Here is a 57,233-nt window from a genome sequence, read left to right on the forward strand (position 1 = left end):
TGCGGCCAGCACGCGCATGAACGCGTTGGCCGTGCGCCAGCGGTTTCTGGTGCTCTACCCCGAGCAAGACCGGCTCGCCCACCCGCAAGGCTGCTGGAACTGGTACGAGCGCCGCTCCGGCAAGGCCGACGCCGAGGCCGCGACGCTGATGGCCGCGGTCGACCAGGCCTGCATGCTGTACCCCGTGGACCGCGACCGCGTGGCGGTGGCTGGGCTGTCGGCCGGTGCCAGCATGGCGGCGCTGCTGGCCACGCGCTACCCCCATCGTTTTCGTGCCGTCGTCATGCACTCGGGCGTGGCGCCCGGCGCGGCCAAGTCGTCGGCCACGGCGCTGGGTGCGATGCGCGGCAAGAACGTGCCGCCCATGCCCACCACGGCGGTCGGCAAGGCGATGGGCGCCGCGGCCGTCTTCGCCACCTTGCCGCCGATGCTGGTGCTGCACGGCGATGCCGATGCGGTGGTGGCGCCAAGCAATGCCGGCAGCAGCGCGGCTGTGTGGGCCACTGCATTGGGCGCCCGGCCCGGCATGCCGCGCGCCATGCAGCGCGGCAAGCGCCGCGCGATGCAGGTGACCGACTTCAAGCGCAAGGGCCGCACCGTGGTCACGCTGTGCGAGATTGCGGGGCTCGGCCATTCGTGGAGCGGCGGTGCGTCCGCCCTGATGTTCAGCGACCCCACGGGGCCTGATGCCACGCGCATGGCGTGGGCGTTTGCGTCCGCGCAGTTCAAGGTGGTGGCGAAGGACTGAGGCTCAGTCGCTGGCGGGCGCAGCAGGCGCGGCCAGTGCAGACAGTTTCGCGGCCACGCGCTGGCAGGCGGCGATCAAGTCCCGCACGATGCGTTCGTCCACGTTCATGTCGCCTTCGTACTCGCCCAGGTTTCGGATCTCATGGCCTTTGGCCAGCACCCGCCACACCTCCGGTCCCAGCGACAACGTGTGGGGCAGCACCTGAAAGACGATGAAGCGGTTGCTCGAGCGGTAGCCATGCCACCGCAACGCCGCAAGGCACATGGCGTGCGCTGCGTTGTAGGCCAGATCGAAGCGGCTCTCCAAAGAAAGCTGGGTGACTTGTGCGTCCGCCAGCCGGGCCAGGCCGGAGCGCAGCAAGCCCGCGAACTCGCGGGCGTCGGGTGCTTCTGCTGTCAGCGGCCTGGAGGGGCCGCACAGGTTGTCAAGCGGGGAGGGCATCCGCGTTGCCGATCACCCAGAGCTTGGGCTGCGCCATGACGCGGGTGGCGAACGATTCGCCGTCCTTGAGCTTTCGCATCAGTTCCTTCCGTGTGAGCAGGGTCGGGTTCACTGTACGGCCCAGGCGTGCCGACACCGCGTCAAGCGCAAGAAAGAGGTCCGAATACGCAAGTTCGTCACTGACCAGCAACAGGTCGATGTCGCTGGACGCCGTGTCGCTCTTCTTGGCGACCGAGCCGAACACGAAAGCCGCCTCGATCTTGTCGGCCAGGGGTTGCAGCGCTTCATGCAGCGGGCCTGCAAGGCCGAAGGTCTTGCGCACGATGCCGCAGAGCTCTTCGTAGATGGGGGCTTGCGGGTTGGCCTGGTAGTGCTTCTGGTTGCCCAGGCGCGACGTCGTGAGCAGCCCGCTGTCGGTCAGCTGCTGGAGCTCGCGTTGCACCGCGCCCGATCCCGCGCCGGTAAGCTTGATCAATTCGCTGGAGAAGAAGCTTCGATCCGGCTGGCCGAAGAGATAGCCGAGCACGCGCTGCTGTGTGGTCGTGAACAGGGCGTCCGCCAGGCCGGCGGATTTTTCCGGCTTCAGCTTCGGCATTGGCGGTTCTGACTTACCCATTTTGGGCATTCTAATGCCCAAAATGGGCTTTTCAATCTGCCCGCACAGGACCTCCCCATGACCAACGATCTGACTTCGCTCACCCAAGCCCTGCGCGACTTCGCCCAGGCCCGCGACTGGGAGCAGTTCCACTCCCCCAAGAACCTCGCCTCCGCGCTTTCGGTCGAAGCCGCCGAGCTGCTCGAACACTTTCAGTGGCTCACCGAAGCACAGAGCCGTTCGCTGCCGCCCGACAAGCGCGCCGAAATCGGCACCGAGATCGCCGACGTCTTTCTCTACCTGCTGCAGCTGGCCGACAAGCTCGGCATCGACGTGGTCGAGGCGGCGAAGAGCAAGATGGTTCTGAACGCGAAAAAGTATCCCGCTCCAACCTGACGTCGCGCTGCAGTGTTCTTCGGGTATCGAACAACGATCCTTTCCTGATTCGCTGGTCGCTGCCTTCGCAGCCCTCCCTAGCCTGCGTTCTTTCAAAAGAACCATCAGGAGGGAATTCGAATGCAACGTCTTGCAACCCTGGCAGCCGCGCTGCTGATCACCGCGGGCGCGGCCTGCGCCGACGCGCTGCCGACCAACCAACAGCCGATGTACGGCAACCACGAGAAGGCCGCGGCGTTGAAGAGCGCGGACGACGCTTTCGTGGCCGCCATCGAACAGCAGGGGCTCTCCCGCGCTGACGCGTCCAGGCATGCCGTGCGGGCGGGTTGGCGTTATTGGGCGAACAATGACCTGATCACGGCCATGTCGCGCTTCAACCAGGCCTGGCTGCTCGACCCCGAGAACGGCAACGCGTACCACGGCTTCGCGCTGGTCACCGCCACGCGCGGTGGCACGCCGGAAGAGGTGGAGCAGTTTTTTCGCCTCGCCGCGTCCAAGCCGGGTGTTGCCGCCGAAGCGCATGTCGACTACGGCCGCTTCCTGTGGATGCAGAAACGGCTCGATGCCAGCCTGGCGCAGCTGGACACGGCGCTCAAGGTGTCGTTAACCGCGCGCAATGCCCGCTCCCAGATGGCGTTCGTGCACTACCTGAAGCAAGACTTCGCGCCAGCCTGCGTCTGGGCGAAGGGCGCCAGGGCCAACAACGACGAACTGGAGCCGGGCTTCCTCGAAGACATGTGCCAGCGCGCGGGCACGCCCTGAAGTTCCGCTGAATACCTTCCGTGTACGCCACCCGGCGTATTTCACCTTCCTGGTGCATTCCGCAGACTCCTCCTCACGCCAGCCAAACGCTGGCGACCGCGTTCAATCCACCCCGGAGCAGGAGTCCACATGCAACGTCGTTTCACACTCAAGGCGCTGACCGCCGCCGTCGCGCTGGCCAGCATTTCTGCTGCGCCCGCATTTGCCGCAGACACCATCAAGGTCGGCGTGCTGCACTCGCTGTCGGGCACCATGGCCATCTCTGAAACCGTGTTGAAAGACACGGTGCTCATGGCCATCGACGACATCAACAAAAAGGGCGGCGTGCTGGGCAAGCAGCTCGAGCCCGTGATCGTCGATCCGGCCTCCAACTGGCCGCTGTTCGCCGAAAAGACCAAGCAGCTGCTCGGGCAGGACAAGGTCGCGGTGATCTTCGGCTGCTGGACCTCGGTGTCGCGCAAGTCGGTGCTGCCGGTGGTCGAGGAAATGAACGGCCTGCTGTTCTACCCGGTGCAGTACGAAGGCGAAGAGCTCTCCAAGAACGTGTTCTACACGGGCGCCGCACCCAACCAGCAAGCCATTCCGGCCGTCGACTACCTCATGAGCAAGGAAGGCGGCGGCGCCAAGCGCTGGGTGCTGCTGGGCACCGACTACGTGTACCCGCGCACCACCAACAAGATCCTGCGCGCCTACCTGAAGAGCAAGGGCGTGAAGGACACCGACATCGACGAGAAGTACACCCCCTTCGGCCACAGCGACTACCAGACCATCGTTGCCGACATCAAGAAGTTCTCGGCCGGCGGCAAGACCGCCGTGGTGTCGACCATCAACGGCGACTCCAACGTGCCTTTCTACAAGGAGCTGGGCAACGCCGGCCTGAAGGCCAAGGACGTGCCCGTGGTCGCGTTCTCGGTGGGTGAGGAAGAGCTGCGCGGTGTCGACACCAAACCGCTGGTCGGCCACCTGGCCGCATGGAATTACTTCATGAGCCTGAAGAACCCGACCAACACGGCGTTCATCAAGGAGTGGAGCGACTACGCCAAGGCCAAGAAGATTCCGGGCCACATGGACAAGCCGCTCACCAACGACCCGATGGAAGCCACCTGGATCGGCATCCACATGTGGAAGCAGGCCGTGGAGAAGGCCAAGTCGACCGACACCGACAAAGTGATTGCCGCCATGGCCGGCCAGACCTTCACGGCCCCCTCGGGCATCGTGTCGAAGATGGACGAGAAGAACCACCACCTGCACAAGAGCGTGTTCATCGGCGAGATCAAGGCCGACGGTCAGTTCAACGTGGTGTGGAAGACGCCCGGCCCGGTGAAGGCCAAGCCGTGGAGCCCGTACATCGAAGGCAACGACAAGAAGCCGGATTACCCGGCTGGCAAATCGATGTAAGTGTGTTTCTCCCTCCCTCTCTTTCTTGCCCCCTCTCCCCCTGGGGAGAGGGCAGGGGTGAGGGGGCAACGGCGGTCGATCCGGCTTGCCGCGCTTGTTGGACGGCCGCCGGCCCTCACCCCAACCCTCTCCCCCAGGGGAGAGGGGGCAACACCAAACTCACCATGCTTCGACGATCCCTTCACTGCGCCTTCGCCGCCATGCTGCTCATGGCATCGGCCGCCCACGCGCTGACCGCCGACGAAGCCCGGGCCATCGCCTCCGGCGAGTCCGAAGCCCGCATCGCCGCGCTCAACAAGGCCGTGCTCACGGCCGATGACAAGACCGCCGCCTTCATCCAGGCCATGTCCGACGACGCGGTCAAGTACACCGAAGACAAGGTCTTCGTGATGAAGGACGACAAGGGCTTCGACCCCGTGACCGGTGCCCAGGTCAAAGTGCCCGACACCGCGGAAGACGTGGTCAACAACAACCTGATGCGTGGCGCACTCGATGCCGCGCAGGCCGCGCTCAAGCTCACGAGCAAGGACGACGCGGTGCGCGCCGAAGCCGCGCGGGCGCTGTTCAAGGACCCCGACGAATCGCGCATTCCCATGGTCGAGAAGGCGCTGGCCGCCGAGACCAACCCGAAGATCAAGGCACAGCTCGAACTGGTGCGCGCCGCCGGCATGCTCAACAGCGCCGACAAGGCCAAGCGCCTCACCGCCGCCAAGGAGCTGGGCAACAACCGCAACCCCGACACCAAGCTGCTGCTCAACCAGCGCCTGGCCGACGAGACCGAGGCCGACGTCAAGGCCGCCATCGTGGCGTCCGTAGCCAGCATCGACAGTTCGCTGGTGTGGGGCGACCGCATCAACGCCGTGTTCAGCGGCATCAGCCTGGGCTCGGTGCTGCTGCTGGCCGCGCTGGGCCTGGCCATCACCTACGGGCTGATGGGCGTCATCAACATGGCGCACGGCGAGCTGATGATGATCGGTGCCTACGCCACCTACGTGATGCAGGGCATCTTTCAGAAGTACCTGCCCGAGTCGATGTTCGGGTGGTACCTGGTTGCCGCCATTCCCGTGTCGTTTCTGGCGTCGGCATTGGTCGGCGCCATTCTGGAGCGCGGCGTCATCCGCTTTCTTTACGGCCGTCCGCTGGAGACGCTGCTTGCCACCTGGGGCATCAGCCTGATGCTGCAGCAGCTGGTGCGCACGCTGTTCGGCGCGCAGAACGTCGGCGTGGAAAACCCCGGCTGGATGAGCGGCGGCTTCACCATGCTGAGCAACGTCACGCTGCCGTGGAACCGCATCGGCATCATCGTGTTCGCGGTGCTGGTGTTGCTGGCCATGGGCTGGCTCATCGGCCGCACGCGCCTTGGCTTGTTCGTGCGCGGCGTCACGCAGAACCGCCCCATTGCCTCCTGCATGGGCGTGAACACGGCGCGCATCGACACCTACGCCTTCGCGCTCGGCTCCGGCATTGCCGGCCTGGCGGGTTGCGCGCTGAGCCAGATCGGCAATGTGGGCCCCGACCTGGGTCAGAGCTACATCGTCGACAGCTTCATGGTGGTCGTGATGGGCGGCGTGGGCCAGCTCGCGGGCACCGTGTATGCGGCGCTGGGGCTGGGCATTCTCAACAAGTTCATCGAAGGCTGGGCGGGCGCTGTGCTCGCGAAGATTGCGGTGCTCGTTTTCATCATCATCTTCATCCAGAAGCGCCCACAAGGCATCTTCGCGATGAAGGGCCGGAGTGCAGAGGCATGAGCAAGGTCACGCTACCAACCAAGGGGCCGCTGCTGAGCGGCAAGGGCTGGACGGCCTTCTTCGTCGCGCTCATCGTGGTGTGCGCGGTGGCGCCGGTGCTCAACATGTGGGTGCCGGCCGACAGCCCGCTGCACATGAGCGACTACGCGGTGGCGCTGGTCGGCAAGATCATGTGCTACGCCATCTGCGCGCTGGCCATGGACCTGATCTGGGGCTACACCGGCATTCTGTCGCTGGGCCACGGCATGTTCTTTGCGCTGGGCGGCTACATGATGGGCATGTACCTCATGCGCCAGATTGGCCGCGACGGCAACTACAAGAGCGACCTGCCCGACTTCATGGTGTTCCTCGACTGGAAGGAGCTGCCCTGGCACTGGACCTTCAGCGGCAGCTTCGTCATGACGCTGGTGATGATTGTTGCGGTGCCCGGCCTCATTGCCTTCGTGTTCGGCTTCTTCGCCTTCCGCTCGCGCATCAAGGGCGTGTATTTCTCGATCATCACGCAGGCCATGACCTTCGCGGCCATGCTGCTGTTCTTTCGCAACGAGACGGGCTTTGGCGGCAACAACGGCTTCACCGACTTCAAGCGCATTCTGAACATTCCGATTGCCACGCAGGAAATGCGCATGACGCTGTTCGCACTCACCGGCGTCACGCTGCTGGGCTTCTTTCTGTTCGCCAAGTGGCTCATCGGCAGCAAGTTCGGCCGTGTGCTGCAGGCCATTCGCGACGCCGAAACGCGCGTGATGTTCTCGGGCTACAACCCGCTGCCGTACAAGCTCACCATCTGGGTCATCTCCGCCGTGATGTGCGGCGTGGCCGGTGCGCTGTATGTGCCGCAGGTGGGCATCATCAACCCGGGCGAAATGAGCGCGGCCAACTCCATCGAGATCGCCATCTGGGCGGCTGTGGGCGGGCGTGCCACGCTGATCGGGCCGATCATCGGCGCCTTCATCGTCAACGGCGCCAAGAGCTGGCTCACCGTGGCCTACCCCGAGTACTGGCTGTACTTTCTGGGCGCCTTGTTCATTGCTGTCACGCTGTTCCTGCCGAACGGCATCGTGGGTTTGGTGCGCAAATGGGTGGCCAGGGAGAAGGCACCGGTGGTGGGTGCGGCCGCGGCGGTGAGCGACGGGCGCGAAGAAGCCCAGCGCGCCCTGGCCGCCGAGCAGGGCATGGAGCCTGAAACATTGCACGCGCCGCTGGGCGCAGACGTGAAGGGCGCACGCGCATGACCCCCGACCTGATGGAAGCCGGCGCCGAGCGCTCGGCACGTGCCCATGGCATGCCCTACGGCAGCGGCAACACGGAGTCGGGTGGCCGCGCCGCCGGCTTCGGCCGGGTCGCCACGCCGGGCGAGGTGGACGTCACGCACGGGCGCATCCTGTACCTGGAAGACGTGTGCGTGAGCTTCGACGGCTTCAAGGCCATCAACAACCTGTCGCTGGACATCGCACCGGGAGAGCTGCGCTGCATCATCGGCCCGAACGGCGCGGGCAAGACGACCATGATGGACATCATCACCGGCAAGACCCGGCCCGACTCGGGCACCGTGTTCTTCGGCAGCACCATCGACCTGCTGCGCCACCGCGAGGCGGACATCGCGCAGCTGGGCATCGGGCGCAAGTTTCAAAAGCCGACGGTGTTCGAGCACCTCACCGTGTTCGAGAACCTGGAGCTCGCGCTGAAGACCAACAAGGGCGTGCGCGCGTCGATGCTTTTCAGGCTCGACTCCGCGCAGAGCGACCGTTTGGCCGAGGTGCTGGAAACCATTCATCTGGCCGAGAGCGTGTCGCGCCTGGCCGGCAACCTGAGCCACGGGCAGAAGCAGTGGCTCGAGATTGGCATGCTGTTGATGCAGGACCCGAAGCTGCTGCTGCTCGACGAGCCGGTGGCCGGCATGACCGACGAGGAGACGGCCCGCACTGCGGAGCTGTTCCTCACGCTCAAGGGCAAGCATTCGCTGATGGTGGTGGAGCACGACATGAGCTTCATCCGCACCATCTCCGAGATCGTGACTGTGCTGTGCGATGGGTCTGTGCTGGCGCAGGGTACGTTGGACGAAGTGCAGGCTGATGAGCGTGTGATCGAGGTTTATCTTGGGCGCTGAAGTCGTTCGGGTTGCGGCGATGGGGGTTGAGCCCTTGGGCGGCCGACGTCACCGGCCGCTTCGCGGCTCCCCTGCGCTGCTCGCGTCAGGCGGGGTCTCGCCCAAACTCGCTTCGCTCAAACAAGGGCGAGCCCTGATCCGCCTGACGCTGCGCTGCTCGGCGGTGCCTCAACGGCCACCCAAGGGCTCAACCCCCATCGCCGTGGGCAGGGCCGTGGTTGTTCCACCTCTTCGGAGTCCGGTGTCAGGTTTTGCTCCCTCCCCTTCCGGGGGAGGGCTGGGGTGGGGGCAAGCGGCCTTTGAGACGTTCGCTGCCTGTGCAAGCGCCGCGTGCCCCCATCCCAACCTTCCCCCGGGAGGGGAAGGAGCAAGACCTCAAAGAAGTGCGGAGCGCCAGTTCACCCCCGGCGCCCGGTATGCGGCGCGGTGCGGGCGGCCCCTCTGGGCCGCCGAGGAGCGGAGCGTTTCGCGGATCAGGGCTCGCAGCTGTTTGAGCGAAGCGAGTTCTGCGAGACCCCGCGAAGCGCGAGCACCGCAGGGGAGCCCGAAGGGCCGGCACAGTGGGGCTGTCCGCGCCGTGCCGCATACCGGGCGCCTCTCCCAACCGAACAAGGAAGGCGCAAAAAAATGCTGACAGTAAAAAACATCCACCAGTACTACGGCGGCTCCCACATCCTCAGAGACGTGAGCTTTCAAGCGACGCTAGGCAAGGTCACCGTGCTGCTCGGCCGCAACGGCGTAGGCAAGACAACGCTGCTGAAATCGCTCATGGGCCTGGTCCCCATCAAGAGCGGCAGCATCGAACTCGAAGGCAAGCCGATCCAGAAGGCGACCCCTTACGACAGAGCAAGAGCAGGCATAGGCTTCGTTCCCCAGGGCCGCGAAATCTTCGCAAGGCTCACCGTCGAAGAAAACCTGCGCATGGGCCTGGCCTACAAGAGCGGCAGCACGCCCATTCCGTCGGAGCTGTACGAGCTTTTCCCCGTGCTCAAGCAAATGATCAGCAGAAGAGGCGGCGACCTCTCCGGCGGTCAGCAGCAGCAGCTTGCCATCGCGCGCGCCCTGGCGCCCAAGCCGCGTCTGCTCATCCTCGACGAGCCGACCGAAGGCATTCAGCCCAGCATCATCAAAGACATTGGCCGCGTCATCCGCATGCTGGCCGACCGCGGCGACATGGCCATCGTGCTGTGCGAGCAGTACTACGACTTTGCCCAGGAACTGGCCGACGACTACCTCGTGATGGAGCGCGGCGAAGTCATTGCGCGCGGCCTTGGCAAGGACATGGAAGCGAACGGCGTGCGCCAGCTGGTGGCGATCTGACCGCTCAGGCCGGCCTCTGTTTGTCAAGCCGGTACCGGGCGAGCCGCAACCCCGTATCGGCATAATTTCAGGGTTTACCCTAAAATCTTGGGTCTGCCCGCGGCCGCCGGGCACCTTCCCAGGAGCCTGGCCTTGAATGCCTCCCCCCCCGCGCTGGACAGCGCGGACACCCATATTCCCGTTTCTTCCACTTCTTCTTCCACCGGCGCACCCGTCAACTTCTTGCGCGCGGTGCTCGCACTCGGCGTCGGCGGCTTTGCCATCGGCACTGGCGAGTTCGTCATCATGGGCCTGCTGCCCGAGGTGGCGGCCGACATCGGTGTGAGCATTCCGCAGGCCGGCCACGTCATCAGCGCCTATGCGCTGGGCGTGGTCATCGGCGCGCCGGTGCTTGCGGTGCTGGCGGCCGGCTGGCGCCGCCGGGCGCTGCTGATCGCGCTCATGGCCGTGTTTGCCGCGGGCAACTTTGCCAGCGCCGCGGCCCCCAGCTACCTGCTGCTCAACCTGCTGCGCTTTGCCACCGGCCTGCCGCACGGCACATACTTTGGCGTGGCCGCGCTGGTGGCCGCCACGCTCGCGCCACCGGGGCGGCGCGCGCGGGCCGTGGGGCTCGTCATGCTGGGGCTCACGGGCGCCACGCTGGTCGGCGTGCCCATTGCGGCGTGGCTGGGCCAGGTCTTCGGCTGGCGCGCGGCCTTCGTGTTCGTGGGGGTGATCGCGCTGGTGGCCATCGTGCTGCTGCGCCGCGACATCCCCGACCTGGCGCCGCCCGCAGGCGCCAGCCCGTGGCGCGAACTGGGCGCGCTCAAGCGCAAGCAGGTGTGGTTCACGCTGGGCATCGGGGCCATCGGCTTCGGCGGCATGTTCGCGGTGTTCAGCTACATCAAGCCCACACTCATCGAAGTGGCCGGCCTGCCGCTGGGCGGCGTGCCCGTGGTGCTGGCGCTGTTCGGCCTGGGCATGGTCATGGGCAACCTGGTGGGCGCGCGCCTGGCCGACAAGTCGCTCATGCGCACCATCGGCGGCCTGCTGGTGTATGCGGCGGTGGTGCTCGCGCTGTTCACCTTTGCTGCGCACAACGTGTACACGGCCGCGTTCAACGTGTTCCTGATCGGCACCACCGTGGCCATTGGGCCGGCGCTGCAGATTCGGCTGATGGACGTGGCCGGCGACGCGCAAACGCTGGCCGCCGCGCTCAACCATTCGGCCTTCAACATGGCCAACGCACTCGGCGCCTGGCTGGGCGGCGTGGCAATTTCCGCGGGCCTGGGGTGGACGTCGACCGGTTGGGTCGGCGCCTTGCTGGCCTTGGCGGGCATGGGCGTGTTCGCCTGGGCGGTGATGAGTGCGCGCGCCACCGCGCGGCAGCCCGCAGCCGTCGCCTGCTGAGTCTTCAAGAGGGCAGAGCGGGTCAGGGCAGTCAGGGCGTACGCGGCGCGGTGCGCTCGCGCAGCAGCAACGCAAAGGTCCGCAGCTCCGCGGCGTTCAGGTCGGACACAGCCCACGCCTGCATGCCGCCCTGCGCCCAATGCGCCAGCTGGTAGCCCTGGCGCGTGGAGAACACGGGCGCCAGAACTTGCCCCTGGCCCTGGCCCTGCGCCGCGGGCCACACGAACAGGTTGATCACATGCGGCCCCGCGCGGTACACCAGCGCCGCCACGGTGCGCCCGTCGAGGTAGTCGAGCCGCCCGCCCGAGAGCGGAAAACCTTCAGCGGCCAGGTCCGCCACCGGCGGTGAAAAGTCCAGCTTGCCGGCGAACCACGGCTTCACCGTGTGCTGGTCGGTCGAGGCCACGTCGGCCAGGTGCGCGGCCATCAGCGAGCGCACATGGTTGGCGGTGACCGCTTCGGCGAGTGCGTCCGAAGGCGGCAGCGGCGTGGCCAGCAGCACCAAGGCCAGGCCCCAGGCCGTGGCGGCGCCCGTGCCGAAGCAGGCCAGGCCCTGCCACCAGCCCCGGCGTTGAAGTTGACGTTGCCGTATGGGAGCGGGTGGTGGCGCGGCCACCGCCTCGGTGCGCAATGCCTGCCCGATGCGCTGGGCCAGCCCGGCAGGCGGCGCATGCCGTGCGGCCTGCCGGCGGATCAGCATGCCCAGTTCGTCGTCAGACATTGACATGGTGTGTTCTTCCTTCCTGGTCGCCAGGGTCGCCAGGGTCGCTGGGGCGATCGTCGCGCAGGCTGTCGCGCAGCATCGCCCGCCCGCGCGACAGCCTCGACATCACCGTGCCCAGCGGCACGCCGGCGATGCGGGCGATGTCCTCGTAGCGCATTTCTTCCAGCTCGCGCAGCACGATGACCTCGCGGTACACCGGGGGCAGGGCGTCGATTGCGGCGTTCACGCGCTCGCCCTGCGCGCGCTGCTCCCACTGGCGGGCCGGGTCGCCGCGCTCGGGCGAGGCGGGGGCGGCCGCGGCCTCGCTGTCGCGCAGCTCGTCGAACTCGACCTGGTCGGCCAGCTGCCGGTTCTGCCGCATCCAGTCGTAGCAGGCGTTGCGCACAATGCCCAGCAGCCACGGCCGCGCGCTTTCGCCGCGCAGCCCGTCGAAGAACCTGAACGCGCGCAGAAAGGCCTCCTGCACCGCGTCGTCGGCCAGCTGGTCGTCGCGCAGCAGCCAGCGCGCAAGGTTCCAGGCCGCATCGAGATGCGGCAAGGCAACGGCTTCGAACTGGCGGGTGCGGTCGGTCGTCAACAGGCTCAATGCGCTCCTTCTTCCTGCATGACGGATGGGCGCGGCGCTTTATTCCCTGTTTTTTTTGCGACCTGCGTGGAATAAGCGGGGCATGCCATGCGTCATGCCCTCTGCGGATTCTGCTTGCTTCGGCTTTTTTCCACAGGAGGTTTTCACCATGATCGCCATGCCCGGCTTTGCGCGCATCCTCGTTGTCCTTGCCGCGCTCGCGGCGTCTGCCGCCCCCGCTCTGGCGGCCGGGCCCAAGGCCTATGTCGGCAACTTCAAGGACAGCACCGTCAGCGTGATCGACACCGGCACCGAGCGCGTGGTGGCCACGGTGCCCGTCGCTCCGGGGCCAGACGGCATCGTCGTTGCGCCGGACGGGCGCAGCGTGTTCGTCAGCGGCTCCGGCGCCTCGGCCGTGAGCGAGATCGACGCCGGCACCGACCGCGTCACGCGCAGCATCGACGTGGGCAAGGGACCGCAAGGCCTGGCCATGACCACCGACGGCAAGTGGCTGCTGGTGGCTGTGAACGGCGACGACCGCGTGGCCTTCGTCGACACCACGGCGCACGGCGTGGGCGCCACCGTGGCGGTGCCCAAGCCGCACACCATCGCCATCCGCCCCGACGGCCGGCAGGCCTACGTCGCCTCGCAGGAGCCCGGTCACTTCGCGCTGGTGGTGATCGACATGGCCACGCGCGCGGTGGTCAGCGAAATTGCGCTCGACAAGCCGCCACGCGATCTGGAGTTCGACGCCGACGGCAAGGCGCTGTACCTCACGCTGGCCGGCGTGCCCGCGGTGCAGGTGCTCGACCCCGCCACCAACCAATGGAGCGCGCCCATTCCCACGGGCGTGTCGCCCCACATCGCGCAGCATTTTGCCGGCATGGTCAGCGGCGTGGTGGTGGTGCAGGGGCCTGGCGAGGTGATGCTGTTCGACCCCGCCGCGCACGCGTCGGTGCGCAGCATTGGCGTGGGCAAGCAGCCGCACTGGCTCGACCTGTCGGCGGACGGCAAGAAGCTCTGGGTGAGCAACGAAGGCTCCAACGACGTCAGCGTGGTCGACCTGGCCGGTGGGCCGGTGCACACGGTGGCGGTGGGCAATGCACCGCGCAAGATTGCCGTGCAGCGTGTGGCCGCGGCACAGGGCGCCCATGCAGCAGGCTCGGCGCACGTGGCCATCCGCAACTTTGCCTTCGAGCCCGCGCAGATCACCGTCAATGTCGGCCAGAGCCTGACCTGGCAGAACGACGATGGCGCGCCGCACGGCGTGGTCTTCAAGAACGGCACCCCCGGCATCGACCTTCTGCTGCCGGGCAAGGCCTTTGCACGCAGCTTCGACAAGCCGGGCGTGTACGAGTACGCCTGCTCGGTGCATCCGTACATGACGGCGCGCGTCACGGTGGTGGCGCAGCAAGCGCACTCCTGAAAAGGCGCGGTTGACAGCGACAAGCGAAGCGAACGACATTGCCGGGGATGAGCATCCACACACCGTCGGCCCGCGCATGAGCGCACCACCGCTCTCGCGCCGCCGCCTGCTGTGCGGCGGCCTGGCCGCTGCATCGCTGGGCCATCCCTTCCTGCGGCTGCACGCACAAGCCTTGTCCTTGTCGCGCGAATTGTTCACGCTGGGTGTGGCCTCTGGCGCGCCGCAGCCCGACGGCTTCGTGCTGTGGACGCGGCTGGCGCCCGATCCGCTGCAGGGCGGCGGCATGAGCGAGTTGATGGGCGATGCACCGGTCGACGTGCGCTGGGAGGTTGCAAGCGATGAAGGCTTCCAGCGCATTGCAGCCAAAGGCACGGCAAGCGCGACGGCGGTGCTCGCGCACTCGGTGCACGTCGAGGTGCAGGGCCTCGCGCCGGGCCGGCCGTACTGGTACCGCTTCACAGTCGGTGGTGCGCGCAGCCCCGTCGGGCGCACGCGCACCACGCCGGCTGAAGCCGATGAAGCCACGCAACCGCTGCGCTTCGCGTTCGCCTCGTGCCAGCAGTACGAGCAGGGCTTTTTCGCCGCCTACCGAGACATGGCCGCGCAGCCGCTCGACTTTGTCGTGCACCTGGGCGACTACATCTACGAAAGCTCCTGGGGCACGCGCCACGTGCGGCACCACCAGGGCAGCATTCCCACGCAGCTGGCGGAGTTTCGAAACCGCTATGCGCTGTACAAGTCCGACCCGCACCTGCAGGCCGCGCACGCTGCCTTCCCCTGGCTGGTGACCTGGGACGACCACGAGGTGGCCAACGACTACACCGACGACGTGTCGCCCCGCACCGCCGACCCCGCGCAGTTTCTCGCGCTCCGCGCGGCCGCCTACCAGGCCTGGTACGAGCACATGCCGGTGCCAGAGCGCATGCGCCCGCGCGGCGCTGACGCCACCATCTACGGGCGTCACCGTTTCGGCCGCATGCTCGATGTGCTGCTGACCGACGGGCGCCAGTACCGCTCGCACCACGCGTGTCTGGCCGGGCGCAGCGCGTCGCCGTTGGCCGACTGCGCCGAACGGCTTGCGCCCGAACGCAGCTTCTTCGGTGCCACGCAAGAGGCCTGGCTGGCGCGCGAGCTTGCGGCGCCTCCTTCGCGCTGGACCGTTCTTGCGCAGCCCACGCTGCTGGCCGAGGCCGACCGCAAGCGCGGCGCCGAGCACGGCTACTGGATGGACGGCTGGGACGGCTACGCCGCCGCCCGCACGCGCCTGTTCGACGGCCTGGCCGCGCACCAGGCGAACGGCGGCAGCACCATCGTCGTCAGTGGCGACGTGCACGCCTTCTGGGCGGCGGACCTGCGCCGCGACGATCAGGCGAGCGCCATCGCCACCGAGTTCGTCGGCGGCGCCATCACCTCCGAAGGCCCGAGTGCTGCCAGCGTGGCGAACATGCGCGCGAAGAACCCGCACCTGCGCTACGGCCGCGCGGACAAGCGCGGCTATGCGCTGGTGACGCTCGACGCGCGCGGCGGCGCGGTCGAGTTCCGCGCGGTGGACGACGAGAAGCAGGCCGACTCCGGCGTGGCGGCCATGGCCCGCTTCGGCGTGGAGCGCGGCGCCCCCGGCGTGCACGTAGACAGCGCCTGAAACCACGCTCGCCTGCGGGATTGGGTGGCCGTGTCTATGATGGCCGCCGCCCTTTCCTCACCCTCTACAGAGCGACAACACCATGAGCATTCCCACCACCCGTCTTGGCCGCACCGGCCTCACCGTGTCGCGGCTTGCGCTCGGCACCATGACCTTCGGCCTGCAGACCGACGAGGCGGTGTCGCACCAGATCCTGGACAAGGCGGCCGAGGGCGGCATCAACTTTCTGGACACCGCCGACGTGTACCCGCTGGGCGGCACGGTCGAGACCACCGGGCGCACCGAAGAGATCATCGGGCGCTGGCTGCAGAAGCAGGGTCCCGCGGGGCGGCGCCGCTTCGTGGTGGCCACCAAGGCGGTCGGCAAGGTCGGGCCCGACAGCTGGGACCAGGGCGCGTCGCGCAAGCACCTGCTGGACGCCATCGACGCCTCGCTCAAGCGGCTGCAGACCGACCACGTCGACCTGTACCAGCTGCACAGCGACGACCGCGAGACGCCGCTCGAAGAGAGCCTGGAGGCGCTGGACATCATCGTGAAGTCGGGGCGCGCGCGCTACATCGGCGTGTCCAACTTTCTGGCCTACCGGCTGGCGCGCGCGCTGGGCAAGTCGGAGCTGCACAAGCTCACGCGCTATGTGTCGGTGCAGCCGCGCTACAGCCTGCTGTTTCGCGAGATCGAGCGCGAGCTGCTGCCGCTGTCGGGCGAAGAAGGCCTGGGCGTGATTCCCTACAACCCGCTGGCCGGTGGGTTGCTTACAGGCAAGTACAAGCCCGGCGGCAAGCCGGAGGAAAACACGCGCTTCACGCTCGGCACGGCCGGCAACATGTACCAGGACAGGTACTGGAACGAGCGCAGCTTCAACACCGTGACGCAGCTGCACAAGCTGGCCGACGAAGCCGGCGTGCCGCTGGCCACGCTGGCCGTGGCGTGGGTGATGGCCAACCCGCTGATCACCGCGCCGCTGCTGGGGGCGAGCCGGCCTGATCAACTGGATGCGACATTGGCCGCGGCGGAATACAAGCTCGATCCGGCGTTGAAGCAGAAGCTGGATGAGCTGACCGCCGAGTACCGCAAGGGCGACGCGCCGCGCTGATTGCGGATTTCTCCTTCCCGCGCTGGGGGAAGGCTGGGATGGGGGCAGGCCTTCGACGCGGCACCGCGGTTTTTCAGAGGCCGTCGTGCCCCCACCCCAACCCTCCCCCGGGAGGGGAGGGAGCAAAACCTGAAAGCGGCGTGTTTGTCTTGCTCCTTCCCCTCCCGGGGGAAGGCTGGGATGGGGGCAGGCCTTCGATCAGGCGCTGCGCTTTTTTCACAGGCCATCGTGCCCCCACCCCAACCCTCCCCGGAAGGGTAGTGAGCAAAACCCAAACTGTCAGAACTGTCAGTTAACCGACAGCGAGCGGTTTGACGCGGCTTCTTAGAGTGGCCGCATCATGGTTCTCCCAGACGCCCCCCCTCTCACGCGCGCGGCCCTCGCGCTGGCTGTCTTGCTGCTCGCAGGCTGCGCTGTCGGCCCCGACTACGTTCGCCCGCAGATCGACGCGCCGGTCGCCTTCAAGGAAACCGGCGGCCCCTGGAAGACCGCCGCCCCGCAGACCATCGATGCCGACCACCCCTGGTGGGACGCCTACGGCGACAGCACCCTTGGCGCGCTGATGGTGCAGGCCAACGCGGCCAACCAGAACATCCGCGTGGCCGAGGCCCAGTACCGCCAGGCGCAGGCCATCACCGCCGCCGCGCGCGCCAACTTCTTTCCGACCGTAGGCCTGAACGCCGGCGCGAGCCGGGCGCAGACCAACAGCACCGGCACCGTCAAGCTCGGCACCACCGACACCCTGGGCCTGGGCGCCAGCTGGGAGCCCGACATCTGGGGCGCGGTGCGCCGCTCGGTGGAGGCCGACAACGCGAGCGCGCAGGCCAGCGCCGACGACCTGGCCGGCGCGCGCCTGAGCATCCAGACCACGCTCGCGCAAGACTACCTGCAGGTGCGCGTGATCGACCTGCAGCGCGACCTGTACGCCAGCACCACCGCCGCCTACGCCAAGGCGCTCCAGCTCACGCAGCACCAGTACGCCGCGGGCACCGTGCTGCGCTCCGACGTGGCGCTGGCGCAAAGCCAGCTCAAGACGGCCCAGGCCCAGGCCGTGGACCTCGAGGCGCAGCGTGCCCTGCTCGAACACGCCATTGCCGTGCTGACCGGCCAGGCGCCTTCGTCGTTCACCCTGGCGCCTTTGGAGGCCGCCGCGCAGCCGCCGACGGCCGAGCTGCTGTCGTCCGCCAGCGCGCTGCACGTGCAGCTGCCGGTGACGCCGGCGGGCCTGCCTTCGGAACTGCTGGAGCGTCGCCCCGACATCGCCGGCGCCGAGCGCCGCGTGCAGGCCGCCAACGCCAACATCGGCGTGGCCAAGGCCGCGTACTTTCCGCAGATCGTGCTCAGCGCCAGCGGCGGCTTCAGCGCGGCGCGCCTGGCCACGCTGTTCAACACGCCCAGCCGCGTGTGGTCGCTGGGCGCGGCGCTGGCGCAGACCGTGTTCGACGGCGGCCTGCGCAAGGCGCACAGCGACCAGGCCGTGGCCGTCTACGACGTGTCGGTGGCGCAATACAAGCAGACCGTGCTCGGCGGCTTCCAGCAGGTCGAAGACAACCTGGCCACCCTGCGCGTGCTCGACAGCGAATCGGCACTGCAGGCCGACGCCGTGCGTGCCGCGCAGCTCGCCGAACGGCTGGCGCTGAGCCAGTACCGCGGGGGCACCGCCACCTACCTCAGCGTGGTGACGGCGCAGACGCTGTCGCTGACCAACCAGCGCACCGCCGCCCAGGTGCTGGGCCGCCAACTGGCCGCCAGCGTGTCGCTGATCGCGGCCACGGGCGGCGGTTGGACCGCCGTGGACACCGTGGCCAGTGCCAATACGGCCAATGCGGCCAATGCGGCCGCCACCGTCACCGCCGCCACCGCAAAGACTTCCGGAAATTGATGCCATGACGACCACCACACGCAACGCACGCACCGCCCCGCAGCCACTCCAGCCAAGCCACCAGCGCCGCGCCACCTGGCTTGCTGCCGCCACGTTCATGCTGGTGCTTGGCGGCAGCGCCTGGGCACTCACGCACCACGCGGCCAACGCCGCCAAGCCCGACGCCCCCAAGACGCCGCCGGTGCAAGTGACCACCGCCCCCGTGATGTCGCAGAACGTGCAGGTCTACCGCTCGGGCATCGGCACTGTCGCGTCGATGGCCACCGTGACCGTGAAGACGCGCATCGACGGCCAGCTCGACAAGGTCGGCTTCGTCGAAGGGCAGGACGTCAAGGCCGGCCAGTTGCTCGCGAAGCTCGACCCGCGCACGCTGCAGGCGCAGCTTGCGCAGGCCCAGGCCACCAAGGCGAAAGACGCCGCCCAGCTCGCCAATGCCCGTGCCGACTTCAAGCGCTACACCACGCTGCTCGGCGAAGACGCGGCCACGCAGCAGCAGGTCGACACGCAGAAGGCCCTGGTCAGCCAGCTGGAGGCCGCCGTGCAGAACGACGCCGCGCAGGTGCAGTACGCCGAGGTGCAACTGAGCTTCACGCGCATCGCGGCGCCCATGAACGGGCGCGTGGGCGCGCGGCTGGTGGACCCCGGCAACATCGTGCACGCGACCGATGCCAACGGCCTGGTCGTCATCAACCAGATCGACCCCATCGCCGTGCAGTTCACGCTGCCCGAAGACGCGGTGCAGGACATCAACCGCGTGCAGCAGCAAAGCGCGCAACCGCTGGCCGTGGTGGCCTACGACCGCAGCGGCGCGCAGATGCTGGGCACCGGCAAGCTGATCTTGCTGAACAACCAGATCGACACCACCAGCGGCACCGTGCAGTTGAAGGGCAGCTTCGCCAACCCGCAGCACACGCTGTGGCCGGGCCAGTACGTCAACGTGCGCCTGCAGCTCGAGCGCCGGGCCAACTCGCTCACCGTGCCCGCCGCCGCCATTCAGCGCGGCCAGGACAGCACCTACGTGTGGGTGGTCGACGACCAGAACAAGGCAGAGAACGTGCCGGTGCATGTGGTGCAGATTGCCGACGGCACCGCCGTGGTCGACAAGGGCCTGCAAGCGGGGCAGCGCGTGGTGATCGACGGGCAGTACAAGCTCAAGCCCGGTGTGGGCACTGTCGAGCCACCGCCTGCTTCGCCTGCATCGTCCGCAGCGACCGGGCAGAAGGCTGGCGACGCCCCGGCGCGCAAGCCTGCAGGCAGCACCAGCGGCACCAGCGGGAGTAGCAATTGAGCATTTCCGCCGCCTTCATCAAGCGCCCCATCGGCACCACGCTGCTGGCGCTGGCCATTCTGCTGGTGGGTGCGGCGGTGTTTCCGCTGCTGCCGGTGGCGCCGCTGCCGCAGGTGGACTTTCCGACCATCCAGGTCTCGGCCAACCTGCCGGGCGCCAGCCCGGAGACCATGGCCTCCAACGTGGCGCAGCCGCTGGAGCGGCAGTTCTCGCTGATTGCGGGGCTCTCGCAGATGACCTCGACCAGCGGCCTGGGCTCCACGCAGATCACGCTGCAGTTCGACCTGGACCGCAGCATCGACGCCGCCGCGCTCGACGTGCAGGCCGCCATCAACGCATCCACCGGCCAGCTGCCCGCCAACTTGCCAAGCCCGCCCACCTTTCGCAAGGTGAACCCGGCCGACGCGCCCATTCTCATTTTGTCGGTGCAGTCCAAGACGCTGCCGCTGACCGAGGTGAACGACTACGCCGACAACATCCTGGCGCAGCAGATCTCGCAGATTTCCGGCGTGGGGCTGGTCAACATCGGCGGCGTGCAGAAGCCGGCGGTGCGCATCCAGGTCGACCCCGCCAAGCTCGCCGCGCTCGGCCTGGGCCTGGAAGACGTGCGCACCGTGCTCGCGTCGGCCACCGTCAACGCGCCCAAGGGCACCATCGACGGGCCCAACCAGAGCTTCACCGTCTACACGAACGACCAGCTGTTGAAGGCGCAGCCGTGGAACGACGTGGTGCTGGCCTACCGCAACGGCGCACCCATCCGTGTGCGCGACCTGGGCGTGGCGGTGGACGGACCCGAGAACGCCAAGATTGCCGGCTGGGCCTATGCAGGCGCCGCCGCGCCCGAAGGCAGCACCGTGCAGAACGGCCGCTCCATCGTGCTGGCCATCACCAAGCAGCCGGGCGCCAACGTGATCGAAACGGTTGACCGCATCAACGCCGCGCTGCCGCGGCTGAAGGCCTCGATTCCGCCGACGGTGGAGGTCAACGCCATCATCGACCGCACGCAGACCATTCGCGCGTCGGTGAAGGACGTGGAGTTCACGCTGCTGCTGACCATTGCGTTGGTGGTCGTGGTGATCTTCGTGTTCTTGCGCAACGTGCCGGCCACGCTCATTCCCAGCGTGACGGTGCCGCTGGCGCTGCTGGGCACGGTGGCGGTGATGTACCTGCTGGGCTACAGCCTGGACAACCTCTCGCTCATGGCGCTGACCATTGCAGTGGGCTTCGTGGTGGACGACGCCATCGTGATGCTGGAGAACATCTACCGCTACGTGGAAGAGGGCATGTCGGCCATGGAGGCCGCGTACAAGGGGGCCAGCGAAATTGGCTTCACCATCATCTCGATCTCGGTGTCGCTCATTGCGGTGTTCATTCCGCTGCTGCTCATGGGCGGCATCGTGGGGCGGCTGTTTCGCGAATTTGCGGTGACGGTCACTCTCACCATCGTGGTGTCGGTCGTCATCTCGCTCACGCTCACGCCCATGCTGTGCTCGCGCTTCCTGAAGAACGAGCATGGCCGCAAACACGGGCGGCTCTACCAGCTGTTCGAGCGCGGCTTCGACGCCATGCTCAACGGCTACAAGCGCGGCCTGCACGTGGTGCTGGACCACCAGTTCATCACGCTCATGGTGTTCATTGCCACGGTGGCCGCCACGGGCGTGCTGTTCGCGGTGATTCCCAAGGGCTTCTTTCCGCAGCAGGACACCGGCTTCATCTCGGGCTTTGCGGAATCGGCGCAGGACGCCTCCTTTGCGTCGATGAACGCGCGCATGCTGTTGCTGGCCGACGTGGTGCGCAAGGACCCCGACGTGACCGGCTTCGGCATGAACGGCAGCTCGTCGACCTACAACACCGGCAACTTCTTCATCAGCCTGAAGCCCAAGGACGAAGGCCGCACGGCCACGGCCGACGAGATCATCGCGCGCCTGCGCCCGCAGCTGGCCAAGGTGCAGGGCGTGAACCTGTTCCTGCAGGCGGGGCAGGACATTCGGGTGGGCGGGCGCGCCTCGCGCACGCAGTACCAGTACACGGTGACCGACGCCAACCTGGACGAGCTCAATACCTGGGCGCCGCAACTGCTCGCGCGCTTCAAGCAACTGCCCGAGATCACCGACCTGGCCTCCGACCAGCAGAACGCCGCCGCCTCCGCCGTGCTGACCATCGACCGCGACCGCGCGTCCAGCTTCGGCATCACGCCCGCCACCATCGACGCCACGCTCTACGACGCCATCGGCCAGCGCCAGGTGGCGCAGTACTTCACTCAGCTGAACAGCTACCACGTGGTGCTGGAGGTAACGCCCGCGCTGCAGCAAGACCCGGCGCTGTTCAGCAAGCTGTACCTCAACTCGCCGCTCACCGGCCAGCAGGTGCCGCTGTCGAGCTTTGTGAAGGTGGACACCAGCAAGACGGCCTACCTGTCGATCAGCCACCAGGGCCAGTTCCCGGCCGTGACCATCTCGTTCAACCTGGCGCCCGGCCATGCGCTGGGCGACGCGGTGAACGCCATCAACAAGGCGCAGGCCGACATGGGGCTGCCGCAGTCGCTCACGGGCTCGTTCCAGGGCACGGCGCAGGCGTTTCAAGACTCGCTGTCTTCGCAGCCCTACCTGATTGCCGCGGCGCTGGTGGCGGTGTACATCGTGCTGGGGCTGCTGTACGAGAGCTACATCCACCCGCTGACGATTCTGTCGACGCTGCCCTCGGCCGGCGTGGGTGCGCTGCTGATACTGATGGCGGGGGGCTACGACCTCAGTGTGATTGCGCTGATCGGCATCATCCTGCTGATCGGCATCGTGAAGAAGAACGGCATCATGATGATCGACTTTGCGCTCAAGGCCGAGCGCGAGCAGGGCATGGCGCCGCAGGAGGCCATCTACCAGGCCTGCCTGCTGCGCTTTCGCCCGATCATGATGACGACGATGTGCGCGCTGCTGTCGGGCCTGCCGCTGATGCTGGGCCACGGCTCGGGCTCCGAGCTGCGCCGCCCGCTGGGCTATGCGATGGTCGGCGGGCTGATACTCTCGCAGGCACTCACCCTGTTCACGACCCCGGTGGTCTACCTGTACCTGGACCGCGCGCACTACTGGTATCTGCGGCGCAAGGAGGCACGCAAGGCGCGCAAGGCAAGCAAGGCAAGCAATGCCAATAGCGGCGGCGAGGCGCCCGTGGCCGCCGAGGCGCACGGCACAAGCTGAACCCACGACAGCGACAAGAGACACATCGCACTGCCATGAAGATCCTGATTGTCGAAGACGAACTGAGAACCGCCGACTACCTCTCCAAGGGGTTGACCGAGCAGGGCTGCACGGTCGACATGGCGCACAACGGCATCGACGGCCAGCACCTGGCGCTCACGCACGACTACGACGTGATCGTGCTCGACGTGATGCTGCCGGGGCAGGACGGTTTTTCGGTGCTGCGCGAGCTGCGCGCGGTGAAGCAGACCCCGGTCATCATGCTCACCGCGCGCGACCGCGTGGAAGACCGCATCAAGGGCCTGCACGAGGGCGCGGACGACTACCTCATCAAGCCCTTTTCGTTCCTGGAGCTGCTGGCGCGGCTGCAGGCGCTGAACCGGCGCGGTCGCAAGCAGGAGCCGATGCAGTTGCGCATTGCGGACCTGCAGATCGACCTGCTGGCGCGCAAGGCGTTCCGTAACAGTGTGGGTAGCAGCGTGGGCAGCAGTGGCGGTGCCCCCACCCGCATCGACCTCACCGCCAAGGAGTTCGCGCTGCTGGCCGTGCTGGCGCGCCGCCAGGGCGAGATCCTGTCCAAGACCGCCATTGCCGAGCTGGTGTGGGACATGAACTTCGACAGCAACACCAACGTGGTCGAGGTGGCCATCAAGCGGCTGCGCGACAAGATCGACGTGCCCTTCGGCACCAAGCTGCTGCACACCATTCGCGGCATGGGCTATGTGATGGAGGTGCGCGACAGTGGCGGGGAACGTGGCGGTGAACGTGGCGGTGAGGGCCAGGGCGCCGGACAAGCCACGCACGGGCAGGGCACCGGCCTGTGAATTTGCAGCGCTCCATCACCGCGCGGCTGGTGTTGATGTTTGCCGCGGTGGCGCTGGCCACCTTTGCACTGGCCGGCTTCGCGCTGCACAACGTGCTGGCCCGCGAGCTGGAGCGCCACCAGTACGAGGAGCTCGACACCACGGTGAAGAGCCTGCAGTTCTGGATCAAGGCCATCGGTAGCCCCGAGCGCTGGGCCCGCGTGCAGGCGCGCATGGACACCCTCACGCCCGAAGACGGCAGCGTGCGCTTCTGGGTGCTCAGCGACGACCCGCGCTTTCAGTACGGCAAGGGCTTGGCCGAAATAGACGGCCTCACACGCGAGGCCAACGGCCACACCAGCGCCATCGTGCTGCCGGGGGAAGAGAAGCCGTTTCGCACGCTGTCCGTGCACATTCCCGCCTTCGAGCAGCGGCCCGCGGTGCGCCTGATCGTCGGGCGCAACACCGAGCCTTATGCGCGCACGCGCCACACCTTCCTCACGGCGCTGGTGGCGCTGGGGGTGGGCGCGATGCTGGTGGTGGCCTTCATGGGCTACTGGATCGCCCGCGTGGGGCTGCGGCCGCTGGAGCGGCTGTCGGCCGAGGCGCAGGCGCTGCGGCCCAAGACCTTGTCGCAGCGGCTGCGCGCGCAGCCGCTGCCGGTGGAGCTGCAGGCCCTGGCCGAGGCCTTCAACGGCGCCCTGGCCCGGCTCGAGGAGGCCTACGGCCAGCTCGAATCGTTCAACGCCGACGTGGCGCACGAGCTGCGCACGCCGCTGGCCAACCTGATCGGCAGCACGCAGGTGGCGCTGTCGCGCCAGCGCAGCGCGGGCGAGTTCCAGGAGGTGCTGCAGGCCAACCTCGAAGACCTGGAGCGGGTGCGCTCCATCGTCAACGACATGCTGTTTCTGGCGCGCGCCGACCGCGGCGAGGTGGCCACCGGGTTGGTGCTCACCCCGGTGGCGCAGGAGGTGCGCAAGACCATCGAGTTCTTCGAGGTGGTGCTCGACGAAACCCGCGCGCAGGTGCGCATCGAAGGCGACGTGCTGGCCGAGGCCCGGCTGGAAAGCGCGCTGTTCCGCCGCGCCATGTCCAACCTGCTGCAAAACGCCATCGAGCATTCGAAGCCGGGCGCGCAGATCGCCGTCACGCTGCGCGAGGCGCCGGGCGCCACCTGGATCACCGTGTCCAACCCCGGCGCGCCCATCGACGCGCAGCACCTGCAGCATTTGTTCGACCGGTTCTACCGGGTGGACGCCGCGCGCAACGACGGCGGCGAGCACCACGGCCACGGGCTGGGGCTGGCCATCGTGAAAGCGGTGGCGAGCATGCATGGCGGGCAGGTGAGTGCGTCGAGCGAAGGCGGGTTGAACACCTTCGGGTTCAGCGTGTCGCGTGCCACCTGAAAAACCTGCTGGCTCCAGCCCTCCTTCAATGGCCTGCACCCGGTACGTTCTTGCCCCATGCAGGACAATGCCTGCCGGCATGAACCCTCCACCTCTCCAGCGATTCATCGCGGCACTCCCAGGACACCCGGCATGGCACAGCTGATGTCGATGCTGGTGCAGAACGCGATTCTGGTGGTGTTCGTCGCCAGCTTCGCCGCCCGCCTCGGCCTGCCCGTGCCGGCTGCCGCGGTGCTGGTGCTCACCGGTGCCCTGCTGGCCGCGGGCGATGTGTCGGTGGTGGGCGTGGTGCTGGCCGCGGTCGTCGCCAACCTGCTGGGCGACGGCGCCTGGTATTACGCCGGGCGGCGCTTCGGCTACCGCTTCATGCGCATGCTGTGCCGCATCTCGCTGTCGCCCGACACCTGCGTGCGGCGCGGTGAGTCGCTCATTACCGAATGGGGCGGCATGTCGCTGGTGGCGGCCAAGTTTGTGCCGGGCGTGTCGGTGGTGGCACCGCCCATGGCCGGCGCACTGGGCATGTCGGTGCGGCGCTTCATCGGTTTCGACGTGGGCGCGGCGCTGGTGTGGACCGGGCTGTTCCTCGGACTGGGCTGGGTGTTCCGCAATCAGATTCAAGACGTGCTGGCCGTCATGGCGCAGGCCGGCGGCATCGCCACCATCGCGCTGGCGGTGCTGCTGGTGGTGATTCTGGCCGTGCGCTACTGGCGCCGGCGCGCCTTCATGCGGCTCACCGGCATGCCGCGCATTTCTGTGGACGAGCTGCATGAACTGCTCGACGGCGAGGAGCCGCCGCTGGTGATCGACGTGCGGGGCAAGGCCGGCATGCAGGTCGACCCGCGCCGCATTCCGGGGGCGCAGTCGTACACGCTGAAGGCGCTGCAGCAGCGCGGCCTGGACCTGTCGCACGCGGCCGGGCGCGACGTGGTGCTGTACTGCAACTGCCCCAACGAAGTGTCGGCCGCGCAGGCCGCGCGCGTGCTGCTGGCGCGCGGCGCCAAGCGGGCACTGCCGCTGACGGGCGGGCTCGACGCGTGGGTGGCGTCAGGTCGGCCGACCAGCGTGGACTGAACGGGCGGGGCCCTTGTCCGCCGGCCGGCCGCCCTGCAGCAATCGAGTGAGCGTGCTAAGGTGCCCCGGCCCGGGTTAACCCTTGGCCACCCCTCTTTTTCGCCGACCTCCCCGACACCCGACAGCCACCGAGGCCCTTCGTGCCACTTCCCGACGCCCCCCTTCCCAATGCCGCGCAGCGCGCCCGCGCCGACGCGTCGGACAGGTCCAATGCCCCTGCGCGACCGGCCGATCGATCCGCTGACCGAACGGCCGACGCCCCTCACGCCCCCGGGCTCAGCCCCGCGCTCACGCTGGTGTTTGCCGTGGCCTGCGGCCTGTGCGTGGCCAACATCTATTACGCGCAGCCCCTGATCGGCCCCATCTCCGAAGCGCTGCAGCTGCATGCCGGCCTGGCGGGGCTCATCATGACCCTCACGCAGCTCGGCTACGGCGCCGGCCTGCTGTTGCTGGTGCCCTTGGCCGACGTGGTGGAGAACCGTCGGCTCATCGTGGGGGCGCTGTTCGGCGCGGTGATCGGGCTGGTGGGCATTGCGCTCTCGGACTCGGCCGTGACCTTTCTGGCGGCCTCGTTCCTCGTGGGAACGTGCGCGGTGGCCGCGCAGGTGCTGCTGCCCTTTGCCTCGCACCTGGCGCCGGAAGCCTCGCGCGGCAAGGTGGTCGGCAACATCATGGCCGGCCTGCTGGGCGGCATCATGCTGGCGCGGCCTTTCGCCAGCATCGTGGCGTCGGCGTTGGGATGGCGTGCCGTGTTCTGGGTGTCGGCCGTGCTCATGGCCGGCCTCATTGCCGTGCTGTGGCGCGCGCTGCCGGAGCGCCGCCCGCATGCCTCGGTGGGCTATGCGCGCACCATGGCCTCGCTGCCGGGCATCGTGTGGAACACGCCCGTGCTGCGCCGGCGCGGCTTCTACCAGGGAATGATGTTCTCCGGCTTTCAGGTGTTCTGGACCGCCGTGCCGCTGGCGCTGGTGCATGAATTTGGCTTGGGCCAGCGCGGCATTGCACTGTTTGCGCTGGCCGGCGCGGCGGGTGCGTTGATGGCGCCGCTGGCGGGCCGGCTGGCCGACCGCGGGCTCACGCGCCCGGCCACCGGCTGGGCCATCGTGGTTGCGCTGCTGTCGTTCGTGCTGGGCGCGGTGTCGATGCACTTTCAGTCGCTGGTCGGGTTGGTGGCGGCGGGCATTCTGCTCGACGGGGCGGTGCAGCTGTGCCAGGTGCTGAACTTTCGCAGCCTGTTCATGCTGGCGCCTGAATTGCGCGGCCGGCTCAACGGCCTGTTCATGACCTTCATCTTCATCTGCGCCGCGGTGGCCTCGGGCATTGCGGCGGCCGTGTATGCCTTCCATGGGTGGACCGGCGTGTGCCTGCTGGGCGGTGGGTATGTGCTCCTGGCGCTGCTGTACTACACGACCGAGTTCCGGCGCGGCGCGGTGGTTGCCGCGGGACGGTAGTCGCCGCATTCGATGAGCCCTCCGGCTTTTTCGCGGCGCCTGCAGGTGACCCAGGTCGGCGCGGTCGTCATCTGGCCCCTCCTGCTGCTCTGCGCGGCCTACACGCTGTTGATGGGCGTTGCAGGCGTGTGGGTCATCGACCTGGATGCGACGGGTTGGCACATTGCGCTGGGCATCGTGGCCTGGCTGGCCATCTTCGCGCTGTGGCTGTTGGGCCTGGTGGTCGTCACGCGCGTGTGGATCTGGGTCGAAACGCATTGGCTGAAACCGGACGAGCGCCGGCCAAAGCCTTTCCACGGAGCCACCCAAGTCGACGTTGGCGAAAGCGGCTTCTCGGTGCAAGGGCTTGGCCACGTCGACTGGATCGACGTGCTCACCATCGAGGGCATTCCCGACAGCGACAGCTACCTGATCGTGCACACCCGGCCGTTCAAGAAGCTGATGCTGACGGTGCCCGTCGACGAGCTGGTGCCGGTCATCAACCACTATCTCTCGCTCAAATCCAGCCCCACGCCGACCGCCACAGGCTTGCTGCAAAGCCGCGCCATGGTTTTTTGCTGGCGGTGTTTTCAGGCTTGGATAGCGGCGGGCTACGCGCTGGCTGCGGCGGCGGGCATCGCCCTGCTGCTCAATGCCGCCGACGCGGGCTTTCTGAAGACCATGGTGGGGCTGTGCGTTCTGATGCCGCTGAGCGCGTGGCTGGTCTGGTTCATTCCCTTCTCGCAGGTCAGCACGTTCGCGCCTTCCCGGGTGCGGGCCTTCCAGCTCGACGGCACGCGGCTGCAGAGCACCGACGGCAGTTGGCAAGCCGACTTGCGACAGGCCCGCATCAGCCATCGCCGTGCAAGCGGCCTTGGCTACGAGTTCAGCTTTCTTGCCATTCGGCCAAAGGCGGGAAAGAACTTGAACCTGATGCTCGAAGGCGGCGCCGATCAAGAGGCGCTGCTGAGCGCCTTGAGCGAGCGCGGCTTGCTGCCGCTGACGAACCTGGAGCGTTGAACGAGCCGTGCATGTTGCGCTCGGCGGATGACTTTGCGCGCCGCAGCCGCCTACATGGTGGCCCGGCGCCGCAGAGAGCTGCGCAGCGATGTCGACCTGGCCGTGAGCAAGCTGCTGCCGCTGTATGAATTCGGCTAGGACGATGTGGTGCTGGCGCTGATGTACGACACGACCGAGTTCCGGCGCGGTGCCGGCGGCAGGCCGCATGGCCGGACTGTTTAAGGGCTTGAAGGTTTACAGGCGGCTGTCGCGCTCGGCCACCTGCGCGGCCAGAAAAGCCTGAAAGCTGGCGGTGAGCGACACCACCAGCAGCAGCGCCAGCGCGAACACCATCGCCGTGAGCCACAGCAGGTGCGCCATGAAATACGGCGGCTGGTGCATCGCGCCCATGCCCAGCCAGGCCCACACGGCCAGCACGATGGCCAAGGCCGGCAGCGCGCGCTTCCAACTTCTGCGGTACGTGGAGGGCCGCAGCAGCGCCCACACCAGCGCTGTCTCCGCAAGCACCGCGCCTAAGAACCACGCCACGCCCTGCAACGGATAAGGCTGCGGGTCGGTGCGCCCCAGCACATGCACCGCGTAGCCGTCGGGCGAGAAGCCGGCGATGGCGATGCCCGCGATGCCGAGCAGGGCGAACACGGGGAGTAGGAGCTGGCGAACGCGAAGGCGAGGGTGGTTCATTGGGTGGGGATGATAGGCAACGACAACCTCCCTGAGCCCCGCGCAACGCCCGCCGGTCCCGCGCTCGCCCGGTGGTAGTCTTGCCGCCCGATGAATCTCCGCTCCAAGATCGTTGCGCTGGCCGTGGCACCGCTGCTCGTCGCACTGGTGCTGGTGGCCCTTGCCGTGCGCCACCAGGAGCACGACCTTGCGCAGCGCGAGCGCGCCCTCATCGAGCGCAGCTACATGGCCCAGCGCCGCAGCGAGCTGCGCAGCTACGTCGACCTGGCCGTGAGCAACCTGCTGCCGCTGTATGAATCCGGGCAAGACGACGAGGCCACGCGCAACGAGGCGCTGCGCCGGCTGGCCGCGCTGAACTACGGCGACGACGGCTACTTCTTCGTCTACGACCTGGAAGGCAATGCGCTCATGCATTCACGCCAGCCCGAGCTGGTCGGCAAGAACCTGTGGGGGCTGAAGGACTCGCAGGGCCGCTTCACCATTCAAGACCTTGTCAAGGGCGCCAAGGACAACGGCGGCGCGTACGTCGAATACGAATGGCGCAAGCCCTCCAGCGCGCAACTGGCGCCCAAGCTCGGCTATGTCACCGCCATGCCGCGCTGGAACTGGATGGTCGGCACCGGCTTGTACCTGGACGACATTCAGTCGACCATGGACACGCTCGACCGCCAGATGAACGCCAACGTCACCGCCACGCTGCTGTGGATTGCGGGCATTGCCGCGCTGTGCCTGGGCACCGTGAGCGCGGCCGGCTTGCTGCTCAACCTCAGCGAGCACCGCACGGCCGAGGCCAAGCTGCGGCTGCTCGCGCGTCGCGTGGTGCAGTCGCAGGAAGAAGAGCGCGGCCACCTCGCGCGCGAGCTGCACGACGGCACCAGCCAGACGCTGGTGTCGGCCAAGCTGCTGATCGAGTCCGCCGTGGAGCAGCTCGACCGCCAGCACCAGCGCCCGCCGCCCGCGCTGGGCAAGGCGCTGCAGCGGCTGAACGATTCGCTCACCGAGGTGCGCCGCATCTCGCACCGGCTGCGCCCCGCGTTGCTCGACACGTTGGGTCTGCCCGCCGCGCTGGAGCGGCTGGTGGACGAGTTCCGCGAAGAGGGCGCCGTCGATGCGTCGATGATGATCGGCGGCGAGGCCTTCGAGCTGCAGCCCGAGGTGAAGACCGCGCTGTTCAGGCTCACGCAGGAGGCACTGACCAATGTGCGCAAGCATGCGCAGGCGCGGCATGTGAGCATCGAGCTGCGCTTCGACGAAGAAGACGGCGTGCGGCTCGACGTGAGTGACGACGGCACCGGCTTCGACATCGACGCCGTGCAGCTCGACCCGCGCCGCGGCATCGGCCTGCGCAACATGCGCGAGCGCATGGAGGCCATTGGCGGCAAGCTCACGGTGTGCTCGAACGACGGGCGCACATCCATCGAGGCCGAGGTGCCGCTGCACCACGCAAGGGCCGAAGCCACGGCAGCCGCCGCATGACCCACACCGTGAAAATAATTCGCCTCTTTCTGGTCGACGACCACCCGCTGGTGCGCGACGGCTTGCGCGCGCGGCTGGGCTCCATGCCCAACCTGGAGATCGTGGGCGAGGCCGGCAACGCGGCCGAGGCGCTCGCGCAGATCGACAGCGTGCAGCCCGACCTGATGCTGATGGACGTCGGCATGAAGGACATGAACGGCATCGAGCTGGCCGCGCTGCTGCTGCAACGACAGCCGGCCACGCACATCGTGATGCTCAGCATGTACGACAACCCCGAGTACGTGCAGAAGGCCCTGCAGGTGGGCGCGCGCGGCTACGTGCTGAAAGACGCGCCGGCGGTGGAGATCATTGCGGCCATCGAGGCCGTGTCGGCGGGCGGCACCTTTCTGAGCCCGGCCGTCTCGAAGAAGCTCTTTCGCACCCAGGCGCCGCGCCCCTTGCTCACGCCGCGCGAGAGCGAGATTCTTTCGGCGCTGGGGCGGGGCGAGTCGAGCAAACAGATTGCGCGCGACCTGAGCCTGAGCGTGCGCACGGTGGAGGCGCACCGCCAGAGCATCAAGCGGCGCCTGGGCATCGAGGGGCAGGCCGAGCTCATCAAGTACGCGGTGGAGCATGCGCGCGCGTTCGACCAGGGCTGAATTGCGCGAGTGATGCTGTGCTTGCGAGGAGGGCAGCACACGCAACACGCCGGCGGTGCATGTGGCCGCGTCGTTTCAGGTGACGCCGAACAATCTGCCGAAAGATCGCCGCCTCACTTCGCCTGCACCATTGCTGCTCGCAAGGCACCCCGTCGTTGTTGCCGTCCATCTTGACGCCGGGGCAGTTCTTCAGAAAGTAGTTGGCCTCCGCACGGGAGCTTGGCTCCGCCGCACTCGCCTCACTCCCTGCCCAGCCGCAGCGAGGGCAGCAGGCACAGCGCCGCGCAGGTCGCACCGGCACCCACGAGAAAGGCCGTCGACAAACCGAACCACTGGGTCGCGAAACCCACCACCGGCCCGGTCACGCCCAGCGCAATGTCCGCGAAGGCGATGAAGTTGCCCACTGCACGGCCGCGCTGTTCAGGCGGAACGGAGCGCGTCGCAATGACGCCCATCGCCGGGAACACGAGCGAAAAGCCGAGGCCGGTCAACGTCGCGCCCAGCACGGCTATTCCCGGTGCGTGTGCGCCCCAGATCAGCAGCTGCCCCACGGCCTCGAAGAGCAATGAACCCATGGCCACCTTCGATGCGCCGATGCGGTCCGGCAGGCCTGATCCCACCAGCCGCACGAACACATAGGCCGCACCGAAGCCGAGCAGCGCCGTGCCCGCATGCGACCAGCCGTGCGCCGCGTAGTCGAGCGTCAGAAATGCGGCCATCGCGGCATAGGGCACGGTTGCCAGCGCCAGCACCAGACCCGGTCGCCAGATAAGGCCGAGCACACGATGGAAGGGCACGCGCTGCCCACCCGCGGCGGCAACGGCGGGCAGCCGCAACGCAATGAGCCAGGCCAGCATCGGCGTCAGCAACGCAAGAACGCCGACGCCCGCAAAGCCGAAGGTCGCCTGCACGGCCAGCCCCAGCGGGGCGCCGAGGCCGAGCGCGGCGTAGATCGCAATGCCCGTCCACGACATGACCTTGCCGGTGCGCGCCGCGCCCATGCGCGCGATGCCCCAGCTCATCAAGCCGGTAAGGAACAGGCTCTCTCCGAAGCCCGCCACCAGCCGCCCGAGCAGCAGCACGGCCAGCTTGGCGGCGGGGTCGATGGGCAGCATGCTCGACAGGGCATAGGCCAGGCCCGAGCAGGCGGTCAGTGGCAGCCCCAGCAGCACGGCGGCGCGGGGCCCGCGCTGGTCGCACAGCGTGCCGGCCTGATGCCGGGTGAGCAAGGTGGCCAGCGACTGGGCACCAATGACCCAGCCGACGGTGAGCGCAGTCATGCCCAATTGGCCGCGCACCTCGAGTGCAAGCGCGGCCAGCGGAACGCTGATGGCAAGAAAGCCCAGGAACACCGCGAGCACCACGGGCGCGAGCCCGGTGAACGCGGAAGGAGTGCCGAGCGGCGGCACGGATACGGATACGGATGAGAAGTTTGTGGTCATGCCAAGGCGCGTCTTTATGGACCGAGATATTCCCTGCTGGGATCCTCTCGGCAAAGGACGCGTTGGATGACGGTAACGCTTACGGCAGCACCATTGCAGGCTGCGGCGGCGACTATAAACGCGGCGCGGCGCCGTCGTCAATGCGCAGCTGGCAGAATTTTTTCGAAGTGTTCACGCGTGCTTGTCGAGCACCTGCAGGCGCCCTTCGCGCCACACGAACAGCTCGTCTGACAGGCCGTAGGCGGAGGTTGTCGCGATCTCTCGCGCCATCTCGCGCAGGGCCGCTATCGACTCACCGTCTTCGCTGCCGCACACCAGCAGTTCGTCGCGCGCCGCAATGGCGAAGACGTGGTTGCCTTCCACGGGCACGCGTTCACGCCAATGGCCGAAGACAAGCACCATGCTCGCGTCGTAGTTGTGGTCGAGCCGCGCGGCGTAGCGGCCACCGCCGCCCTGAATTTGCAGTTGCGGAAGCCACGCGGTGAGGTTTTCGAATGCGGTGGCGTTCAAGGCAGCGACATCCATGCCGATGCGCTCCAGCCGGCTTGGCGTGATGTAGCGCATGGCCTCGGGCGTGTCTTCGACATAGGCCAGCACCAGCGGCCCGGCCAGCGTGGACAGCACGGGTTGCTGGCTCTCGGGTGCATTGCTGCGCGCAAGCTGGGCTTGCGAGGCCTGGCGCCATGCCAGTGTTTTCATGACCGGGAGAATGCGCGAGGGGTCGGGTGCGTCGTCGGTGCCGTCCTGGCCCTGTGTTCGCCGTGCATCGGCCAGGTGTTCGGCAAACAGCGCGTCCATCGCTTCGGGTTGCTGCAGGTAGCGCGCATACGCGTTGCCCAGAAAGGTGCTGACCTTGCCGCCTTCGGCAAAGGTCCAGTGCACGCGCGTGAGGCCGGGCGTTTCGTCATGTTCGACGTCGACACGCGTGCCCGGCAGGGCATTGCGCACGTACGCGGCATAGCCCTGCGCGTAGGAGGCGATGCTGACTGGCTGTAGGGGTGCGGCCGCGCGACCGCCAAAGAGCTTTTTAAGGAAGAACATGGGTGACAGAGCCATTTCAAGAACGTTCGAACCGTTTCATTCTCGATGCACCCTTACAGCAACCCCGCGCAGCGGACATCGATCACGATGTTTCAATTTTGAAATGCACCCGTGGCGCCAGCCTGCTGCGGGGCGTTTAAAGTTCGTGCCCCGGTAGCGCTTTCTCGCTACGTATTTTTCCCCCACTGTTTCACTGAAAAGGAAGCTCCTGTTTTGAACAAGACCGAACTCATCACCGCCATCGCCAACGACACCAACCTCAGCAAGGTCGACGCGGCCCGTGCTCTGGACTCCGCCCTGGACCACCTCTCGCGCGCCCTGGCTGGCGGCGACACGGTGCAACTGATCGGCTTCGGCGCCTTCTCGGTGTCCGACCGCCCCGAGCGCACGGGCCGCAACCCGTCCACCGGCGAGCCGATGACCATCAAGGCCAGCAAGGCGCCCAAGTTCACCGCCGGCAAGGCGCTGAAGGACGCAGTCAACGCTGCGCCCGCCGCGTAAGCCTCGCACACCTCCGTGCAATGACGCCCTTTGGCGGCCCCGGTGCAACAGCACTGGCCGCAAAGGGCGTTGTGCTTTCAAGGCGCGCTCTCGTTGCGCTTTCAGGAAGGCGCCGCGTTCCGCGATAGAGTCTGCGAACGCCCACCCGCCCCGCCTTCCGCCATGCACGATGCATTCCCGCCTACATCACCGTTTCGCATGCTGCCGCAGTGGCTCTTCAAGCTGCTGCCGCTGGTGGCCTGTGCATTGATCGTGGGCTGCGCGGGCCCTGCCAGGCACGTGCCGCGCACAGGGCAGGCGCCCATGGTCAGCAGCACGCCGCTCACCGACGAACAATCGAACAGCATCGCCATTCACGCGCTCGGCCTGGTCGGCACACCGTACCGCTATGGCGGCAACACGCCCGACGGCGGCTTCGATTGCAGCGGGCTCATCGGCTATGTGTACCTGAACAGCGTGGGGCAATCGCCGCCGCGCACGGTGGCGCGCATGTCGGGGTTCGGCCGGCCGGTGGCCATGTCTGAACTGCGCACGGGCGACCTGGTGCTGTTCGGTTCTTCCACGCCGTCACACGCGGGCATCTACGTGGGCGGCGGGCGGTTCGTGCATGCACCGTCGACCGGTGGCGAGGTGCGGCTCGACAGGCTCGACGGCGTGTACTGGTCGCGCCAGCAGACGCAGGCACGGCGGCCCTGACGGCGGCAGCGAGCGCGCGCGCTGCACCGCGTGACGGCAGCCCTGTGACGGCAGCCCTGTCTACATCACGCTTCAGTCCTCCGCGTCGCGCAATTTCCTTCTGCGCCAGGCGCCCCGTTCTTCGATGAACCGAACCGGCCTGCACGCCGCCCGCTTGGCCGCGGCGCTGCTGTGCAAGGGCTGCCAGTCGCTCGGGCTGTCCGCCTGCGACAGGCTCAGCCATTCGGCCCCGCAGTGCCCGCACGTGGCCACGCGCACATCGCGCGCACCGTGACGTCCGAGCAGCGTCTGTTCGCCGAGCGACGGCGTGCCGCAGCAGGACCACAGCAGCGTCATGTCGGGTCGCGCGCGGGTTTGCCTGGCCCATGCGGCGGCGCGGTACCAGAGCGTGGCATTCAACGCCATGTCGCATCCGCCTTCGCCCGCTTTCGCGGTGCATCGAGCCTGTAGAAACGCACCAGCGCTTCGGCCGACAGAACCCACACGGCCGCAACAACGGCCAAGCACACGATGTCCATGAATCACTCTTGCTTTGGAAGGCATCGAGTGTGGAAAAACGTGCGTAAAAACGGCGTCGAATGCGCACCGGTGCGCGTAAAAAAACGATAAAGATCCGCGCTCAGGCCGTTCGGCCGTTCAGGCGCGAGGCGACTTCACATGCTCCGGCCGCACGCCCAGCCCCACCGCGCGCGCGGGCAACCGCCGCAGCATCGGCCAGCGCGACAGCAGCCGCAGCGGCCATGGCACATGGCCTGGCCTTGCATTCACCTTGCCTCCCAGCACGGGCACCAACATGCGGTTCTGCACCATGCGCTGCGCGGCCTGCGTCACACGCACCGGCCATTCCCTGCGGCGCTGCAGCTGGGGCAGCAGGTCGTCGATCTGCTTGTGGGTGGCGCTGCCCGCGAGCGACGCGGCCAGCAGGTTGGCGGCGGCCACGGCGTCCTGCACAGCCAGGTTGATGCCCACGCCGCCCACCGGCGACATGGCGTGCGCCGCATCGCCGATGCACAGCATGCCTTTGCACGCCCACGACTCCAGCCGGTCGACCGTTACCTCGAGCAGCTTCACCGCGTTCCAGTCGGGCAGGGCCTGCGCCAGCCTGTCGCGCATGAAGGGCGCGACCTGCGCAACTTCCTCATGGAACGCCTCGATGCCGCGCGCCTGCAGCGCCGCATGGCCGCCCTTGGGAATGACGAAGGCGCATTGCCAGTAGTCGCCCCGGTTCAGCGTTACCAGAAAGCGACCGCCTGCAATGTGGCCGGCGGTGGCGTCGGGGTCGCTGGGCGCCTTGGGGATGCGCATCCACAGCACATCGATGGGCGCGCCGTAGCTGATGTGCGGCAGCGCGGCCGCGTCGCGCAGCGTGGAATGGCGCCCGTCCGCGGCCACCACCAGCGAGGCGTGCAGCTCAATGTCTTGCGGCTGGCCGGCACGGCGCCCGCGCCGCACCTTCACGCCGCTCACGCGGCCGTTGTCCTGCAGCAGGCCGATGGCCTCGGCGTCGGTCCACAGCTCGAAGCCCGGGTAGCGCCGCGCCTCTTCGCACATGAAGTCCAAAAACTCCCACTGCGGCATCAGCACCAGAAACTTGCAGTGCGAGGGCAGGCGCGTGAAGTCGGCCACCGGAAAGCTCTGGCCTTCGAAGGTGGCGCGCAGTTCGTCGACGCGGTCGTGCGGGCGCTGCAAGAAGGCGTCGAGCAGGCCCAACTCGTGCAGCACTTCGAGGGTAGATGGGTGCACCGTGTCGCCGCGAAAGTCGCGCAAGAAGTCGGTGTGCTTTTCCAGCACCACGACGCGCGCACCGGCGCGTGCCAGCAGGAGGCCCAGCACCATGCCGGCGGGGCCGCCCCCCACGATGCAGCATCGGGGTGGTGTGCCGGGTAGGTTGCCGGGTGGGTTGTCTTGTGCGTCGATCGTGCCGCCCCTTCGAGCCGAATTGAAACCAAAAGACGCATGTTGCTGCCTGGTGCGCTTTGTGCGTGTAGGTCCAAAGGCATTGAAACGCGCAGCGCTTGTCGCACGATTCGGGTTTTCCATTACGCAAAGCCACGCACCTGCCCCGCGCGGTCCGACGGATGCGCGCCGGCTCCCGTGCGGGAACACTTCGCGGATTCAATATTGGAGACATCCGCATGCACAGCATCCGACGCCACCTGGTGTGGCTGGTCGTGGCCGTGGTCGGCGCATTCGCGCTCGGCACCGTGGCCCTGACCCGCGGTGAAAGCGTCAACGCCCTCTGGGTGGTGGCCGCCGCCATCTGCACCTACCTCATCGCCTACCGCTACTACAGCCTGTTCATCGCCGACAAGGTGCTGGGCCTGGACGGCAACCGCAAGACCCCCGCGCACCGCCACAACGACGGCCTGGACTACGTGCCGACCGACAAGAACGTGCTGTTCGGCCACCACTTTGCAGCCATTGCGGGTGCGGGCCCGCTGGTGGGCCCGGTGCTTGCCGCGCAGATGGGCTACCTGCCCGGCCTGCTGTGGATTCTTGCGGGCGTGGTGTTCGCGGGTGCGGTGCAGGACTTCATCATTCTGTTCATCTCCACGCGGCGCGACGGCCGCTCGCTGGGCGACCTGGTGAAGCAAGAGATGGGCGTGGTGCCCGGCATGATTGCGCTGTTCGGCACCTTCATGATCATGATCATCATCCTGGCGGTGCTGGCCCTCATCGTGGTGAAGGCGCTGGCCGAATCGCCGTGGGGCACCTTCACGGTGGCGGCCACGGTGCCGGTGGCGCTGTTCATGGGCGTGTACCTGCGCTACATCCGCCCGGGGCGCATCGGCGAGGTGTCGCTCATCGGCTTCGTGCTGCTGATGCTGGCCATCTTCGGTGGCCAGGCCGTGAGCCAGAGCGCCGAGTGGGCGCCGCTGTTCACCTTCGACGGCAAGGCGCTCACCTGGATGCTGGTGGGCTACGGCTTTGTGGCCGCCAGCCTGCCGGTGTGGCTGCTGCTGGCGCCGCGGGACTACCTGTCGACCTTCTTGAAGATCGGCACCATCATCGCGCTGGCCATCGGCATCATGTTCGTGATGCCGACGCTGCAGATGCCGGCCATCACGCAGTTTGCGCAAGGTGGCGGGCCGGTGTGGTCGGGCAGCCTGTTCCCGTTCCTGTTCATCACCATCGCGTGCGGCGCGGTGTCGGGCTTTCATGCGCTGATTTCTTCGGGCACGACGCCCAAGATGCTCGACAACGAGCGCCATGCGCGCTTCATCGGCTACGGCGGCATGCTGGCCGAATCGTTCGTGGCGGTAATGGCGCTGGTGGCAGCCTCGTGCATCGAGCCGGGCGTGTACTTTGCAATGAACAGCCCCGCCGCGCTGGTGGGCACCACGGCGCAACAGGTGGCGGCCACGGTGTCGGGCTGGGGCTTCGTCATCACGCCGGAGATGCTGCTGCAGACCGCCAAGGACGTGGGCGAAACCACCATCCTGGGCCGCGCAGGCGGCGCACCCACGCTGGCCGTGGGCATGGCCCACATCCTGCACCAGGTGATCGGCGGGCAGGCCATGATGGCCTTCTGGTACCACTTCGCGATTCTGTTCGAGGCGCTGTTCATTCTCACGGCGGTAGACGCCGGCACGCGTGCTGGCCGCTTCATGCTGCAAGACCTGCTGGGCAGCTTCGTGCCCGCCATGAAGCGCACCGATTCGCTGCCCGCCAATCTGGTGGCCACGGCGTTGTGCGTGGCGGCCTGGGGCTACTTCCTGTACCAGGGCGTGGTCGATCCGCTGGGCGGCATCAACACGCTGTGGCCGCTGTTCGGCATCTCCAACCAGATGCTGGCCGCGGTGGCGCTGCTGCTGGGCGTGGTGGTGCTGTTCCGCATGAAGCGCGAGCGCTATGCGTGGGTGGCCATTGCGCCGGCCGCGTGGCTGCTGGCCTGCACGCTCACGGCGGGCTGGCAGAAGATTTTCTCGGCGGACCCGAAGATCGGCTTCCTCGCGCACGCCGCCAGGTACACCGAAGGCATTGCCAACGGCGTGCTGGTGGCACCGGCCAAGACGCCCGAGGCCATGTCGCGCATCGTGTTCAACGACCGGCTGGACGCCGCGCTGTGCGCGCTCTTCATCTTCGTGGTGCTGAGCGTGCTGGTCTACAGCATCAAGGCCTGCCTGGCCGCGCGCGCGACCAACCGCCCGACCACGCATGAGACGCCGTTCGAGCCCGTGGGCGCGGCGTCGGCCGCGGGTCACTGACACCATGGCATTCGCCTTGCCCGAAGCCGGGCGCTACCTTGCGCGCTCGGTCAGGCAGTCGCTGCGGCTCATGGTCGGGCTGCCCGACTACGACGTGTACCTGACCCACATGGCAGCCACCCACCCTGACCGCGCGCCCATGAGCTACGAGGCCTTCTTTCGCGAGCGGCTGGAGGCGCGCTACGGGGCGGGCAAGGGGCGATGCTGCTGACGGCTAGGCCGGGGCTTGCGCGGCGTCAGTCTTGCCCTTGATCCCGTTCTTGCTCTTGTTCATGCCCATGCCCTCGGTATCGTTCCTCGAATAGCGCCCAGGCGGCATGCCCACATGCCGCGTGAACGCCACGCCAAAGGTGCTGACCGAGCTGTAGCCCAGCTGCTCGGCAATCGCCGAAATCGCCAGCTCCCGCTGCCGCAGCATCCGCCGGGCCAGCGCCATGCGCCACGCCAGCAGGTATTCCATGGGCGCGACGCCCACGGCACGGCTGAAGCGCTCGAAGAAGGCCGAGCGCGACATGCCCGCTTCTCGCGCAAGCTCCAACACCGTCCATGCGTGTGCAGGGCGCTCGTGCATGCACCGCAGCGCCTGCGCGAGCTTGGTGTCCGCCAGGGCGCGCACCAGCCCCGGCGAGGCCGCGGTGCTGGCCGACGAGCGGAACGCCTCGATCAGCAGTACCTTCAGCAGGCGCGCCATCACGATGTCGCGCACCGGCCGGTCGGCGCGCGACTCGTCGCCCACCAGCTGAACCAGCGTCGACAGGCGCTGCTCCCCGCGCACGTGCAGCCACTGCGGCAGCAGCGACACCAGCAGCGTCGCGTCCGCGGAGCCGAACACGCAGTTGCCGACCAGCATGCGCACATCGACCGGGCCGTTCGGGTCGCCCACGCGCGCGCCGCCGGGCATCGGCGCAATGGGGGTGGTCACGGTGTCTCCTTCGCGGGGCGGCTTCCGGTCGAGGCTGGACGTTGCAAAGCTGCGCGCGGCGGGCACCAGCGCAAAGTCGCCCGCGTTCAGCGTGATGGTGTCGCTGTGCGTCGGGCCGTCCACCGTCAGGTGGCATTGGCCTTCGAGCACGACGAAGTAGAACGGCCGGCCCGTTTCGCTGCGGCGCACCGCCCAGGGCGCCGAGGCGACCACGAGCTTGGAGAACGGCGCCTGCGGTCGCAGCAGCGCCACCACTTCCGCCAATGGGTCGACCATGCTGGACTCTTTCGACAAACGAATGGACCTTCAAGTGTAGTAAGTCCGGAGTTTGGTTCGTATCGTCGGGGCATCGTCAACCCATATGGAGTTTCCTGATGTCCGGTATTACCAGCACTTCAACAACAATTTCCACCGTCCTGATCACAGGCTGCTCGTCCGGCTTCGGCCTGGAAACGGCGCGCTTCTTCCTCGACAAGGGCTGGCACGTCATCGCGACCATGCGCACCCCGCGGGACGGCCTGCTGCCGCCCTCCGAGCGGCTTCGCCTGCTGCCGCTGGACGTGACCGACGCGCAGAGCGTGCAGCGCTGCATCGAGGCAGCCGGGCCCATCGACGCGCTGGTCAACAACGCCGGCGTGGGCCTGCTGGCGCCCGTGGAAGGCATGGCGCTGGCCAGCGCGCGCGAGGTTTTCGAGACCAACACGCTCGGCACCATCGCCATGACCCAGGCCGTGCTGCCGCAGTTTCGCCAGCGCCGCGCGGGCGTGGTCGTGAACGTCACCTCGACCGTCACGCTGACGCCGTTGCCGCTGCTGTCGGTCTACACGGGCAGCAAGGCGGCGGTGAACGCGTTCACGGAATCGCTCGCGCTGGAGCTGGCCCCGTTCGACGTTCGCATGCGCCTGGTGCTGCCGGGCCGCGCACCGGGTACCAGCTTTGGCGACAACGCGCGGCTGCGAATGGGCGATAGCACGCCGGAGGCGTATGCCGACTTCAGGCAGCGCGTGTTCGCCACGGTGCGCGACACCGCCACGCCTGTCACGCACGCGCAAGATGTTGCGCAGGCCGTGTGGCGCGCGGTGACCGACCCGGCCGCGCCGATGCGCATTCCCGCCGGGGCCGACGCCATTGCCGTTGCGCAGGCGCAGGCGCCCGCATGAACAAAGCGGCAACGCAAGTGCCATAGCGGCATCGCGTTACGCTTCTTTCGCAACATGGCTATTTCGCTGCGTGGCCGGGGTCTACAGTCGCGCCCACGTCCGCGGCCCAGCGGCCGGCATGGAGCGCAACATGACCCAGGACCCGTTCGCAGAGTTCAAGCAGCGCCAGCGCCAGATGTGGTCGACCTTTGCGCCGACCGCCATGTTCACCCCGCCGGTGGCCGGCCACCTGGTGCGCTTTGCGCAGGTGGTGCCCGGCGAGGCGGTGCTCGACGTGGGCACCGGCACTGGCGTGGTGGCCATCACGGCCGCGCGCCACGGGGCCACGGTGACGGGGCTCGACCTCACGCCCGAGCTGCTCGAACTGGCACGCGACAACGCCCGCATCGCGCGGCATGAAGACATCGTGTGGACCGAGGGCGACGCGGAGCAGCTGCCGTACCCCGACGGTTCTTTCGACGTGGTGCTGAGCCAGTTCGGCCACATGTTCGCGCCGCGTGCCGAAGTGGCCATGGCCGAGATGCGCCGCGTGCTCAAGCCCGGCGGGCGCGTGGCCTTCGCGACCTGGCCGCCGGAGCATTTCGTGGGCCGCATGTTCGCCTTTGTGGGCCGCAACTCGCCGCCACCGCCGGCCGGTGCCTCGCCGCCGCCGCAGTGGGGCAACCCGGCCACGGTGACCGAGCGGCTTGCGCCGCACTTCGGCGCGCCCTTCTTCGAGCGCGGCACCATGAACTATCCGGCGCTGAGCATCGACCACTTTCGCCTGTTCATGGAGCGCTCTGTCGGCCCGATGCAAAAGCTCGTGGAAGGCCTGGCCGGTGACCCGCAGAAGCTGGCCGCGCTGCGGGACGAATTCGACGCCATGGCGGCGCCGTATTTCTCCGGCAACGTGATGCACCAGAACTACCTGCTCACGCGCGCCAGGGTGAAGTGAGCCGTCGCGAGGAACCGGGCCGCGGCATGCCGACCCCATGTTGCAGCGCTGCCACGCCCCGGCTGCCCGCTGAGCCGCCGCATCTAGAATCCGCCGGGTCGCGCGATGCGATCCCCTTTGCAGCCCCACGCTCCGGCCTCATGCGCCGGCGCTGAGCCGCAAAGGCACCCAACCCAGAACATTCCAGGCAGGGCACATCCGGTTTCTCCATCTGAACGGTGGAGGCGCCGCATGTCGCTTCGCGATTTCAAATCAAAAAATCGCCCTGGAGGGTAGTTACCCATGTCCGTTCGTTCGCGCGCGCAGCGTCTTCGCCTGCGCCACACACCCTTGTTCGTTGCCACGCTCGCGGTGCTGCATGGCGCCGCCCATGCGCAAGGCGTGCCGTCTTCCGCCCGGGCCACCGACACGCTCAAGGAGGTCACCGTCAGCTCCGAGCAGGACGCCGGCTACGCCCCTTCCGCCAGCAGCACCGCCACCAAGGGCAGTGCGCCGCTGCGCGACATTCCACAGGCGGTGAACGTGCTGCCCGCACAACTGCTGCGCGACCAGGGCGCCACATCGATGCAGGACGCCCTGCGCAACGCACCCGGCGTGTCGTTCAACGCGGGCGACGGCCAGCGCGACCAGGTGGTGATTCGCGGTTTCTCCGCCATTGCCGACTGGTTTGTCGACGGCGTGCGCGACGACGCGCTGTACTTTCGCGACCTGTCGGACACCGAGCGCATCGAGGTGCTGAAGGGGCCTGCCGCGGTGCTGTACGGGCGCGGCTCGTCGGGCGGCCTCGTCAACCGCGTGACGAAGAAGCCGGTGTTCGAACGCCCGTTCGGCGACGTCTCTCTGGGGCTGGGCAGCCACGACTTCAAGCGGCTCACAGCCGACCTGAACACGCCCATCGGCGAGAACATGGCGTTTCGCCTGAACGTGGCGCGCGAAAAGTCGGGCAGCTACCGCAACCAGCAGTTCATTGACCGCTACAACATCGCGCCGTCGCTGGCCATCAAGTTCAGCCCGCAGACCGACCTGCTGCTGCAGTACACCAACGCCTACGACCAGCGCCTGACCGACTTCGGCATTCCGGCGCTCAACGGCCGCCCGGTGAACGTGCCCATTGGCACCTACTACGGCTCGGCCTTCGGCAAGCGCGACGACACCACCACCACGCGCGTGCAGTCGTTCACCGCCACGCTGAACCACCGCTTCAGCGAAGCGCTGAGCGTGCGCAACACCACGCGCTATTCCACCTACAAGCTCGACCGCTTCAACACGCTGCCCAGCGGCACCACCGACCCGGTGCGCCTGACGGTGGGCCGCACGCGCGGCTTTGTCGACCGCGACGAGAGCAGCTGGTTCAACCAGACCGACCTGACCTGGCGCAACGCGCTCGGCGGTTTCAAACAAGAGTGGCTGGTGGGCGCCGAGTTTGGCCAGCAAGAAAAAAGGCTGTACTCGGTGTCTTCGGCCACCGGCTATGAACGCGTGAGCATCCTGAACCCGGTGTCCGCGCCCGCGCCCGCGCCGATTCCGCTGGCCAGCTACCTGGCCAGCAGCGCCATTCCCAGCAACTCCACCTTCAAGACCGCCGCGCTGTACGCGCAGAACCAGATCACGCTGGCACCGCAATGGAAGGCGCTGGTCGGCGGGCGCTACGACGTGTTCGGGCAAGACACCTCGTTCGAGCGCACGCTGGCGCCGCTGTCGCGCACCGACCGCAAGTTCAGCCCGCGCGCGGGCCTGGTGTGGCAGCCGACCGATGCGCAGTCTTACTACGTGTCGTACAGCCGGTCGTTCCAGCCTTCGGCCGAGACCTTTGCGCTGTCGACCGGCAACACCGCCAACGACCCGGAGATCACCGTGAACAAGGAGATCGGCGCCAAGTTCGACTTCATGGACGGTGCGCTCAACCTCACCACCGCGCTGTTCAACCTGGAGCGCTCGGGCATCAAGAACACCGACCCGACCAACCCGGCGCGGCAGATCAACGTGGGCACGCAGCGCACCAACGGCATGGAGATCGCGCTGGCCGGCAAGCTGCCGGGCCGCTGGGACATCAGCGCGGGCTATGCGTACCTGGACGCACGCATGGTCAAGTCGCTGGCCACGGTGAGCTCGCAGCAGCTGCCCGTGGGCGCGGCCATTCCGGTGCAGGGCAAGGTGGCGTCGCTCACCCCGCGCAACTCGGCCTTCGTGTGGCTCATGAAAGACCTGGGCAGCGGGCTGAGCGCGGGTGGCGGCGTGAACTACGTGGCCTCGCGCTACGCCTCGCTCAGCAACCTGGTCACGCTGCCTTCGTACGTTACGGCCGACCTGGCCGCCAACTACAAGACCGGGCGCTACGAGCTTGCAGTGAACCTGAAGAACATCGCCAACAAGAAGTACTACGTGTCGGCGCACGGCAGCGTGGATAACCTCATCATGCCGGGGCCCGGGCGCGAAGTGCAGGTGACGCTGACCGCGAAGTTCTGACGCGCCGGGTCAGCGTTGGGTCAACGCGGTGTCAGCGCGGGGTGCGTGCCGAGGCCCCCTTGCGCTCCAGTAGCTCGACCATCTTCAGCGCCGCCGGCGCCAGCGGCCGGCTCTTCAGCGCCAGCCGGTACAGCGGGCGCGACAGCACCGCGCCGGCCAGCTTCAGCTCGCGCAGCGTGCCCAGCGCCAGCATGTCGGCCACCACCACGCGCGGCAGCATCGACACGCCCACGCCGCTGGCCACGGTGCGCGCAATGGCCTCGTTGCTGGCCATTTCCATCCAGGGCAGGGCGGCAATGCCATGGGCCGCGCACAGTGCCTCGGTGGCCTGCCGCGTGCCGGAGCCGGCCTCTCGCAAGATCCAGTTCTGCCGGCCGAGCACCTCGGCCGTCACCGCGCGGCGGGGCAGGGGGGAGTCGGTGGCGACCACCAGCGTGAGCGGGTCGGCCTTCCATTCGCTCACCTCGATGCGCTCTTCTTCGACCCGGCCTTCCACCAGCGCCAGGTCGATGCGGCATTCGAGCAACTGCTCGCACACCCACTGTGTGTTGCCCACCATCACGCGCGGCACCACCGCCGGGTAGGCCGCGCAAAAGGCCGCCACATAAGGCGGCAGCCAGTAGCTGGCCACCGTGGTGCTTGCGCCGACCGTGAGGCTGCCGCGCTGCACGCCGACCCGCGCACGCACGTCGTCGAGCGCGGCGCGCTCCATGGCAAAGATGCCGCGCGCATGCGTGAACAGCGACGCGCCCGCCTCGGTCAGGCCAAAGCCCTTGCCGGGGCCGCGCTCTATGAGCGTCAGGTCGAGCTGGTGCTCCAGCTCGCGCACGCCCTTGGACACGGCCGGCTGGCTGATCCACAAGCCCTCCGCCGCGCGAGAAAAGCTGCCCGCCTCCGCCACGGCGACAAAAAGGCGCAGCAGGTGCAGGTTCATGGCCATAACTTCAGTTCATGCATCGGTGAAGTTTATGTCTTTGACTCATGGGGTGCCGGTTTTTAACCTTGGGCCAATGCAGTCACTTGTCGCCTCGTTCGCTTCCTTCAGCGGTTTCACATTCCTTCGCACCCGCGGGCCGGGCGTGCTGCTTGCGCTGCTGCTGGCCGGCATGGCGGCGCTGCTGGCGCAGTGGGGGCCGATGGTGCAGCTGGGGTTGAGCGCGCTCACCCTGGCCATTGCGCTGGGCACGGTGGCGGGCAACACGGTGTTCGCCTCGGTGGCGGGGCGCGCCGGGCCGGGCGTGGACTTTGCGCGCAGCACGCTGCTGCGCGCGGGCATCGTGCTGTACGGCTTTCGCATCTCTCTGCACGACATTGGCGCGGTCGGCTGGCCCGGCCTGCTCATCGCCGCGGCCATGGTGGCGCTGACCTTCGGCGTGGCCGTGTATGTGGGCACGCGCTGGCTGGGGCTCGACCGGCAGACCGCCGCGCTCATCGGCGCGGGCAGCGCCATCTGCGGCGCGGCGGCTGTCATGGCCACGCAGCCGGTGGTGCGCGGGGAAGAACACAAGGTGTCGATCGCGGTGGCCACGGTGGTGGTGTTCGGCACGCTGTCGATGGTGCTGTACCCGCTGGTGTTTCCGTACCTGGGCCTGTCGGAACACGCCTTCGGCCTGTTCGCGGGCTCGACCATTCACGAGGTGGCGCAGGTGGTGGCGGTGGGCGATGCGGTGGGCCCCGCTGCGGCGAACGCGGCCGTGGTCGAGAAAATGCTGCGCGTGATGATGCTGGCGCCGTTCCTCATGTGGCTGTCGTTTCAGTCGGCCGCGTCGCTGAAGGGCGCGACCAGCTTCCGGGCCTGCTGCAAGCAGGTGCGCGTGCCCTGGTTCGCGGTGCTGTTCATCGCGGTGAGCGCGGTGCATTCGGCCGGCGTGCTGCCGCGCGAACTGGTGGCGGGGCTGGTGCAGCTCGACACGCTGCTGCTCGCCACCGCCATGGCCGCCATGGGCCTGCGCACCAGCGTCGCCAGCCTGCGCCGCGCCGGGGTGCAGCCGCTGAAGCTGGGGGCGCTGCTGTTCCTGTTTCTGACGGTGGGCGGCTACCTGGTGAACGCGGCGGTGCTGTCGCTGTTCTGAGGCCATGCGTTCGAGGGCCGAACGGCCGGCTCGCGTTGCTCCCGTATCGCCGCCCGCGCCAGGCGCCACGCAAGGAACAGGAACACCAGCGGCAGCACGATGGTCTGCAGCACGAACAGCGCGATGAGCTTCACGATGCGCTCGGCCCAGTCGGAGGCAGATTTCAGTATCTGGTCGTACGTGGCCTTCAGGTTCGGCAGCTTCGGCAGCCAGCGCTCGATGCGGTCGCGCCAGCCTTCCTGCGCCACGGGCGCTTCCTGCGTGGCGTCGACCACGGCGGTGGGCGACTTCTCGATGCCCGACAGCGCCGTCTGGTAGTCGTTGGCCATGAACGCGTGATACAGCCCTTCGTTGGCCACCGCGCTCAGCGGCACCGCAAAGCGCACCAGCAGCAGCCCGATCAACATCGACTGCAGCCAGCGCGGCGAGCGGCCACGCTGCCAGCGCCAAGCCACCCATGCCAACGCCACGCCGCTCACCAGCCACGACATGAGGTGGTGCGCGCCAATGTTCAGCAGCATCAGCTGAATGCCGAAAGACACGCTGGCCGCCAGCATGATGGCCGCGAACTGCTCGATGAGTTCGTTCAGCGGCTTCAGCGCCTGGCCCGGTGCAAAGCTCACGCCCACGCCGCCCGGCGTGGCATCGACCTGCGTGCCTTGCGCCACCGACACCACCGCGCCCAGCGCGCGCGCGGCGGCAAAGGTGGTCAGCGCGCGCTTCAGGCCGTCGTTGACCTGCGCACGTGCCGGCGTGTCGATGGGCGCGACCCAGCAGCCCACGAGCACCAGCACGGCCACCAGCAGAAGGTAGGCGCGCTGCAGCATCGGGTTTTTCACGGTGCTCACTTCTTCGCCCCTTGCATCTTCATGATGATCTTCGTCGTCTCGTTGCCTTCCTCGCGCCCGTCGGGGTGGCGGCGCATGTAGTCGAACACCTTGGCCTGCGACACCTTCACCATCTGGCCCGCATGCAGGCTGGGCACTTCGGCCGGTTCGTTCTTCAGCAGGCCTTCGATGGTGTCGCCGTTCCAGCGCGCCACCTCGACCCACATCCATTCATTGCCGCCGTCGCGCGTGGTGAAGGGCGCCTTCACCAGAATGAACTCGCCGGGCTGCAGGCCCTTGGCAAAGGCCTCGCGCAGCTTGGGCAGTTGCGCGTTGGCCGCCTTGCTGGCGGTGAGCAACTCGTCGTTGTGCTTCAGCCGGGTGACCGTGTCTTCATCCGCACCAAAGGCCGCGGTGAGCATGGCGGTCTGCTGCGCGTAGCGGTCGGGGCCGGTGTAGCGGTCGAAGCGAATCTCGTACAGCCGGTTGCGCGGGTCGCCGTCTTCCCACTTGCCGTTGACCACCGACAGCTTGGCCACGGCCGCGGCGTTGGGCTTGAGGCTGGCCAGCATCGGGTCGCGCGCGGCGGCGTGCTTCAGCGCGCGCAGGTTCAGGTCGTACTGGCCGGGGCGCTGCAGCGTCGCGCCTTCGGCCATGGCCTGCGCAAACATGTTCACCAGGTTGCCCATGGGCCGGTTGCTCGACCAAGAGAAGTCGCTCACCACCACGTCGGGCAGGCCGAACTTGGCCATGCCCAGTGTGATGGCGCGCACCAGCGTGTCGCTGCGGTAGGCGTGAATGACGGTCTGCTGCGACATGTCGGGCACATTGCCGGCCCATGAATCGATGCGGCGCTTTTGCCAGGCGTCAGGCGTGAAGACCTCGCGCGTTTCTTCGTCCCACAGCAGGCCGTTGGTGTCGCGCGCCACCTGCACCGTGAGTTGCAGCGCATTCAGCATCGCGGCGGAAGCCTGCTGCGCCGGATGCGCAAAGTCGAGGATCAACGCGCGGTCGGCCTTCTGCAGCCCTTCGGCCTGCGCGCGCGACAGGCCATGGCCGAAGCGCTGCAGCAGCTCCATGCTGGGCGCGCGGTAGCTCTGCAGCACGGTGGTGGTGTTCCAGTTTGCGAACACCACGGGCTCGGTGGCCGATGCGGGTGTGAGCGGTGCGGACAGCAGCTTGGGGCTGCCCCCGAGCTTGCCGAGCCGGCTGCGCAGCACGGCCACGGGGTCGGTGGCCGGGGGCTTGGCGTAATAGATGGCGAACTGAAAGTGCACCGGGCCGACCTGCGGCGAGCCCGCGGGCACCGGTGCGCCGGGCTTGGGTTGGCTCGCGCTTTGTGTCGTTGCCTGTTGCTGTGCGGTGGGTGTCGCCGCAAAGGAGAGTGCGCTCATCGACAGGGCGAATGCCGCGATGGCGGTGCGGGGGAAGGGCGTCTTCGGCAGGGGCATGAGTGAAGGTGATGAAGTCGTTGCGGGTGCGGCGGCTGCTCGCATTCTCGTTGCGGTTAAAAGCGCCGCGCACGCTGAATGCCACGGCACAGCCAATGAAATCTATTGTCGGAAAGGCCCGCCTCGATACACAGCGATACGCAACGCCGGTTCTTGCGCCCTCACGCGATCACCATCGCGGCCGCCAGTCGCTGCACCGACTGCCCTTCAACCCTGAATTGCCGATTCGCAAGGAGATACCGATGTCTGCTCCCCTTCAACTGCCCCGCCGTTCGTTTCTTGGTACCGCCGCGCTCGGCGTGGCCGCTGCTCAACTCGGCATGGCGCTGCCTGCCTTTGCCCAGTCGGGTGGTTCGCCCGGTTCGCAGAACGTGCAGGGCACCGGCCCGCTGCGACGCCTGGAGCCGCTGAAAAGCATCAATGCCGGCGTGCTGAACGTCAGCTACTACGAAGCCGGCCCCGCCAACGGCGCGCCGGTGATTCTTCTGCACGGCTGGCCCTACGACATTCACATGTTCGTGGACGTGGCGCCGCTGCTGGCTGCTGCAGGCTTTCGGGTGATCGTTCCTTACTTGCGTGGCTACGGCGCCACGCGCTTTCTGTCGGCCGACACACCGCGCAACGGCCAGCAGGCGGCGGTGGCGGTCGACATGCTCTCGCTGATGGACGCATTGAAGATCAAGACGGCGACAGTGGCCGGTTGCGACTGGGGCGCGCGCACCGCCTGCATCATGGCCGCGCTGTGGCCGGAGCGCGTGAAGGCGCTGGTGTCGGTTAGCGGCTACCTCATCGGCAGCCAGGAGGCCGGCAAGGCGCCGCTGCCGCCTGCCGCCGAACTGCAGTGGTGGTACCAGTACTACTTTGCGACCGAGCGTGGCCGCGCGGGCTACGAGAAGAACCGGCACGACTTCGCCAAGCTCATCTGGCAGATTGCATCGCCCAAGTGGGCCTTCGACGACGCCACTTTCGATCGCAGCGCCAGCGCGTTCGACAACCCCGACCACGTGGCCGTGGTGGTGCACAACTACCGCTGGCGACTGGGCCTGGCAGAGGGCGAGGCTAAGTACCTGGAGCTGGAGGCGCGGTTGGCGCAGGCACCTGTCATCACCGTGCCCACCATCACAATGGAAGGCGATTCCAATGGCGCGCCGCACCCGCCGCCCGCCGCCTATGCCAAGAAGTTCTCCGGCTTCTACGAACATCGAACGGCCAGTGGCGGCATCGGCCACAACCTGCCGCAGGAGGCACCGCAGGCCTTCGCGAGCGCGGTGATCGACGTAGCGCGACGCTGAAGAAAAGCCGCCGCGGCATTGCCGCAGAACCGAGGGCGCGGCGGTCGAATTGAAACCTCCCTCAGTTGTTAATCCTTTCTTCCGCATGACCTTCGGCACTGGCTGCCGCGCATGCGCTCGCCTAAGGTTCGCGCATTGCGAAAGCAGGCACGTCGAATTGCCGAATGTGTTGCAAAGCCTGCCAGAGCACTTCTTCCGATGACGTGCAGTTTGAAAACCAATGGCTCCGTTTTCTGCACAGCCGAAAAAAATCGCAACAAAATTTCGCGCTGAACTCTGAAGAATCAGGAAAGTTTTGTTAAAAAATAATTGCACTGTCACGAACGGCCAGCAACATGGGCTGCAGTTCAGGCGTTTGCAAAGCGGCGTGTTCGGCGTGTCAGGCGTGTTGTAACGCTAAAGATTGGCGTACCGACAAGGCAGCCCTCCGCGTTGTCACCGGGTGCATTTGCACCCGCGCGGAAAAAAAGATTTTCGAGGTTGTGCTCCCGCGGGGGGAGGGCAGCCAGTTCAACGGTGCTCTTGCGGGCCCACAACAACTGAGGGAGTTGATCTCATGGCAGTAGACATGTTCATGCGCGTCGAAGGCGCGGGCGGCGAATCCAAAGACGCGAACCACAAGGAGTGGAGCGACATCAAGTCCTTCGCCTGGGGCGCAACGCAGCCCGGCAACATGGTCAGCGGCGGTGGCGGCGGCGTGGGCAAGGCCAGCTTCAACGACCTGCAAGTGCTCGCGCGCATCGACAAGGCCGCACCCGCGGTGCTGAAGAACTGCGCCAGCGGCAAGCACCTGGCCAAGGTGGAAGTGTCGGTGTGCAAGGCCGGCGGCTCGCAGATCGAATACACGCGCGTCACGCTCGAAGAAGTGCTGGTTACTTCGGTGCAGTACACCGCCGAACAAGGCTCCGACGCCGTGTTCGTGCAATACGCCTTCCAGGCTGCCAAGGTAAAGCAGCAGTACTGGGAACAGACCGACAAGGGCGGCAAGGGCGCCGAAACGGTTCTGGGCTGGAACCTCAAGGAAAACAAGGAAGCCTGACCCTTCTTCCGCTGCGCAGGCAGCGGCAGCAAGGTTGTGGCGGCTGAACAGAGCGGGGCGCTTGCGCCTCGCGCTGGGCTTGTTCGCGTGTGTTCGATTTCAAGGGAGAGTGTCATGCCACCAGGCGCCGCGCGGTCCGTCCGCGTGCTGACCGCGTCTTCGGGCGCCATGCCGACGCTGGGCGGGCAGAGCGCGCTGGAGCCCATTGCCATCGAAGGCGACGAAGGCCTGAGCAGCCTCTACCGCTACACCGTCACGCTCGGCACGCCCGAGCAGGCCGGCTACAACGAGCGGCAAGCCGCGAACGTGAACATCAAGCAGCTGGTGGGCCAGGCGCTGACGGTGCACATCGTGCTCGACGGGCGCGGTGGCGGTGAAGACCAGCGCCACATCTGCGGCCTGGTCACGCGCGTGCGCTTCCTGCGGCTGGAGAACCGCCGCGCGCTGTACGAGGCCGTGATAGAGCCCTGGCTCACGCTGGCCACGCGCACGAGCGACTACCGCATCTTTCAGAACAAGAGCGTGCTCGACATCGTGAGCGAGGTGCTGGGCGACTACGACTTCGCGCATGAAGTGAAGGCCAGCCGCGCCTACCCGCCGCGCGAGTTTCAGGTGCAGTACGGCGAGAGCGACTACGACTTCATTGCGCGGCTGCTGCACGAGTGGGGCCTGTATTTTGGCTTCGAGCATGCGCAGGACAGCCACAAGCTGGTGATTTGCGACGACATGTCCGCGCACCGGCCGTACGACAGCGCGGCCTACCAGAAGATTCCGTTCCACGGCGCGGAAGACACCGTGCGCGAAGAACACTGCGACCGCTTCAACGCCTGCGAGAGCCTGCAGAGCGGCCGCTGGGTGACCGACGACTTCGACTTCAAGCGCCCCAAGGCACGCCTGCAGCAAGTGAGCGCCATGCCGCGCAAGACCGCGCAGAACGCGCAGGAGCGCTACGGCTGGCCCGGCGACTACGCGGTCGAGTCCGAAGGCGAGCAACTGGTGCGCACGCGCATGGAAGAGCTGGGCAGCCAGGGCGAGCGCGCCAGCGGCTCGGGCAACCTGCGCGCAGTGGTGCCGGGCTGCCTGCTGACGCTGGAGCGCCATCCGCAGGACGAGTCGAACCGCGAATACCTGGTGACCGCTGCCCACCTGCGGCTGCAGGACATCGGCGACGCCAGCGGGCAGCAGGCCTTCGAATGCCGTGTCGACTTCGACGTGATTCCCAGCAGCAAGGTCTTTCGTGCCCCCGCGCCGCCCGTGCCGCGCCCGCGCACCACCGGCCCGCAGACCGCCATCGTCACCGGCCCGGCGGGCCGCGAGATTTGGACCGACGAATACGGCCGCGTGAAGCTCAGCTTTCACTGGAACCGCTACTGCACCAAGGACGAGAACAGCTCCTGCTGGGTGCGCGTGTCGTCGCCCTGGGCCGGCACCAACTTCGGCGGCATTCAGATTCCGCGCATCGGGCAGGAGGTGATCGTCGACTTCGAGCACGGCGACCCCGACCGCCCCATCGTGACCGGGCGCGTCTACAACGCCGACAACATGCCGCCGTGGGACCTGCCCGCCAACGCCACGCAAAGCGGCCTGCTCACGCGCAGCTCCGAAGGCGCCACCGACGCCAACGCCAACGCGCTGCGCTTCGAAGACAAGAAGGGCGCCGAGCAGCTGTGGCTGCATGCCGAGCGCAACCAGGACATCGAGGTAGAAAACGACGAAACCCACTGGGTGGGCCACGACCGCAGCAAGACCATCGACCACGACGAGACCGTGCACGTGAAGCACGACCGCACCGAAACCGTGGACCACGACGAAACCATCACGGTGCACAACGACCGCACCGAGACCGTGGACGGCAACGAGACCATCACCATCCACAAGAACCGCACGGAAACGGTGGACCTGAACGAGACCCTCACGGTGCACAAGAACCGCACCGAAACCGTCGACCTGAACGAGACCATCGGCATCGGCATGAACCGCAGCGAGACCGTGGGGCTGAACGAGACCATTCACATCGGCGAGCACCGCAGCGTGACCATTGGCGGCGCGAAGATGGAGACCATTGCACTGGCCAAGGCCGAGACCATCGGCCTGGCCAAGGCGCTGACCATCGGGCTGGGTTACCAGGTGACGGTGGGGGCGGCGATGAACACCACGGTGGCGCTGATGCAGACCGAGCAGGTGGGGCAGTCCAAGCGCGTGGACGTGGGCAAGACGCTTACCTTCAATGCCGGGGACCGCATCGAGCTGGTGTGCGGCAAGAGCTCGCTGGTAATGACGTCTGAGGGCGTGGTCACCATCAACGGCTCGTCGTTCGACTTCTCCGCGAGCGGGCCGGTGCAGGTGAGCGGCAAGGACATCGACCTCAACTGAAACCACTGAGCCACTGAAGCCCGCGCCGTGGAATTTCGCAACCTGACGCCCTTCGACGCCCTGTGCTTTCGCGCGGCCACGCCGAGCGACCGCGAGTACCGGGTGGTCGCCATGAAGGTGGGCTACAGGCTGCTGCAGGGCCCGCGCGGCACCTGCGTGGCCGAGGTGAACGACGACGACCCCGTGCCCCTGGCGCTGGCCGATGCGTACTGGGGCGAGGAGGGCGCATCGAGCCCGCGCGAAGAGAGCGACCTGGCGCCCTTCAAGCCGCGCTGCGACGTCATCGTGAATGCCACCGCCCACGCGCCGCGCGGCGTGCCCTCGCCCGAATGGGAAGTGCGCGTGAAGGTCACGGCCGGCCGGCAGTGGGTGCAACCGCCAGAGCCGCCCAAGCCGCTGCACCCGGGCGCACGGCTCACGCCGCAGCAGCAGGCCGCGTGGAACCACGAGCGCCAGAGCGCCAGCGCACTGGCCGCGCCGCGCGCCGTGCTCGACAAGCGGTTGCGCGTGAGCGGCCCGTCGCTCTTCTATCTGCGCAACGGGCGCGAATGGGCGCGCACCGCCAGCGAGCCCATGCTGAGCCTGGACATGCGCTGGGAGCACGCCTTTGGTGGCCGCACCTTGCTGCGCAAGCCCGGTGCGAGCGAGCACGAACCGCCGCTGCTGAACGAGGTGTGCTTTTCGAACCCGCTCGGCCAGGGCTGGCTGGAGCGCCGCGCCATCGAGCAGGCGCGCCACGCCGGCCTGCCCGACATCGAGCGCATGCCGGCCCCCCGCATCGAGCCTGCCCAGGAGCGCATGCAGCAGCCCGTGCTTGCGACACATGCCGGCACCGGCCTTGACGCGCGTGCCATGGCGCAAGCCGCCAAGGGCTATGCGCGTGAGCCTGCCGGCCTGGGCGTGGTGGGCCGGGCCTGGGCGCCGCGGCTGGCACTGGCCGGCACCTACGACGACACCTGGCTCGCGCAGCGCCACCCCTGGCCGCCGCTGGACCTCGACTTTGGCTACTGGAACGCGGCGCCCGCCGACCAGCAGGTGCCGTACCTGCCGCCGGATGCATGCATCGAGCTGTGGAACCTGAGCGAGCCGTCGTCCACGCCCGGCGGCCACTTGCGCGTGACGCTGCCCGGACACCGCGCGCTGGTGCTGCTGCGGCTAGACAACGGCGCGCTGCTGCCCCTGCCCATGGTGACCGACACGCTGCTCGTCGATGCGCAGGCCATGACCTTGTCGCTGGTGCATCGCGTGTGGATTCCGTCGGATGCGCCCGTGCGTGTGATGGAGGCGCGCTTCGAGACCGACCCGGCCGCGCCGCTGGTTCGCGCGGCACCGCACGCGGCGCCCACCCCTGGCACCACGGAGCCCGTGGCATGAGCGCCAACGTCGCCGCCCGCAAGCAGGGCAGCTGGCGCGTGGTGAGCCTTGCGCCGGATGTGTGCAAGACGCCGATGGGGAGCGCCGTTCCGCCCGTGCCCTATCCGGTCACGGCGCAGCTGTCGAGCACCACCGCGGTGGCCAGCAGCGTGCGCGCCAACGGCCACCCGGTGGTGGTGTACGACATGAGCGTGGTGCCCACCACCATCGGCGATGCGGCCGGTGCCGCCAAGGGCGTGAAAAGCGGCACCGTGCAAGGCAAGTGCTACCCCAAGGACCACAGCCGCACGGTGCGCGCCGAGGGCAAGCTGCTCGTGCGCCATGACGATCTGTTCTGGATGAACGGAAAGTAGCGCGCGCATGGCCGTCACCGTGGACATCGCTCCCGCATTCACCAGGTCGGTTGGCGCCGGCGGGCGGCTGGTGGGCTACAACCATGCCGACTCCGTGTCGCTGCTGTACTTTCCCTCCGACCTGGGGCCGGCGCAGAACACCTGGAACATGTCGCACGCGCAGTACGAGGCGCTGCGGCAAGAAAAGCCCACGCTCGAACTCCCCGAGCTCAAGCCGCCCGAGCTCAAGCCGCGCAAGCCCGGCACCAACGCCAACGGCAACACCCTGGGCACCGTGGTCGGCGAAACGCCCTCGACTGCCGCCAAGGCGCAACAGGCCAACCCCGAGGTGCAGCCCGAGACACCGAAAGAACAGAGCTGGTGGGGCAGCTGGGGCAGCGCCATCACGCACACGGTGCTGGACGTGGGCGGCGTCATTCCGGTGGTGGGCATTTTTTCGGACGGCGCCAACGCGGCCATCTACGCGGCCGAGGGTGACTATGCCAACGCCGCCATCTCCGGCGCGTCGGCCGCGGCCAACCTGGTGCCCGGCGGCGGCATTGCGGCCAAGGCCGGCAAGATTGCGATCAAGGGGGCGCTGAAGGGCGGCGAGCGCGTGGGCATCAAGCAGGCCGAAAAACTGCTTGCCGAGCGGCTCCTGAAAGAGAAGCTCGAGAAGGAGGCGGGGGAGGCGGCTGCCAAGGAGGCTGAGGAAGCTCTGGCGAAGAAAGCCGCAGAGGATGCGGCCAAGAAAAAGGCAGCGCCAAAAGCCGAGTCGGGCGGCTCGAAGAAGAAGGACACGCAGGTCAAGAAAAAGGTCAAGCCAAAGCCCAAGTGTGGGCAGAAGGGACCCTACAGCGACCGCTCCAAGCACGACAACGAAGGCGTGAACTGGGACCACGTGCCCTCTCAGAAGGCGTTGCTCGAGCGCGCTGCCGAGATCAAGGGTTCGCCGCTGACCAAGGCCGAGAAGAGCGCCATTGTCGACAGCGCGCCGACCATCGCGACACCCAGCGCACTGCACCGCGAGCAAAGCGAGACCTTCGGCGGCCGGCAGCATCAGACCATCGATGGCCTCAAGCGGCCGATGCGTGATGCGCAAGACCTGCAAAGGGCTGCCAAGGAGAACACCGAGAAGATCCTCAAGGAGATTGACAAGTACGACCCCGGCTGCAAAGGCAAATACAAAGAGGCCGCCGAGGAGATCACCCGCATGACGCACGACGAATGGACGAAGTGGCTGAAGAAGGCCATGAAATCGGCTAGAAAATGATCTGCAAAGCACAGGAGCAACGCATGACACTGAACGACCTATTGCCCCTCTTCGGGTACTCCGAACTGAACGCTGACCTTGACCAGCTTCTGAGCTCTGCGGGAACGAGCGTTCGGTCGCTGTCCGCCAAGACACTGCGCGCCGAAGGCTCTGACGCCATCGAACTCAAGCCGCTTGGGCTGGAACTGGCCTTTTGGGAGCGCGAAGGGTATGAGCGCAAAGTGGCAACCCCGAAGGACACGGGCAACGCGATCTTTGTGGCGGCCTTTGCCTACGGCCCCGGCAGCAAGAGCTTCAAGCCCTACGTGGGGCCGGTGCCGTTCAGCAAAGGACCGATCGCCACGCGAGAAGACGCGCTTCGCGAGTTCGGCGCACCCACGCTGACGGAGGAAGAAGACGACGTCGTCGAGTGGGACCAGTGGCTGAAAGAAGGCCTGCAGGTGCGCGCCACTTACCAGGACGATGGTGCGTTGTGGAACCTGTCGTTTTCTGTGCCCTTCAAGTGAAGGTTTGCGCGCCCTGGGTCCACCAGTGAACAACCCGATTCACGCCTTCGAGGCAAACAACTATCTGCTGGGTCACGC

The 57,233-nt window shown here is 67.5% G+C and carries 52 protein-coding genes (2 of these 52 running past the window's edge); 38 read left to right on the plus strand and 14 right to left on the minus strand.

Annotated elements, in window-relative coordinates:
• A protein-coding gene (locus VLK31_RS17695) for an alpha/beta hydrolase family esterase (protein WP_409169717.1) crosses the window boundary here: on the plus strand, positions 1-748 show its 3' portion. The gene continues 296 nt to the left of window position 1, outside the view; 748 of the gene's 1,044 nt are visible here — the last part of the coding sequence; its start codon lies off the left edge, out of view; the stop codon is at positions 746-748.
• A 3-nt stretch (positions 749-751) separates the two neighbouring features.
• On the opposite strand, the gene VLK31_RS17700 is transcribed toward VLK31_RS17695, so the two are convergent.
• Positions 752-1,189 carry a hypothetical protein gene (locus VLK31_RS17700; protein WP_409169718.1) on the minus strand — a complete coding sequence of 146 codons (438 nt, stop codon included), beginning with the start codon at positions 1,187-1,189 and terminating at the stop codon, positions 752-754.
• Entirely contained in the window at positions 1,173-1,784 is a 612-nt protein-coding gene (locus VLK31_RS17705) for a nucleotidyltransferase domain-containing protein (RefSeq protein WP_409169719.1), read from the minus strand. Before VLK31_RS17705 ends, VLK31_RS17700 begins: the two co-directional genes overlap by 17 nt.
• A 78-nt stretch (positions 1,785-1,862) precedes the next feature.
• Between VLK31_RS17705 and VLK31_RS17710 the strand changes: the two genes are divergently transcribed.
• The 8 genes from VLK31_RS17710 to VLK31_RS17745 all read left to right on the plus strand — a co-directional run bounded on the left by VLK31_RS17710 (position 1,863) and on the right by VLK31_RS17745 (position 10,907).
• Positions 1,863-2,180, plus strand: a complete 318-nt coding sequence (locus tag VLK31_RS17710; protein ID WP_409169720.1) for a nucleotide pyrophosphohydrolase — start codon at positions 1,863-1,865, stop codon at positions 2,178-2,180.
• A 120-nt stretch (positions 2,181-2,300) separates the two neighbouring features.
• A complete protein-coding gene (locus VLK31_RS17715) occupies positions 2,301-2,942 on the plus strand; it encodes a hypothetical protein (RefSeq protein ID WP_409169721.1) in 642 nt (213 codons plus the stop codon).
• A gap of 129 nt (positions 2,943-3,071) precedes the next feature.
• On the plus strand, positions 3,072-4,340 hold the full coding sequence (gene urtA / locus VLK31_RS17720; RefSeq protein WP_409169722.1) for an urea ABC transporter substrate-binding protein: 1,269 nt from the start codon (positions 3,072-3,074) through the stop codon (positions 4,338-4,340).
• 200 nt (positions 4,341-4,540) lie between these two features.
• Positions 4,541-6,088, plus strand: coding sequence for an urea ABC transporter permease subunit UrtB (gene urtB / locus VLK31_RS17725; protein ID WP_409169789.1), 1,548 nt, complete (start codon positions 4,541-4,543; stop codon positions 6,086-6,088).
• Entirely contained in the window at positions 6,085-7,323 is a 1,239-nt protein-coding gene (gene urtC / locus VLK31_RS17730) for an urea ABC transporter permease subunit UrtC (RefSeq protein WP_409169723.1), read from the plus strand. The genes urtB and urtC overlap by 4 nt, the downstream gene beginning before the upstream one ends.
• Complete coding sequence (urtD, locus tag VLK31_RS17735) at positions 7,320-8,198, plus strand: urea ABC transporter ATP-binding protein UrtD (RefSeq protein WP_409169724.1); 879 nt, start codon at positions 7,320-7,322, stop codon at positions 8,196-8,198. Before urtC ends, urtD begins: the two co-directional genes overlap by 4 nt.
• Before the next feature lie 627 nt (positions 8,199-8,825).
• Positions 8,826-9,518 (plus strand): urea ABC transporter ATP-binding subunit UrtE, encoded by a 693-nt coding sequence (gene urtE / locus VLK31_RS17740; protein WP_409169725.1) that lies wholly within the window; start codon positions 8,826-8,828, stop codon positions 9,516-9,518.
• Positions 9,519-9,650: 132 nt separating this feature from the next.
• Positions 9,651-10,907 carry an MFS transporter gene (locus VLK31_RS17745; RefSeq protein WP_409169726.1) on the plus strand — a complete coding sequence of 419 codons (1,257 nt, stop codon included), beginning with the start codon at positions 9,651-9,653 and terminating at the stop codon, positions 10,905-10,907.
• A gap of 31 nt (positions 10,908-10,938) precedes the next feature.
• On the opposite strand, the gene VLK31_RS17750 is transcribed toward VLK31_RS17745, so the two are convergent.
• Together VLK31_RS17750 and VLK31_RS17755 are read right to left on the minus strand one after the other, a co-directional pair.
• Entirely contained in the window at positions 10,939-11,634 is a 696-nt protein-coding gene (locus VLK31_RS17750; protein ID WP_409169727.1) for an anti-sigma factor family protein, read from the minus strand.
• Positions 11,621-12,217: a sigma-70 family RNA polymerase sigma factor gene (locus tag VLK31_RS17755; RefSeq protein ID WP_409169728.1), complete on the minus strand. Its 597-nt coding sequence runs from the start codon at positions 12,215-12,217 to the stop codon at positions 11,621-11,623. Before VLK31_RS17755 ends, VLK31_RS17750 begins: the two co-directional genes overlap by 14 nt.
• Positions 12,218-12,365: 148 nt before the next feature.
• On the opposite strand from VLK31_RS17755, the gene VLK31_RS17760 reads away from it, so the two are divergent.
• From VLK31_RS17760 to VLK31_RS17810, 11 genes are all read left to right on the plus strand, one after another.
• Complete coding sequence (locus VLK31_RS17760) at positions 12,366-13,622, plus strand: plastocyanin/azurin family copper-binding protein (protein ID WP_409169729.1); 1,257 nt, start codon at positions 12,366-12,368, stop codon at positions 13,620-13,622.
• A gap of 76 nt (positions 13,623-13,698) precedes the next feature.
• Positions 13,699-15,264, plus strand: coding sequence for an alkaline phosphatase D family protein (locus tag VLK31_RS17765; RefSeq protein WP_409169730.1), 1,566 nt, complete (start codon positions 13,699-13,701; stop codon positions 15,262-15,264).
• A gap of 82 nt (positions 15,265-15,346) precedes the next feature.
• Complete coding sequence (locus VLK31_RS17770) at positions 15,347-16,357, plus strand: aldo/keto reductase (RefSeq protein WP_409169731.1); 1,011 nt, start codon at positions 15,347-15,349, stop codon at positions 16,355-16,357.
• Positions 16,358-16,697: 340 nt separating this feature from the next.
• Positions 16,698-18,239 (plus strand): efflux transporter outer membrane subunit, encoded by a 1,542-nt coding sequence (locus VLK31_RS17775; RefSeq protein WP_409169732.1) that lies wholly within the window; start codon positions 16,698-16,700, stop codon positions 18,237-18,239.
• A 4-nt stretch (positions 18,240-18,243) separates the two neighbouring features.
• Entirely contained in the window at positions 18,244-19,527 is a 1,284-nt protein-coding gene (locus tag VLK31_RS17780; RefSeq protein WP_409169733.1) for an efflux RND transporter periplasmic adaptor subunit, read from the plus strand.
• On the plus strand, positions 19,524-22,721 hold the full coding sequence (locus tag VLK31_RS17785) for an efflux RND transporter permease subunit (RefSeq protein ID WP_409169734.1): 3,198 nt from the start codon (positions 19,524-19,526) through the stop codon (positions 22,719-22,721). Before VLK31_RS17780 ends, VLK31_RS17785 begins: the two co-directional genes overlap by 4 nt.
• Before the next feature lie 35 nt (positions 22,722-22,756).
• Complete coding sequence (locus VLK31_RS17790; protein ID WP_409169735.1) at positions 22,757-23,545, plus strand: heavy metal response regulator transcription factor; 789 nt, start codon at positions 22,757-22,759, stop codon at positions 23,543-23,545.
• Positions 23,542-24,930, plus strand: a complete 1,389-nt coding sequence (locus VLK31_RS17795; protein WP_409169736.1) for a heavy metal sensor histidine kinase — start codon at positions 23,542-23,544, stop codon at positions 24,928-24,930. Before VLK31_RS17790 ends, VLK31_RS17795 begins: the two co-directional genes overlap by 4 nt.
• Positions 24,931-25,062: 132 nt before the next feature.
• Entirely contained in the window at positions 25,063-26,001 is a 939-nt protein-coding gene (locus VLK31_RS17800) for a DedA family protein/thiosulfate sulfurtransferase GlpE (RefSeq protein WP_409169737.1), read from the plus strand.
• 293 nt (positions 26,002-26,294) lie between these two features.
• On the plus strand, positions 26,295-27,452 hold the full coding sequence (locus VLK31_RS17805) for an MFS transporter (protein WP_409169790.1): 1,158 nt from the start codon (positions 26,295-26,297) through the stop codon (positions 27,450-27,452).
• A gap of 12 nt (positions 27,453-27,464) precedes the next feature.
• The gene (locus VLK31_RS17810) at positions 27,465-28,451 is read left to right on the plus strand and encodes a hypothetical protein (RefSeq protein WP_409169738.1); all 987 of its coding nucleotides are present in this window, start codon (positions 27,465-27,467) and stop codon (positions 28,449-28,451) included.
• 234 nt (positions 28,452-28,685) lie between these two features.
• Here VLK31_RS17810 and VLK31_RS17815 read toward each other — a convergent pair whose 3' ends face one another.
• Positions 28,686-29,090 (minus strand): hypothetical protein, encoded by a 405-nt coding sequence (locus VLK31_RS17815; protein WP_409169739.1) that lies wholly within the window; start codon positions 29,088-29,090, stop codon positions 28,686-28,688.
• A gap of 132 nt (positions 29,091-29,222) precedes the next feature.
• On the opposite strand from VLK31_RS17815, the gene VLK31_RS17820 reads away from it, so the two are divergent.
• Complete coding sequence (locus tag VLK31_RS17820; protein WP_409169740.1) at positions 29,223-30,608, plus strand: cache domain-containing protein; 1,386 nt, start codon at positions 29,223-29,225, stop codon at positions 30,606-30,608.
• Entirely contained in the window at positions 30,605-31,246 is a 642-nt protein-coding gene (locus VLK31_RS17825; RefSeq protein WP_409169741.1) for a response regulator, read from the plus strand. The genes VLK31_RS17820 and VLK31_RS17825 overlap by 4 nt, the downstream gene beginning before the upstream one ends.
• On the opposite strand, the gene VLK31_RS17830 is transcribed toward VLK31_RS17825, so the two are convergent.
• The 3 genes from VLK31_RS17830 to VLK31_RS17840 all read right to left on the minus strand — a co-directional run bounded on the left by VLK31_RS17830 (position 31,203) and on the right by VLK31_RS17840 (position 33,744).
• Positions 31,203-31,547: an excalibur calcium-binding domain-containing protein gene (locus VLK31_RS17830; RefSeq protein ID WP_409169742.1), complete on the minus strand. Its 345-nt coding sequence runs from the start codon at positions 31,545-31,547 to the stop codon at positions 31,203-31,205. The two genes, VLK31_RS17825 and VLK31_RS17830, sit on opposite strands and share 44 nt — an antisense overlap.
• Positions 31,486-32,688 (minus strand): MFS transporter, encoded by a 1,203-nt coding sequence (locus VLK31_RS17835; protein WP_409169743.1) that lies wholly within the window; start codon positions 32,686-32,688, stop codon positions 31,486-31,488. Before VLK31_RS17835 ends, VLK31_RS17830 begins: the two co-directional genes overlap by 62 nt.
• A 171-nt stretch (positions 32,689-32,859) precedes the next feature.
• Positions 32,860-33,744, minus strand: a complete 885-nt coding sequence (locus VLK31_RS17840; protein ID WP_409169744.1) for a hypothetical protein — start codon at positions 33,742-33,744, stop codon at positions 32,860-32,862.
• 198 nt (positions 33,745-33,942) lie between these two features.
• Between VLK31_RS17840 and VLK31_RS17845 the strand changes: the two genes are divergently transcribed.
• Positions 33,943-34,230 (plus strand): HU family DNA-binding protein, encoded by a 288-nt coding sequence (locus VLK31_RS17845; protein WP_409169745.1) that lies wholly within the window; start codon positions 33,943-33,945, stop codon positions 34,228-34,230.
• A 162-nt stretch (positions 34,231-34,392) separates the two neighbouring features.
• Positions 34,393-34,926 carry a C40 family peptidase gene (locus VLK31_RS17850; protein WP_409169746.1) on the plus strand — a complete coding sequence of 178 codons (534 nt, stop codon included), beginning with the start codon at positions 34,393-34,395 and terminating at the stop codon, positions 34,924-34,926.
• 72 nt (positions 34,927-34,998) lie between these two features.
• On the opposite strand, the gene VLK31_RS17855 is transcribed toward VLK31_RS17850, so the two are convergent.
• Together VLK31_RS17855 and VLK31_RS17860 are read right to left on the minus strand one after the other, a co-directional pair.
• A complete protein-coding gene (locus VLK31_RS17855; RefSeq protein WP_409169747.1) occupies positions 34,999-35,331 on the minus strand; it encodes a hypothetical protein in 333 nt (110 codons plus the stop codon).
• Between the two features lie 231 nt (positions 35,332-35,562).
• Positions 35,563-36,783 carry an FAD-dependent oxidoreductase gene (locus tag VLK31_RS17860; RefSeq protein ID WP_409169748.1) on the minus strand — a complete coding sequence of 407 codons (1,221 nt, stop codon included), beginning with the start codon at positions 36,781-36,783 and terminating at the stop codon, positions 35,563-35,565.
• Positions 36,784-37,061: 278 nt separating this feature from the next.
• Between VLK31_RS17860 and VLK31_RS17865 the strand changes: the two genes are divergently transcribed.
• Positions 37,062-39,134: a carbon starvation CstA family protein gene (locus VLK31_RS17865; protein ID WP_409169749.1), complete on the plus strand. Its 2,073-nt coding sequence runs from the start codon at positions 37,062-37,064 to the stop codon at positions 39,132-39,134.
• A gap of 4 nt (positions 39,135-39,138) precedes the next feature.
• Entirely contained in the window at positions 39,139-39,345 is a 207-nt protein-coding gene (locus VLK31_RS17870; RefSeq protein ID WP_409169750.1) for a YbdD/YjiX family protein, read from the plus strand.
• A gap of 3 nt (positions 39,346-39,348) precedes the next feature.
• Here VLK31_RS17870 and VLK31_RS17875 read toward each other — a convergent pair whose 3' ends face one another.
• Positions 39,349-40,332 (minus strand): AraC family transcriptional regulator, encoded by a 984-nt coding sequence (locus VLK31_RS17875; RefSeq protein WP_409169751.1) that lies wholly within the window; start codon positions 40,330-40,332, stop codon positions 39,349-39,351.
• Between the two features lie 98 nt (positions 40,333-40,430).
• Between VLK31_RS17875 and VLK31_RS17880 the strand changes: the two genes are divergently transcribed.
• From VLK31_RS17880 to VLK31_RS17890, 3 genes are all read left to right on the plus strand, one after another.
• Positions 40,431-41,216 carry an SDR family oxidoreductase gene (locus VLK31_RS17880; RefSeq protein ID WP_409169752.1) on the plus strand — a complete coding sequence of 262 codons (786 nt, stop codon included), beginning with the start codon at positions 40,431-40,433 and terminating at the stop codon, positions 41,214-41,216.
• A gap of 130 nt (positions 41,217-41,346) precedes the next feature.
• On the plus strand, positions 41,347-42,150 hold the full coding sequence (locus VLK31_RS17885) for a class I SAM-dependent methyltransferase (protein WP_409169753.1): 804 nt from the start codon (positions 41,347-41,349) through the stop codon (positions 42,148-42,150).
• Positions 42,151-42,432: 282 nt separating this feature from the next.
• Positions 42,433-44,616: a TonB-dependent receptor gene (locus VLK31_RS17890; protein ID WP_409169754.1), complete on the plus strand. Its 2,184-nt coding sequence runs from the start codon at positions 42,433-42,435 to the stop codon at positions 44,614-44,616.
• A gap of 31 nt (positions 44,617-44,647) precedes the next feature.
• Here VLK31_RS17890 and VLK31_RS17895 read toward each other — a convergent pair whose 3' ends face one another.
• Positions 44,648-45,550 (minus strand): LysR substrate-binding domain-containing protein, encoded by a 903-nt coding sequence (locus tag VLK31_RS17895; RefSeq protein ID WP_409169755.1) that lies wholly within the window; start codon positions 45,548-45,550, stop codon positions 44,648-44,650.
• 76 nt (positions 45,551-45,626) lie between these two features.
• Between VLK31_RS17895 and VLK31_RS17900 the strand changes: the two genes are divergently transcribed.
• Complete coding sequence (locus VLK31_RS17900) at positions 45,627-46,688, plus strand: YeiH family protein (RefSeq protein ID WP_409169756.1); 1,062 nt, start codon at positions 45,627-45,629, stop codon at positions 46,686-46,688.
• On the opposite strand, the gene VLK31_RS17905 is transcribed toward VLK31_RS17900, so the two are convergent.
• Positions 46,652-47,536, minus strand: a complete 885-nt coding sequence (locus VLK31_RS17905) for a hypothetical protein (RefSeq protein WP_409169757.1) — start codon at positions 47,534-47,536, stop codon at positions 46,652-46,654. The genes VLK31_RS17900 and VLK31_RS17905 overlap by 37 nt on opposite strands.
• Entirely contained in the window at positions 47,533-48,966 is a 1,434-nt protein-coding gene (locus tag VLK31_RS17910) for a DUF2314 domain-containing protein (RefSeq protein ID WP_409169758.1), read from the minus strand. The genes VLK31_RS17905 and VLK31_RS17910 overlap by 4 nt, the downstream gene beginning before the upstream one ends.
• 242 nt (positions 48,967-49,208) lie before the next feature.
• On the opposite strand from VLK31_RS17910, the gene VLK31_RS17915 reads away from it, so the two are divergent.
• The 8 genes from VLK31_RS17915 to VLK31_RS17950 form a co-directional block, all read left to right on the plus strand.
• Entirely contained in the window at positions 49,209-50,258 is a 1,050-nt protein-coding gene (locus VLK31_RS17915; RefSeq protein ID WP_409169759.1) for an alpha/beta fold hydrolase, read from the plus strand.
• A gap of 556 nt (positions 50,259-50,814) precedes the next feature.
• Positions 50,815-51,297 carry an Hcp family type VI secretion system effector gene (locus tag VLK31_RS17920; RefSeq protein ID WP_409169760.1) on the plus strand — a complete coding sequence of 161 codons (483 nt, stop codon included), beginning with the start codon at positions 50,815-50,817 and terminating at the stop codon, positions 51,295-51,297.
• 114 nt (positions 51,298-51,411) lie between these two features.
• The gene (locus VLK31_RS17925) at positions 51,412-53,670 is read left to right on the plus strand and encodes a type VI secretion system Vgr family protein (protein WP_409169761.1); all 2,259 of its coding nucleotides are present in this window, start codon (positions 51,412-51,414) and stop codon (positions 53,668-53,670) included.
• Positions 53,671-53,697: 27 nt separating this feature from the next.
• Complete coding sequence (locus tag VLK31_RS17930) at positions 53,698-55,044, plus strand: DUF2169 domain-containing protein (protein WP_409169762.1); 1,347 nt, start codon at positions 53,698-53,700, stop codon at positions 55,042-55,044.
• Complete coding sequence (locus tag VLK31_RS17935; protein WP_409169763.1) at positions 55,041-55,397, plus strand: DUF4150 domain-containing protein; 357 nt, start codon at positions 55,041-55,043, stop codon at positions 55,395-55,397. Before VLK31_RS17930 ends, VLK31_RS17935 begins: the two co-directional genes overlap by 4 nt.
• Positions 55,398-55,404: 7 nt before the next feature.
• Positions 55,405-56,649, plus strand: coding sequence for a hypothetical protein (locus tag VLK31_RS17940; RefSeq protein ID WP_409169764.1), 1,245 nt, complete (start codon positions 55,405-55,407; stop codon positions 56,647-56,649).
• Between the two features lie 23 nt (positions 56,650-56,672).
• Positions 56,673-57,155, plus strand: a complete 483-nt coding sequence (locus VLK31_RS17945) for a hypothetical protein (protein ID WP_409169765.1) — start codon at positions 56,673-56,675, stop codon at positions 57,153-57,155.
• A 25-nt stretch (positions 57,156-57,180) separates the two neighbouring features.
• Positions 57,181-57,233, plus strand: partial view of a hypothetical protein gene (locus tag VLK31_RS17950; protein WP_409169766.1) — the beginning only. Its footprint extends 955 nt past the window's final position; 53 of the gene's 1,008 nt are visible here — the first part of the coding sequence; its start codon is at positions 57,181-57,183; its stop codon lies beyond the right edge, outside the window.

Origin of the sequence: Variovorax sp. H27-G14 (assembly GCF_046156345.1) — a bacterium.
Lineage (GTDB): Bacteria > Pseudomonadota > Gammaproteobacteria > Burkholderiales > Burkholderiaceae_C > Variovorax.

Coding starts and splice junctions, on each gene's coding strand:
- VLK31_RS17820 (WP_409169740.1), top strand. CDS start 29,223: ATGAATCTCCGCTCCAAGATCGTTGCGCTGGCCGTGGCACCGCTGCTC.
- VLK31_RS17885 (WP_409169753.1), top strand. CDS start 41,347: ATGACCCAGGACCCGTTCGCAGAGTTCAAGCAGCGCCAGCGCCAGATG.
- VLK31_RS17700 (WP_409169718.1), bottom strand. CDS start 1,189: ATGCCCTCCCCGCTTGACAACCTGTGCGGCCCCTCCAGGCCGCTGACA.
- VLK31_RS17715 (WP_409169721.1), top strand. CDS start 2,301: ATGCAACGTCTTGCAACCCTGGCAGCCGCGCTGCTGATCACCGCGGGC.
- VLK31_RS17865 (WP_409169749.1), top strand. CDS start 37,062: ATGCACAGCATCCGACGCCACCTGGTGTGGCTGGTCGTGGCCGTGGTC.
- VLK31_RS17770 (WP_409169731.1), top strand. CDS start 15,347: ATGAGCATTCCCACCACCCGTCTTGGCCGCACCGGCCTCACCGTGTCG.
- urtA (WP_409169722.1), top strand. CDS start 3,072: ATGCAACGTCGTTTCACACTCAAGGCGCTGACCGCCGCCGTCGCGCTG.
- urtC (WP_409169723.1), top strand. CDS start 6,085: ATGAGCAAGGTCACGCTACCAACCAAGGGGCCGCTGCTGAGCGGCAAG.
- VLK31_RS17855 (WP_409169747.1), bottom strand. CDS start 35,331: ATGGCGTTGAATGCCACGCTCTGGTACCGCGCCGCCGCATGGGCCAGG.
- urtD (WP_409169724.1), top strand. CDS start 7,320: ATGACCCCCGACCTGATGGAAGCCGGCGCCGAGCGCTCGGCACGTGCC.
- VLK31_RS17840 (WP_409169744.1), bottom strand. CDS start 33,744: ATGGCTCTGTCACCCATGTTCTTCCTTAAAAAGCTCTTTGGCGGTCGC.
- VLK31_RS17935 (WP_409169763.1), top strand. CDS start 55,041: ATGAGCGCCAACGTCGCCGCCCGCAAGCAGGGCAGCTGGCGCGTGGTG.
- VLK31_RS17915 (WP_409169759.1), top strand. CDS start 49,209: ATGTCTGCTCCCCTTCAACTGCCCCGCCGTTCGTTTCTTGGTACCGCC.
- VLK31_RS17910 (WP_409169758.1), bottom strand. CDS start 48,966: ATGCCCCTGCCGAAGACGCCCTTCCCCCGCACCGCCATCGCGGCATTC.
- VLK31_RS17850 (WP_409169746.1), top strand. CDS start 34,393: ATGCACGATGCATTCCCGCCTACATCACCGTTTCGCATGCTGCCGCAG.
- VLK31_RS17825 (WP_409169741.1), top strand. CDS start 30,605: ATGACCCACACCGTGAAAATAATTCGCCTCTTTCTGGTCGACGACCAC.
- VLK31_RS17920 (WP_409169760.1), top strand. CDS start 50,815: ATGGCAGTAGACATGTTCATGCGCGTCGAAGGCGCGGGCGGCGAATCC.
- VLK31_RS17945 (WP_409169765.1), top strand. CDS start 56,673: ATGACACTGAACGACCTATTGCCCCTCTTCGGGTACTCCGAACTGAAC.
- VLK31_RS17760 (WP_409169729.1), top strand. CDS start 12,366: ATGATCGCCATGCCCGGCTTTGCGCGCATCCTCGTTGTCCTTGCCGCG.
- VLK31_RS17875 (WP_409169751.1), bottom strand. CDS start 40,332: ATGGTCGACCCATTGGCGGAAGTGGTGGCGCTGCTGCGACCGCAGGCG.
- VLK31_RS17940 (WP_409169764.1), top strand. CDS start 55,405: ATGGCCGTCACCGTGGACATCGCTCCCGCATTCACCAGGTCGGTTGGC.
- VLK31_RS17890 (WP_409169754.1), top strand. CDS start 42,433: ATGTCCGTTCGTTCGCGCGCGCAGCGTCTTCGCCTGCGCCACACACCC.
- VLK31_RS17780 (WP_409169733.1), top strand. CDS start 18,244: ATGACGACCACCACACGCAACGCACGCACCGCCCCGCAGCCACTCCAG.
- VLK31_RS17800 (WP_409169737.1), top strand. CDS start 25,063: ATGGCACAGCTGATGTCGATGCTGGTGCAGAACGCGATTCTGGTGGTG.
- VLK31_RS17925 (WP_409169761.1), top strand. CDS start 51,412: ATGCCACCAGGCGCCGCGCGGTCCGTCCGCGTGCTGACCGCGTCTTCG.
- VLK31_RS17835 (WP_409169743.1), bottom strand. CDS start 32,688: ATGACCACAAACTTCTCATCCGTATCCGTATCCGTGCCGCCGCTCGGC.
- VLK31_RS17705 (WP_409169719.1), bottom strand. CDS start 1,784: ATGCCGAAGCTGAAGCCGGAAAAATCCGCCGGCCTGGCGGACGCCCTG.
- VLK31_RS17790 (WP_409169735.1), top strand. CDS start 22,757: ATGAAGATCCTGATTGTCGAAGACGAACTGAGAACCGCCGACTACCTC.
- VLK31_RS17775 (WP_409169732.1), top strand. CDS start 16,698: ATGGTTCTCCCAGACGCCCCCCCTCTCACGCGCGCGGCCCTCGCGCTG.
- VLK31_RS17880 (WP_409169752.1), top strand. CDS start 40,431: ATGTCCGGTATTACCAGCACTTCAACAACAATTTCCACCGTCCTGATC.
- urtB (WP_409169789.1), top strand. CDS start 4,541: ATGCTGCTCATGGCATCGGCCGCCCACGCGCTGACCGCCGACGAAGCC.
- VLK31_RS17895 (WP_409169755.1), bottom strand. CDS start 45,550: ATGAACCTGCACCTGCTGCGCCTTTTTGTCGCCGTGGCGGAGGCGGGC.
- VLK31_RS17870 (WP_409169750.1), top strand. CDS start 39,139: ATGGCATTCGCCTTGCCCGAAGCCGGGCGCTACCTTGCGCGCTCGGTC.
- VLK31_RS17710 (WP_409169720.1), top strand. CDS start 1,863: ATGACCAACGATCTGACTTCGCTCACCCAAGCCCTGCGCGACTTCGCC.
- urtE (WP_409169725.1), top strand. CDS start 8,826: ATGCTGACAGTAAAAAACATCCACCAGTACTACGGCGGCTCCCACATC.
- VLK31_RS17750 (WP_409169727.1), bottom strand. CDS start 11,634: ATGTCAATGTCTGACGACGAACTGGGCATGCTGATCCGCCGGCAGGCC.
- VLK31_RS17765 (WP_409169730.1), top strand. CDS start 13,699: ATGAGCGCACCACCGCTCTCGCGCCGCCGCCTGCTGTGCGGCGGCCTG.
- VLK31_RS17810 (WP_409169738.1), top strand. CDS start 27,465: ATGAGCCCTCCGGCTTTTTCGCGGCGCCTGCAGGTGACCCAGGTCGGC.
- VLK31_RS17900 (WP_409169756.1), top strand. CDS start 45,627: ATGCAGTCACTTGTCGCCTCGTTCGCTTCCTTCAGCGGTTTCACATTC.